The sequence below is a fragment of the Enterococcus sp. AZ009 genome (assembly GCF_050548785.1).
In the GTDB taxonomy this organism is placed as follows: Bacteria; Bacillota; Bacilli; order Lactobacillales; family Enterococcaceae; genus Enterococcus_D; species Enterococcus_D entomosocium.
In genome coordinates, this window is sequence record NZ_CP172960.1 from 1219045 (window position 1) to 1275984 (window position 56940).

General features: G+C 40.1%; 65 protein-coding genes, 1 tRNA gene and 1 other RNA gene (2 of these 67 cut by a window edge). 48 read left to right on the forward strand and 19 right to left on the reverse strand.

Going from position 1 to position 56940, the window contains the following annotated elements; genetic code table 11:
- From IGJ74_RS05780 to IGJ74_RS05935, 32 genes are all read left to right on the forward strand, one after another.
- Positions 1–68, forward strand: the 3' end of a protein-coding gene (locus tag IGJ74_RS05780) for a hypothetical protein (protein WP_325837269.1). The gene continues 178 nt to the left of window position 1, outside the view; 68 of the gene's 246 nt are visible here — the last part of the coding sequence; its start codon lies beyond the left edge, outside the window; its stop codon occupies positions 66–68.
- 39 nt (positions 69–107) lie between these two features.
- On the forward strand, positions 108–302 hold the full coding sequence (locus tag IGJ74_RS05785) for a hypothetical protein (RefSeq protein WP_428219711.1): 195 nt from the start codon (positions 108–110) through the stop codon (positions 300–302).
- 1 nt (position 303) lies between these two features.
- Entirely contained in the window at positions 304–714 is a 411-nt protein-coding gene (locus IGJ74_RS05790; RefSeq protein ID WP_430608710.1) for a YopX family protein, read from the forward strand.
- Positions 704–892 carry a hypothetical protein gene (locus tag IGJ74_RS05795; protein ID WP_430608711.1) on the forward strand — a complete coding sequence of 63 codons (189 nt, stop codon included), beginning with the start codon at positions 704–706 and terminating at the stop codon, positions 890–892. Before IGJ74_RS05790 ends, IGJ74_RS05795 begins: the two co-directional genes overlap by 11 nt.
- Positions 893–895: 3 nt before the next feature.
- Positions 896–1033 carry a hypothetical protein gene (locus IGJ74_RS05800; RefSeq protein ID WP_428219260.1) on the forward strand — a complete coding sequence of 46 codons (138 nt, stop codon included), beginning with the start codon at positions 896–898 and terminating at the stop codon, positions 1031–1033.
- Positions 1034–1214: 181 nt separating this feature from the next.
- On the forward strand, positions 1215–1685 hold the full coding sequence (locus IGJ74_RS05805) for a hypothetical protein (RefSeq protein WP_430608712.1): 471 nt from the start codon (positions 1215–1217) through the stop codon (positions 1683–1685).
- A 519-nt stretch (positions 1686–2204) separates the two neighbouring features.
- Complete coding sequence (locus IGJ74_RS05810; RefSeq protein ID WP_430608713.1) at positions 2205–2813, forward strand: hypothetical protein; 609 nt, start codon at positions 2205–2207, stop codon at positions 2811–2813.
- 33 nt (positions 2814–2846) lie between these two features.
- Positions 2847–3176 carry a hypothetical protein gene (locus tag IGJ74_RS05815; protein ID WP_430608714.1) on the forward strand — a complete coding sequence of 110 codons (330 nt, stop codon included), beginning with the start codon at positions 2847–2849 and terminating at the stop codon, positions 3174–3176.
- A complete protein-coding gene (locus IGJ74_RS05820; RefSeq protein ID WP_428221331.1) occupies positions 3173–3487 on the forward strand; it encodes an HNH endonuclease in 315 nt (104 codons plus the stop codon). Before IGJ74_RS05815 ends, IGJ74_RS05820 begins: the two co-directional genes overlap by 4 nt.
- Positions 3488–3668: 181 nt before the next feature.
- Positions 3669–3980 carry a P27 family phage terminase small subunit gene (locus IGJ74_RS05825; protein ID WP_010736761.1) on the forward strand — a complete coding sequence of 104 codons (312 nt, stop codon included), beginning with the start codon at positions 3669–3671 and terminating at the stop codon, positions 3978–3980.
- Positions 3977–5659 (forward strand): terminase TerL endonuclease subunit, encoded by a 1683-nt coding sequence (locus IGJ74_RS05830; RefSeq protein ID WP_430608715.1) that lies wholly within the window; start codon positions 3977–3979, stop codon positions 5657–5659. Before IGJ74_RS05825 ends, IGJ74_RS05830 begins: the two co-directional genes overlap by 4 nt.
- A 222-nt stretch (positions 5660–5881) precedes the next feature.
- A complete protein-coding gene (locus tag IGJ74_RS05835; RefSeq protein WP_430608716.1) occupies positions 5882–7054 on the forward strand; it encodes a phage portal protein in 1173 nt (390 codons plus the stop codon).
- Positions 7041–7745 (forward strand): head maturation protease, ClpP-related, encoded by a 705-nt coding sequence (locus tag IGJ74_RS05840; RefSeq protein WP_430608717.1) that lies wholly within the window; start codon positions 7041–7043, stop codon positions 7743–7745. The genes IGJ74_RS05835 and IGJ74_RS05840 overlap by 14 nt, the downstream gene beginning before the upstream one ends.
- Before the next feature lie 3 nt (positions 7746–7748).
- The gene (locus IGJ74_RS05845; RefSeq protein ID WP_430608718.1) at positions 7749–8933 is read left to right on the forward strand and encodes a phage major capsid protein; all 1185 of its coding nucleotides are present in this window, start codon (positions 7749–7751) and stop codon (positions 8931–8933) included.
- Positions 8934–8953: 20 nt separating this feature from the next.
- Positions 8954–9190, forward strand: a complete 237-nt coding sequence (locus tag IGJ74_RS05850) for an Ig-like domain-containing protein (RefSeq protein ID WP_430608719.1) — start codon at positions 8954–8956, stop codon at positions 9188–9190.
- A 14-nt stretch (positions 9191–9204) separates the two neighbouring features.
- Positions 9205–9483, forward strand: a complete 279-nt coding sequence (locus IGJ74_RS05855; RefSeq protein ID WP_430608720.1) for a phage gp6-like head-tail connector protein — start codon at positions 9205–9207, stop codon at positions 9481–9483.
- Complete coding sequence (locus IGJ74_RS05860; protein ID WP_269923997.1) at positions 9473–9844, forward strand: phage head-tail adapter protein; 372 nt, start codon at positions 9473–9475, stop codon at positions 9842–9844. The genes IGJ74_RS05855 and IGJ74_RS05860 overlap by 11 nt, the downstream gene beginning before the upstream one ends.
- On the forward strand, positions 9841–10239 hold the full coding sequence (locus tag IGJ74_RS05865) for a hypothetical protein (RefSeq protein WP_430608721.1): 399 nt from the start codon (positions 9841–9843) through the stop codon (positions 10237–10239). The genes IGJ74_RS05860 and IGJ74_RS05865 overlap by 4 nt, the downstream gene beginning before the upstream one ends.
- The gene (locus tag IGJ74_RS05870; protein ID WP_353974072.1) at positions 10236–10631 is read left to right on the forward strand and encodes a hypothetical protein; all 396 of its coding nucleotides are present in this window, start codon (positions 10236–10238) and stop codon (positions 10629–10631) included. The genes IGJ74_RS05865 and IGJ74_RS05870 overlap by 4 nt, the downstream gene beginning before the upstream one ends.
- Before the next feature lie 32 nt (positions 10632–10663).
- Complete coding sequence (locus IGJ74_RS05875) at positions 10664–11275, forward strand: phage tail protein (protein ID WP_430608722.1); 612 nt, start codon at positions 10664–10666, stop codon at positions 11273–11275.
- A 62-nt stretch (positions 11276–11337) separates the two neighbouring features.
- Positions 11338–11715: a phage tail assembly chaperone G gene (gpG, locus tag IGJ74_RS05880; RefSeq protein ID WP_010749280.1), complete on the forward strand. Its 378-nt coding sequence runs from the start codon at positions 11338–11340 to the stop codon at positions 11713–11715.
- A 47-nt stretch (positions 11716–11762) separates the two neighbouring features.
- Positions 11763–11918, forward strand: a complete 156-nt coding sequence (locus IGJ74_RS05885) for a hypothetical protein (protein ID WP_185079685.1) — start codon at positions 11763–11765, stop codon at positions 11916–11918.
- A gap of 1 nt (position 11919) precedes the next feature.
- Positions 11920–16245, forward strand: coding sequence for a phage tail tape measure protein (locus IGJ74_RS05890; RefSeq protein ID WP_430608723.1), 4326 nt, complete (start codon positions 11920–11922; stop codon positions 16243–16245).
- Positions 16242–17762 carry a distal tail protein Dit gene (locus IGJ74_RS05895; protein WP_430608724.1) on the forward strand — a complete coding sequence of 507 codons (1521 nt, stop codon included), beginning with the start codon at positions 16242–16244 and terminating at the stop codon, positions 17760–17762. The genes IGJ74_RS05890 and IGJ74_RS05895 overlap by 4 nt, the downstream gene beginning before the upstream one ends.
- Entirely contained in the window at positions 17759–20347 is a 2589-nt protein-coding gene (locus tag IGJ74_RS05900; protein WP_430608725.1) for a metallophosphoesterase family protein, read from the forward strand. Before IGJ74_RS05895 ends, IGJ74_RS05900 begins: the two co-directional genes overlap by 4 nt.
- Before the next feature lie 11 nt (positions 20348–20358).
- The gene (locus IGJ74_RS05905; RefSeq protein WP_430608727.1) at positions 20359–23451 is read left to right on the forward strand and encodes a hypothetical protein; all 3093 of its coding nucleotides are present in this window, start codon (positions 20359–20361) and stop codon (positions 23449–23451) included.
- Positions 23452–23460: 9 nt separating this feature from the next.
- Positions 23461–23748, forward strand: a complete 288-nt coding sequence (locus tag IGJ74_RS05910; RefSeq protein ID WP_430608728.1) for a hypothetical protein — start codon at positions 23461–23463, stop codon at positions 23746–23748.
- Positions 23749–23761: 13 nt separating this feature from the next.
- Positions 23762–23905 carry a CD1375 family protein gene (locus IGJ74_RS05915; protein ID WP_213359887.1) on the forward strand — a complete coding sequence of 48 codons (144 nt, stop codon included), beginning with the start codon at positions 23762–23764 and terminating at the stop codon, positions 23903–23905.
- Between the two features lie 67 nt (positions 23906–23972).
- On the forward strand, positions 23973–24332 hold the full coding sequence (locus tag IGJ74_RS05920; protein WP_430608729.1) for a hypothetical protein: 360 nt from the start codon (positions 23973–23975) through the stop codon (positions 24330–24332).
- Position 24333: 1 nt separating this feature from the next.
- Positions 24334–24666 (forward strand): hypothetical protein, encoded by a 333-nt coding sequence (locus IGJ74_RS05925; RefSeq protein WP_430608730.1) that lies wholly within the window; start codon positions 24334–24336, stop codon positions 24664–24666.
- 1 nt (position 24667) lies between these two features.
- On the forward strand, positions 24668–24985 hold the full coding sequence (locus IGJ74_RS05930) for a phage holin family protein (RefSeq protein ID WP_430608731.1): 318 nt from the start codon (positions 24668–24670) through the stop codon (positions 24983–24985).
- 41 nt (positions 24986–25026) lie between these two features.
- The gene (locus IGJ74_RS05935) at positions 25027–25218 is read left to right on the forward strand and encodes a hypothetical protein (RefSeq protein ID WP_430608732.1); all 192 of its coding nucleotides are present in this window, start codon (positions 25027–25029) and stop codon (positions 25216–25218) included.
- On the opposite strand, the gene IGJ74_RS05940 is transcribed toward IGJ74_RS05935, so the two are convergent.
- Positions 25215–25454, reverse strand: coding sequence for a DUF1883 domain-containing protein (locus tag IGJ74_RS05940; protein WP_002342490.1), 240 nt, complete (start codon positions 25452–25454; stop codon positions 25215–25217). The two genes, IGJ74_RS05935 and IGJ74_RS05940, sit on opposite strands and share 4 nt — an antisense overlap.
- 91 nt (positions 25455–25545) lie before the next feature.
- Here IGJ74_RS05940 and IGJ74_RS05945 point away from each other — a divergent pair, with 91 nt between their 5' ends.
- Entirely contained in the window at positions 25546–26490 is a 945-nt protein-coding gene (locus tag IGJ74_RS05945; RefSeq protein WP_430608733.1) for a peptidoglycan recognition protein family protein, read from the forward strand.
- 43 nt (positions 26491–26533) lie between these two features.
- The gene (locus IGJ74_RS05950) at positions 26534–26779 is read left to right on the forward strand and encodes a hypothetical protein (protein WP_430608734.1); all 246 of its coding nucleotides are present in this window, start codon (positions 26534–26536) and stop codon (positions 26777–26779) included.
- Here the strand turns inward: IGJ74_RS05950 and IGJ74_RS05955 are convergent.
- The 6 genes from IGJ74_RS05955 to IGJ74_RS05980 form a co-directional block, all read right to left on the reverse strand.
- On the reverse strand, positions 26768–27610 hold the full coding sequence (locus IGJ74_RS05955; RefSeq protein WP_430608735.1) for a TIR domain-containing protein: 843 nt from the start codon (positions 27608–27610) through the stop codon (positions 26768–26770). The two genes, IGJ74_RS05950 and IGJ74_RS05955, sit on opposite strands and share 12 nt — an antisense overlap.
- A gap of 115 nt (positions 27611–27725) precedes the next feature.
- Entirely contained in the window at positions 27726–28301 is a 576-nt protein-coding gene (locus IGJ74_RS05960; protein ID WP_430608736.1) for a hypothetical protein, read from the reverse strand.
- Between the two features lie 741 nt (positions 28302–29042).
- Positions 29043–29327, reverse strand: coding sequence for a hypothetical protein (locus IGJ74_RS05965; protein ID WP_430608737.1), 285 nt, complete (start codon positions 29325–29327; stop codon positions 29043–29045).
- 161 nt (positions 29328–29488) lie between these two features.
- Positions 29489–29779: a DUF5960 family protein gene (locus tag IGJ74_RS05970; RefSeq protein ID WP_142434609.1), complete on the reverse strand. Its 291-nt coding sequence runs from the start codon at positions 29777–29779 to the stop codon at positions 29489–29491.
- A gap of 268 nt (positions 29780–30047) precedes the next feature.
- Positions 30048–30411: a transfer-messenger RNA gene (gene ssrA, locus IGJ74_RS05975) on the reverse strand.
- Positions 30412–30473: 62 nt separating this feature from the next.
- Entirely contained in the window at positions 30474–31244 is a 771-nt protein-coding gene (locus IGJ74_RS05980) for a Cof-type HAD-IIB family hydrolase (protein ID WP_016619858.1), read from the reverse strand.
- Positions 31245–31389: 145 nt separating this feature from the next.
- Here IGJ74_RS05980 and IGJ74_RS05985 point away from each other — a divergent pair, with 145 nt between their 5' ends.
- Genes IGJ74_RS05985 through IGJ74_RS05995 form a run of 3 tightly spaced genes read left to right on the forward strand, consistent with a single transcriptional unit; the run spans position 31390 to position 33894 of the window.
- Positions 31390–31740 (forward strand): SdpI family protein, encoded by a 351-nt coding sequence (locus IGJ74_RS05985; RefSeq protein ID WP_005237201.1) that lies wholly within the window; start codon positions 31390–31392, stop codon positions 31738–31740.
- Positions 31721–32434 carry a response regulator transcription factor gene (locus tag IGJ74_RS05990; protein ID WP_218193514.1) on the forward strand — a complete coding sequence of 238 codons (714 nt, stop codon included), beginning with the start codon at positions 31721–31723 and terminating at the stop codon, positions 32432–32434. Before IGJ74_RS05985 ends, IGJ74_RS05990 begins: the two co-directional genes overlap by 20 nt.
- A complete protein-coding gene (locus IGJ74_RS05995; protein ID WP_087664373.1) occupies positions 32434–33894 on the forward strand; it encodes a sensor histidine kinase in 1461 nt (486 codons plus the stop codon). Before IGJ74_RS05990 ends, IGJ74_RS05995 begins: the two co-directional genes overlap by 1 nt.
- A gap of 119 nt (positions 33895–34013) precedes the next feature.
- Here the strand turns inward: IGJ74_RS05995 and IGJ74_RS06000 are convergent, their stop codons facing one another.
- From IGJ74_RS06000 to IGJ74_RS06010, 3 genes are all read right to left on the reverse strand, one after another.
- Entirely contained in the window at positions 34014–34487 is a 474-nt protein-coding gene (locus IGJ74_RS06000; protein ID WP_218193515.1) for a hypothetical protein, read from the reverse strand.
- Positions 34466–35203: a hypothetical protein gene (locus IGJ74_RS06005; RefSeq protein ID WP_005237197.1), complete on the reverse strand. Its 738-nt coding sequence runs from the start codon at positions 35201–35203 to the stop codon at positions 34466–34468. The genes IGJ74_RS06000 and IGJ74_RS06005 overlap by 22 nt, the downstream gene beginning before the upstream one ends.
- 180 nt (positions 35204–35383) lie before the next feature.
- A complete protein-coding gene (locus IGJ74_RS06010; protein ID WP_016613914.1) occupies positions 35384–37468 on the reverse strand; it encodes an LTA synthase family protein in 2085 nt (694 codons plus the stop codon).
- Between the two features lie 237 nt (positions 37469–37705).
- Between IGJ74_RS06010 and IGJ74_RS06015 the strand changes: the two genes are divergently transcribed.
- Genes IGJ74_RS06015 through ybaK form a run of 3 tightly spaced genes read left to right on the forward strand, consistent with a single transcriptional unit; the run spans position 37706 to position 40175 of the window.
- Positions 37706–38875: a class I SAM-dependent rRNA methyltransferase gene (locus tag IGJ74_RS06015; RefSeq protein ID WP_010749701.1), complete on the forward strand. Its 1170-nt coding sequence runs from the start codon at positions 37706–37708 to the stop codon at positions 38873–38875.
- A gap of 5 nt (positions 38876–38880) precedes the next feature.
- Positions 38881–39633, forward strand: coding sequence for a type I 3-dehydroquinate dehydratase (gene aroD, locus IGJ74_RS06020; RefSeq protein WP_005229128.1), 753 nt, complete (start codon positions 38881–38883; stop codon positions 39631–39633).
- A 50-nt stretch (positions 39634–39683) separates the two neighbouring features.
- Positions 39684–40175, forward strand: coding sequence for a Cys-tRNA(Pro) deacylase (ybaK, locus tag IGJ74_RS06025; RefSeq protein WP_218193516.1), 492 nt, complete (start codon positions 39684–39686; stop codon positions 40173–40175).
- Positions 40176–40230: 55 nt separating this feature from the next.
- Here ybaK and IGJ74_RS06030 read toward each other — a convergent pair whose 3' ends face one another.
- Both IGJ74_RS06030 and IGJ74_RS06035 read right to left on the reverse strand, forming a co-directional pair.
- On the reverse strand, positions 40231–41268 hold the full coding sequence (locus tag IGJ74_RS06030; protein WP_005237193.1) for a tagatose 1,6-diphosphate aldolase: 1038 nt from the start codon (positions 41266–41268) through the stop codon (positions 40231–40233).
- A gap of 139 nt (positions 41269–41407) precedes the next feature.
- A complete protein-coding gene (locus IGJ74_RS06035) occupies positions 41408–42670 on the reverse strand; it encodes an NAD(P)/FAD-dependent oxidoreductase (protein ID WP_016613916.1) in 1263 nt (420 codons plus the stop codon).
- A gap of 160 nt (positions 42671–42830) precedes the next feature.
- Here IGJ74_RS06035 and gdhA point away from each other — a divergent pair, with 160 nt between their 5' ends.
- The 3 genes from gdhA to IGJ74_RS06050 all read left to right on the forward strand — a co-directional run bounded on the left by gdhA (position 42831) and on the right by IGJ74_RS06050 (position 46201).
- On the forward strand, positions 42831–44180 hold the full coding sequence (gdhA, locus tag IGJ74_RS06040) for an NADP-specific glutamate dehydrogenase (protein ID WP_016613917.1): 1350 nt from the start codon (positions 42831–42833) through the stop codon (positions 44178–44180).
- A 102-nt stretch (positions 44181–44282) separates the two neighbouring features.
- On the forward strand, positions 44283–45629 hold the full coding sequence (locus IGJ74_RS06045) for a glucose-6-phosphate isomerase (protein ID WP_005229134.1): 1347 nt from the start codon (positions 44283–44285) through the stop codon (positions 45627–45629).
- A 362-nt stretch (positions 45630–45991) separates the two neighbouring features.
- Positions 45992–46201, forward strand: a complete 210-nt coding sequence (locus IGJ74_RS06050) for a hypothetical protein (RefSeq protein WP_005237189.1) — start codon at positions 45992–45994, stop codon at positions 46199–46201.
- 61 nt (positions 46202–46262) lie between these two features.
- Here the strand turns inward: IGJ74_RS06050 and IGJ74_RS06055 are convergent, their stop codons facing one another.
- The 4 genes from IGJ74_RS06055 to IGJ74_RS06070 form a co-directional block, all read right to left on the reverse strand.
- Entirely contained in the window at positions 46263–48065 is a 1803-nt protein-coding gene (locus IGJ74_RS06055; protein ID WP_034878703.1) for a glycerophosphoryl diester phosphodiesterase membrane domain-containing protein, read from the reverse strand.
- Positions 48066–48235: 170 nt separating this feature from the next.
- The gene (locus IGJ74_RS06060) at positions 48236–48835 is read right to left on the reverse strand and encodes a TVP38/TMEM64 family protein (protein ID WP_005229140.1); all 600 of its coding nucleotides are present in this window, start codon (positions 48833–48835) and stop codon (positions 48236–48238) included.
- A 188-nt stretch (positions 48836–49023) separates the two neighbouring features.
- The gene (locus tag IGJ74_RS06065) at positions 49024–49494 is read right to left on the reverse strand and encodes a threonine/serine exporter family protein (RefSeq protein WP_005237187.1); all 471 of its coding nucleotides are present in this window, start codon (positions 49492–49494) and stop codon (positions 49024–49026) included.
- Positions 49491–50249: a threonine/serine exporter family protein gene (locus IGJ74_RS06070; RefSeq protein WP_218193517.1), complete on the reverse strand. Its 759-nt coding sequence runs from the start codon at positions 50247–50249 to the stop codon at positions 49491–49493. Before IGJ74_RS06070 ends, IGJ74_RS06065 begins: the two co-directional genes overlap by 4 nt.
- 277 nt (positions 50250–50526) lie before the next feature.
- Here IGJ74_RS06070 and IGJ74_RS06075 point away from each other — a divergent pair, with 277 nt between their 5' ends.
- Positions 50527–51093 (forward strand): TetR/AcrR family transcriptional regulator, encoded by a 567-nt coding sequence (locus IGJ74_RS06075; protein ID WP_086299272.1) that lies wholly within the window; start codon positions 50527–50529, stop codon positions 51091–51093.
- Between the two features lie 84 nt (positions 51094–51177).
- Positions 51178–51265 (forward strand) — tRNA-Ser (locus IGJ74_RS06080).
- A 205-nt stretch (positions 51266–51470) separates the two neighbouring features.
- Here IGJ74_RS06080 and IGJ74_RS06085 read toward each other — a convergent pair.
- On the reverse strand, positions 51471–52130 hold the full coding sequence (locus IGJ74_RS06085) for an Ltp family lipoprotein (protein ID WP_086299273.1): 660 nt from the start codon (positions 52128–52130) through the stop codon (positions 51471–51473).
- Positions 52131–52359: 229 nt separating this feature from the next.
- Between IGJ74_RS06085 and IGJ74_RS06090 the strand changes: the two genes are divergently transcribed.
- Positions 52360–52548 (forward strand): hypothetical protein, encoded by a 189-nt coding sequence (locus IGJ74_RS06090; RefSeq protein WP_034872503.1) that lies wholly within the window; start codon positions 52360–52362, stop codon positions 52546–52548.
- 59 nt (positions 52549–52607) lie between these two features.
- Here the strand turns inward: IGJ74_RS06090 and IGJ74_RS06095 are convergent, their stop codons facing one another.
- Positions 52608–52757, reverse strand: a complete 150-nt coding sequence (locus IGJ74_RS06095) for a hypothetical protein (RefSeq protein ID WP_005229155.1) — start codon at positions 52755–52757, stop codon at positions 52608–52610.
- Between the two features lie 465 nt (positions 52758–53222).
- Here IGJ74_RS06095 and asnB point away from each other — a divergent pair, with 465 nt between their 5' ends.
- Positions 53223–55118 (forward strand): asparagine synthase (glutamine-hydrolyzing), encoded by a 1896-nt coding sequence (gene asnB, locus IGJ74_RS06100; RefSeq protein ID WP_218193518.1) that lies wholly within the window; start codon positions 53223–53225, stop codon positions 55116–55118.
- 54 nt (positions 55119–55172) lie between these two features.
- On the opposite strand, the gene IGJ74_RS06105 is transcribed toward asnB, so the two are convergent.
- Positions 55173–55976, reverse strand: coding sequence for a Cof-type HAD-IIB family hydrolase (locus IGJ74_RS06105; RefSeq protein WP_005229159.1), 804 nt, complete (start codon positions 55974–55976; stop codon positions 55173–55175).
- A gap of 261 nt (positions 55977–56237) precedes the next feature.
- On the opposite strand from IGJ74_RS06105, the gene IGJ74_RS06110 reads away from it, so the two are divergent.
- Positions 56238–56940 carry the 5' portion of an NCS2 family permease gene (locus IGJ74_RS06110; protein ID WP_005237180.1) on the forward strand. The gene runs 737 nt beyond the window's last position, so 703 of the gene's 1440 nt are visible here — the first part of the coding sequence; the start codon lies at positions 56238–56240; its stop codon lies off the right edge, out of view.

The following is a 56940-nucleotide window of genomic DNA, read 5'->3' on the forward strand; positions in this document are numbered from 1 at the left end:
CAGTAGTAGAAATGAATGACGGAACGATATCGCTATACGAACATGATTTAATAAAGTTTATCGATTAATTCCGCAATCGTCAGCGATAGCAAACAGGAGGGATAAGAATGAAATACATCATTACCACTGACAACGAGGAACAAGGCTGGCTTGATTCTTTTAATGATTGGGCAAATTTTTCATACAAAATGAATCAAGAAGTCAAAGAAGAAGATCTGGATTCTGTAAGGAAAAATATTTACAGATTTAACAATGAGTTTGCTTGCGGGCCCGCTATTCGTTTGATTGAACAGGAGGGATAAGATGGTACCGAGATTTAGAGGTAGAAATATTGAAACAGGAGAATGGGTGTACGGACATCTATTTTACTTCAATGATGGTCGACACTTCATCAGCCCGAAAGGAACTGATGTTGTAGGAGGATATGGCGGAGCACCAGCTAAGTATAGATTAGAAAATTTGGTTTGTTTTGAAATTGTGCCAGAAACTGTTGGTCAGTCAACAGGCTTGAAAGACTTGAAAGGCGTTGAGATTTTCGAGGGAGATATAATAGTTTGGGAATACAGCGAAAAACCACAAGAAGTGTTTTGGGATAATTCAATCTGCGGTTTTTCTACAAAACATTATCACTTATGGAGAACGGTTAAAAAAGTAAAAGTCATCGGCAACATCTACGAAAACCCAGAACTACTGGAGCAAGCCAATGAAAACTAGCCACTCAATCATCATAATACTGCTGACAATCGCTGGCTTAAGTTGGCTATCCTATACAATAGTTGACCAGCAGAAGCAAATTGAGCAGTTACAAGAACAGCTGCAGCACGAGCAATTGAAGTACAAGATTATTATCAATGATCCGCTAGTGCGAGATGCGATGGAAAGTGGAGGATAAATGATGGACTTTGCAGTAGCGATTTTTCTCGCAGTCGTAGCGACAGTGGTTGCAAGTGTGATTTTCGGTAAAGAATTAGATGAAAAGGAGAAGCAAGCCATTGCCAAAGAAAAAATCGAAAGTAAAAAAGAAGAAGCGTAAGTTACTAGAAAAAGCCAAGGCGAACGGAACCATAAATAAAAAAGTCCTTGGCAAGACTTTGAAGAGTTTGATCATTGATGAAGAACATCAACATGGCTCACATTTTGATATATAAAAAAGCCACTACCTTTTGGGTAAGCGACCTATGACAAGACTATTTTACCATAAAGGGGTGGCGTTTGTGAGATTTCAATGGCTTAAAAACTACCAAGACTTAGAAGGACAAATACTCTTCATGAAATGGAATCTTAACAAGAGTAGGTTGGAATTAGATCGATGGGTCAACGGTGATTTAGCAAACGTGCGCCTTGAAAAAAATTCAAGATCATCATCGTTGGAAGAAAACATCAGGATCATAGAGAATGAACTAGAGCTGCTTGAAAAAGAAAAAGTTGAACTGATGGAATTGATTGATTCGTTCAGCGGTGCAGACAATCAAATTGTTAAATTAAAGTATATTGATGACATGGATGTTTATGATATAGCAGATGAGACAGGTTACAGCGTATCTTATATCAGAAAGCGGCATACAGAGATTCGCAAGACATTATCATTCGTGGATGAGTATGAGGCACGGCGAGAGGAACGCTTGAAGAAGCAAGAAGAAATGGACTACTATTCAGCGGATCAAGATCAATTAAGCTTGTTTTGACATTGCCACAAAATGCGACCTCAAAGCCTGTGTATATTTCTTGATTTAAACGGGGTATAGTAATAGCGTAGAAGAAACGGAGAAACGGTTATTGGACTACTCACACTAATCCAAATACCGAAAGGGGGCTAATCCCTCATCGCTTTACTTCTTTGACGGATACGAAAGACAGCACAATTTTTTGAAAGAGGTGAATCTCCTCATTTCGAAGTTCGCTAGTGCTGTCTTTTTATTATGTTTAAATGATAGGAGTTGTACTGATGAGATTACTCAAAACGTTAGATTTCACGGAACTAGAATGGATGATTAAAATCTATGACATCCAAAATCGTGCAAAGTATAAAAAGCAATTATTATGTGAGCGAATCGAAAAATCTTTAAATTTAAAAACACGGTTTATTTATAAGAGATTGTACTGGTAAAGGCACTGATTAACAGAGACGGGTACGTGAAATTCAAATAACAGTTAAGAAAGCTATCACCTTGATGTATAATCTTAAAAAAGGGGTGGAAGAATTTATGGAATCTATCGTATTAAACGATGTTGTGATAAATGCGTTTTTTACAATATTCGGTACAGTTATTGGAGTATTCCTCCAAAGAATCTATGATAAGAAAAACCGAAATGAAGATTTAAAACAGAAAAAAGCCGATGAAGCGAAACGAAAAATAGATGAAACTAATAGATTAAAGAAACAAGATGAAGATGATCTTGAGCTTATTTCTAGAACTTTTCTAATGTCTGCAGAAACCATGAATACCTATCATCAAAGGCTGAAGAGCGGAGGTTTTGATTATTTTGAGAATGAGACTTCAAGGATGGTTGGAATTTTAGAAGCCAATTGCCAGATGTTTCAAGATAAAGATTTAAGTTCTCTAAGTTCAGCGATGAAAACAAGATACTTTTTCGCAAAACAGATGCTAGATTCGAATATCAACAACATGAAGGATGACGTTAGAAAACTTGAAAAGCGATCCGATAGGTTTGTAATTGATGAAAAAAGGACGCTTCAAAGTGCTATTTCAGGTTCTGAAAAACAGGCAGCTTCTTTTTTTTACGCAGCAAGTAATACGGCTGAATTTCTTGATGATTTAGCTGAAATTAATAAAATCAAAAAAGACCTGTAAAGGTCTTTTTATTTTGGATAAGGAGAGATGAGTATGAAAAAACCGCAGGACCATAAAAAGAAATCTGTTAAAGAGAAACAAGATGATTACATCAAGATGCTAACTCAGTTACGAGAAGAGAAGGACATTGATGCTATTGCTGATCTGTTCTGGAAAATCATTACGGCTTACGGACTGAAGGTAGATGAACTTGCAGCACTGAACTATTACACGATAAAGCGATCGCTTGAGGCGCCTGTTAATGCAACCCTTCTGAAAGAGCGAATGAAGTTGGATGTTACTCAGCTTGGAGTAGATGGAATCTTACAAGTGCAGCGTGCGTTGATCACTATCTACACAGAGCAATTAGCCAAAGAACAATGATACCTGTTGTCAAAACCAAAGCGGATCGAGCTAGGTTTTATGGATCGACCAAGTGGCGCAACTTAAGGAAGGCGATACTTGAGAGAGATCACTACGAATGCTTGTGGTGTAAAGCAGAAGGCAGACTGACTACACAGTATGATTCGATACTGGAAGTCGATCACATCAAAGAGTTAGAAACAAATCCAGAGTTAGCGTTTGATCCAAACAATCTAAGAACATTATGCAAGGACTGTCACAACAAGCGACATGATCGGATGAACTATCGTGGGCAACCAAAGAAGAGAAAGTGGGATGATGAGTGGTGGTGAGTGACTACCTAAGAAAACAGAATCCCAAAAATGAACAGAAAAGCAAGCCAAAGTGGGGACCAACATACCCCCGGTCGAATTATTTTGGGGTCAAATCCCAATCTAGGGAACCGGTGGGAGGGGTCAACTGTCCAAATTCATGACTAAAAATTTTTTGCTAGGGGGGTGAGAGCCTTTGAAGATGTCAGATTTAAAGAAACAGTTGCTGAGACAGATTGACGTAAACGATCAGATGGAACTTGAAAAAGTTGAGAGATACCTTGATTTAGTTAGGCTTTATCGAAAAATGGATAAAGCTGTTAAGCAATACGGACCAATTGTCGAAGGCTTTAACGGCACCCAAACGTATCTTAAAACTAACCCAGCAATCGCTCAAAAAGTTACGATTTCTCGTGCAATTATAGCTCTTGGTAAAGACCTTAACCTTGATGATTTGAACGGTAAAGTAGTAACTGATAATCAAGATGATTACGATGAGAGTGATCTAACATGATTCATCAAAAACACGTTGATTACTATATTGAGCAATTCAAATCAGGGAAAATAAAGTTTAACAAAGAGCGAGCGAATTTAATTGAGTATTTAGAACGTGATGTTCTTAGTCGGGATGATGTTTACTTCGATGATGTGATGATTGATAAGTGCATTGCTTATGGTGAGAAATGGTATTTCCCAATGCAGCCATTCCAGAAGTTTTTAATCGCATTTATCTTTTTTTATTTCAAAAAGAATGGCCGGAATGTCTACCGAAAGTTCCTTTGGATGTTTGGTCGTGGCGGTGGTAAAAACGGATTGTTGTCAGTCGTGCTGAATTTCCTTCAGACTGAAATGCACGGCATCATGGACTACAACGTTTCGATTGTTGCCAATAGTGAGGATCAAGCGAAAACTTCATTCGAAGAGATATACAATACAATCAAACGGAATAAGACATTACAAAAAGCTTTCGAATATGGGAAGTCAGTGATCACCAGCAAAAAGACTGGAAGTAAAATAAAATTCCGTACTAGTAATGGCGATACAAAAGATGGATTGCGTGATGGAGCAGTAGCTTTTGATGAAATCCATCGATACGAATCCAACAAAGATGTAAAAGTCCATATTAGTGGGCTTGGTAAACGCCCGAACCCGAGGGAGTTTTATGTGGGTACTGACGGTTATGTTCGTGAGGGGTTCTTGGACAACATGAAAGAAAAAGCGAAAAGAGTGTTGAGCGGTTCAGTCCGTTTCAATGCTCTTTTTCCTTTCATTTGCAAACTGGACTCAGAAGAACAGGTCAATGATCCTGACAACTGGGAATTAGCCAATCCTATGTTTCATCAGCCACTATCTGAGTATGCGGACAATCTTTATGAAACTGTTATGGAAGAATATGAGGATTTGGAAGACGATCCAAGCAACCGAGAAGAGTTCATGACTAAACGTATGAATTTACCTGTCACAGACTTAGAACGATCGGTGGCTAGTCGTGAAGAGATTCTGGCAACCAACAGACCATTCCCAACAAACCTAATCGGCAAACAAGCTATTGGCGGTTTAGACTATGCCAGTCTGCGTGATTTCGCCGCTTGTGGGCTTTTGTTTCGTGATGGGGATGATTATGTATTCAAGACCCATTCGTTCGTTAGAAAGCAATTTGTGGACATTTACTACGGGTATTCACGTAAAGCTTCTGAAACTACAAAAGAAAAATTTGCACCAATAAGGGAATGGGAAGAAAAAGGGTTTCTGACGGTCATAGATGGGCCCACAATCGATCCTAAAACAGTTGTCGGATGGTTTGTTGAGCAACGTGAAAAATACGGCATAACGAAAATAGTAGCCGATAATTTCCGAATGGATTTATTGCGACCTTTGTTTTTGGATGAAGGGTTTGAAATCGAAGTTATTAGAAACCCAACAGCTGCTGATAATCTGTTAGCACCTAGAATTGAAGATGCTTTCGCCAATAATCACATTATCTTTGGTGATAATCCATTGATGCGCTGGTACACGAACAATGTGCTAGTTAAGACTAACGGTGACGGAAACAAATCCTATAAGAAGAAAGAAGAGGTTCGTCGTAAAACAGACGGTTTTAAGGCTTTTGAATACTGCCTATGGCGAGCAGATGAAATCATTGACTACGACTACGATGATGCCTTTGACATGTTGGATGAAATTGAATTTTAGAAAGTGAGTGATCATTATGTATAAACCTCAATATCTTAATGTAGGGCGTGTAAAAAATAATGTAATGGCTGGTAATACAGTCTATTTCACAAAAGTAACTTCAACACCTTTAGGATACAAGAAGAAACCACCTGAACAGATCCAAAATAAATCAGGTAGGCGATTTGCCGGAAAGTGAAGGTGATCCATATATCTAATCCAATTGAAAGGTGGTGAAAATATGTGAGTTTATTTGATGTCTTTAAGCAGTCCATACGTAATGAAGAACCTTCAGACTGGATTCCTGATCTTGTCTATGGTGACGATGAATCCGCTCGAGCATATCTGAAAATCATGGCCAAGAACACAGTGCTTGATTTTGTTGCAAGAACAATGTCTACACTGGAAATAAAGTTCAAAAACAAAGATGGCACCGCTGATTGGGAATACATTTTGAATGTTCGACCTAACAATGATATGTCGGCTGCTACGTTCTGGGAAAAGTTTTTCTACCGTCTTATGGACGACAACGAAGTGTTGGTCATTTTTACTGAAGATAACCAATTGCTGATAGCTGATGATTTTTCTCGTACAGAATACGCCGTTTATGATGATGTGTTCACTGGCGTAACAGTAAAGAACTATGTATTTCAAAAAAGCTTCAATATGTCAGATGTGATCTACATTGAATACAACAATGATAAACTTGATCGTTTTACAAAGGGCTTGTTTGAGGACTATTCCGAGTTATTTGGGCGAATCATTGAAATTGCAATGCGAAATAATCAAATTCGTGGATCGGTGTCTATCGATTCGACCGGGAGTATTAACGAAGAAAAAGGAAAAGACGGCAAGACACGAAGTCAAAGATTACAAGAGTATATTGACAAGGTTTACAATGCATTCAAAACAAAGTCTGTAGCAATTGTAGCAAAAATCAAAGGATTCGAGTACGAGGAATACACCAACAAACAAGGGGTTTCCAATCAATCACTTGATGAGCTGAACAAAATGAAAACATCGCTGATAGATGATGTAGCCAACGCCATAGGAGTTCCTACGGCGCTTATTTATGGTGAAAAAGCTGAACTTGATTCTAACCTTCAAGCCTTTCGGAAGTTGTGTATCGCACCACTGATGAAGAAGCTTCAGGATGAATTAATGGCGAAAATCATTACAAAAAAAGAATACAAGAACGGCGAACGTATCAAAGTTTCTAAAGTATTGCCTGTCAGCATTCTGGAATATGCTACTCAGATTGATAAGATCGTCTCTTCTGGAACGTTCTTGCGTGATGAAGTACGTGAAGTTACTGACTATGATCCATTGCCGAATGGCGAAGGACAGCAACTGATAATGACTAAGAACTATGAAAAAGTAACGAAAGGGGGTGAGAACAAAAATGCCGAAAGTTAAAAAAGTACCGTTTCAATTTACCAACGAAATCCAAAATGGTAAGCACATTCTCACCTTGAGTGGCAATGTCCAAAAGAAATATTGGCGTGATGATGATGTTATTAATGCGAAAGATATCCGTGAATCACTGGATACAGTCGCAGATAATATTGTGATCAAACTGAATAGTCCTGGCGGTGACGTATTCGAAGGGATTGAAATTTACAATTATCTGAAAGATCATCCGTCAAACGTCACTGTCGAAGTGACTGGTTTAGCAGCAAGCGCCGCAACCTTTATCCTTGCTGGTGCTGATGAAGTGATTATGAACGTTGGTACTTCATTGATGATTCATGAAGCTTCAACATTCGCTTGGGGCAATAAACAGGATATCCAAAAAACGCTGAACGCTTTAGAAACTATTGATGATTCAATTTTAGCAATTTATTCAGACAAGACCGGTCAATCAGCTGATCAGTTGCGTGAATGGATGAATGAAGAAAAATGGTTCACGGCAGACGAAGCAGTCGAATTCGGATTTGCTAATTCTGTAAAACGTGCCGAACCTCAAGAAGAACCGCAAGATATTGCATCAATGATTCAAGATGCAGTTTCTGTTGCTATGGCTAACTTAAGCCAACCTGTAACAAATCAAGTTGAACAAGAACCAAAACCAAAATCATTAATCGCACGATTGCGAAAAGGAGAATAAATTATGTTAGAAATTACAGATAAAACTGCAGATGCGAAGAAAGTCTTTAACGCTATTTCTGCAAAAGAAGATGCAACACCTGAACAAGTAAACAATGCTTTAGAAGCGTATGTCACAGCCATTGCAGAAGATGCGGGTGCACAAGTACGTGCTGAGTACGAAGAATTGAAAAATGTAACAGATAATCGCGTCTTAGAAGCTCGTGGGATTCCTACTCTGACTGCCGAAGAAACGAAATTCTATAATGAAGTTTCAAAAGCTGGCGGATTTGACAAAGATTTAGTATGGCCAGAAACAATCTTTGAAAAAGTATTCGAAGACTTGGAAAAAGATCATCCTTTGTTGCGCTTAATCAATTTCCAATCAACCGTTGGAAAAGTCAAGGTCATTCGTTCTCGTCGTAAAGGTGTGGCGGTGTTTGGACCATTACACAAAGATTTAGAAGGACAACTTGATGCGGAATTCGACTCGACAGAATACACGCAACTTGCATTGACTGCTTTTATGCTAATTTCTAATGATACATTAGACTTAGGGCCTCGTTGGATCAATCGGTATGTACAGTTATCTTTACGTGAAGCTGTTTCTGACATCTGGGAAGTGAAGATTGTCACTGGTACAGGTAATAACGAGCCGATTGGTCTTTTGAAAGATTTGGATGGAGCTGTTACTGGAGGTGTATATCCTGATAAAGCATCGGCTGGTACTTTGACTTTCAAGGATTCTGCTACTATGGTAAAAGAATTTGCTAAGGTACTGAAGACTGCTTCAAAATACACACATCGTATTGGTGACAACGATACTGACGGCGAGACTAAATATCGTAAGGTTTCAGGTAAAGTGTACTTGATTGTAAACCCTGTTAATTATTACGATATTGTGGCTCGAGTTACAACCCAAAACGCTAACGGCGTTTTTGTATCGAACTTGCCATTCATTTCGCAAGATCATATCATCGAATCCTTAGATGTTCCTGAAAATAAATTAATTGCATTTATTGACGGCGAATATGATGCCACTCAATCTCGTCCTGAAAAAATTGCAGTTTACAAAGAAACCTTTGCAATGAAACGTGCAACTTTGTATGCGATTGATATGTTGGGTAACGGACAACCAACAAACAACGATGCAGCTCAAGTATATGATATTGCTATCCCTGCAGATGTTGACGGTGGCTCGGGGGAGTAATTTCCCCCACAGGAGTGACGTTGAATAGAACCACTGTCTCTCTTGTTGTCGGGGGAACCGAAACTTTGACTGCTACTGTTGACCCAGAAACGGCTACTGACAAATCAGTGACGTTTACAAGCTCAGATGCTGCAATAGCTACTGTTACGCCAAAACAAGGCAAAGTTACAGCTGTCAGCGCAGGAACGGTTAAGATCACAGCAACAACAGCTAACGGATTGACTACGGAGTGTGAAGTGACTGTCACTGCAGAATAGGGAGGTGACAGTAAATGAATGAGCAGAGTTTTATTGATGAATACAAATCTCGCTTTCGTATTTTTCATTCCTCGGAAGACGTAGATATCGGCAAGCAACTGGAAAGTGGGTTTGGCGATATCAAATCGATCATCGGAGAGTTCGATCCTACGAGGTATGAAAAGGGCAAAGAATTGGTCTATGAGCGTACTCGTTATTTAAGAAACGAGGCACTCGAATACTTTTATGACAATTTCCAAGTGATGATCATGGATGCTTCAATTGACTTGGTAGGTGATCAAGTTGCCGATTAAAACAAAATATGAAAGACCTGAAATTGTAGCCGGTGATTTGAATACGCCGGTTACTTTTTTTGAAGTAAAACCAAACGATGGACCTGAACCAGGTGAACAAGAAAACAAGGAATTATATTACTGCACTTGCTTAGTCTACAATCCTTCTTCTAAGGATAGAGATATCCTTAGCGGCAAAGGAACAAAAAAAGCTGTCACAATTAAGATTCGAGATCCATTCACAGATTATTTGCCAAACAATGCGCATAAAGTAGTCTTGGATGATTTCCGATACAAAGATGATGTGTGGGATATTGTAGATTTTGCGCCAGATGTTGAGAATAACGATTTTCTTAAAATCATCTTGGGGGTGACCTCATGAGCGTTTCAGTTAAAGGTGTGGACGAGATACTAAAGAATCTCGAAGCCAAGCTAGGTCCAGCAAGAACAAACCGGATCGTGAATAAGTCGCTTAGAAACTATGGGAAAAAATTGCAACAAGATGTGCAAGAGGCGGTATCCAGTTACATGGATACTGGTGAAACGCATGACACAGTAATTGTTTCCGGAGTGAAAAATGGACCGCCTAAAACGATCGAAGCTGGTTGGGGTCAAGGTTCAAGATGGCGCTTAGTCCATTTAAGTGAGTTTGGATATACTCGGTTCGGCAAGTACATTAGCCCTAGAGGGATGGGAAAATTACAAGGTGTGGTTGATAAAACAGAAGGATCTGCATTTGAAGAGATGCGGTCAGAATTGGAGGAGTTAGCACGATGAAAGATATGATGATGGAAGTCTACAATGTTTTATCTGCTGATCCTACGATTGCAAAAGAGGTGACTGCAAAGAACATCAAATTCTATGAAGTACCTGAAAGCTTCGATTCGACCAAACCTTTTATTATCATCGATACACCACTTGGACCGCCGACTAGTGCTTATTATGCTGCCAACAAAGAGATGTCTCAAACGTTCAGTTATCAAATTAACGTTGAAACTCAATCAAGGATTTTGACGAAAGAAATTGCTAAAGCAGTGAAAGCTGCGATGTGGAAATTCGGTTATGTTCAGTTAAACGGTGGGCTTGACGAATATTTCTCGGAAACAAAGCGCTTTGTGGATGCAAGGCGGTATAGAAAAAACACACAAATTCATGACACTGATTATTAATCGGTGTCTATTTTATTAGGAGGAATTTACAAATGGAAACTTATGGTTTTGATAAATTATCGGTTCGAAAACTAACCACAGCATTGGAACCAGATACAGCAGCGGAAATTCACGTATTAGAAGGTAAACAAAAAGAAGGTGGACCAACTGCCTTCGACTTAACAGGTCTATCCAAAGAAGCAGTGAAAGTATTTGCTGGTAACGTTGAATACTACTTGGCTAGAAAAGGAACCGGGTCAGTAGCTGCAAATTTTGGTTTGCTAGATGTACCTGTAGAAGTTGAGCAAGAAATCTTAGGATTGATCAAAATGGCAGAAGGTATCGACGGCTTTGGTGATGAAACAGAGCCTCCGTATATGGCAGCTGTAGCTGAAGCGGAGGATTTATATGGCGAACCAGTAGCGTTTGCTATGGTAGCCGGTTCGTTTAACCGTGATGGTTTTTCATTGGCCACTAAAAACGATGAAGATTTTACACCAGAAGCGGGCGAGTATGTTTACAACGCAATCTCTCGGAAAGTCAAAATTGACACAAATGAAAAGACGGTAAAAGTATTGCGTGCTTTTGGAGAAGAATCAGTTGCGAAAATGAAAACTGCTGTACTTGGTGAGCCTGTTACTCCTCCAAGTGGTGGCGGTGAATAATGAAGGGAAAGGTTAGTCTTCGGACTAGCCTTTTTATTTTTGATTAATAGGAGGAATTATACATGTCAGAAATTGGAAAAGAAATCAGATTGGATCTAATGATCAATGGAACAAGAAAGACCTTCACACAAAGCCACGTACCGTATTCAAAAGCTTTAGATTACACGGATGGTGAAGCAAAACTTTTCAAGAAGGATGACGAAGGCAATGATATTGCTCCTCCAGCCAGAGTGCTTACTGAATTCCGTGCTGAGTTTGTAGCCGGCTTGTTTGATGATAAAGATTTAACCGGAACTGTCCTTTTAGATGGTATCGATGCATGGGACAGAGATTTGATCATGGAAATCATTATGTACCGTGTCTTAGGTTACGAAAAAGACGTGGAAGAATCAGATCCAACAGATAAGAAAGACCCAAAAGGAAAAAAGGACGGAAAATAAGTCCGTCCGATCATCATGAGCTACAGCTAGATGTTGTGAGATCTATATTGAAGATTTATCCCAGTTGGACGATCAATGACGTTCTAAATACAGATACGCTGTACCTTTATGAAATTATGTTTAAACAAACGCCAAAAGGAAAGAAAAACAAAAAACGCAAAGAAATTAAGCCGTTGGCTGATTTAGTGAAAGGGGGCGGATGATTTGGCTGGTGCAACTCCATTAGGAAATATGGTCATAAAGCTAGGTTTGGATGATGCTGATTTTGGGAAAGGCGTTGCTAATTCTAAAAAGCAAGTACAATACCTAGCAAAAGAAATGCAAGCAAATATGAAAGTTGCTGACTTGGCAGGGAACAAACTTGGCAAATTAGGCACTCGATACGATGGTTTAACACAGATTATAAAAGCACAAGAAAATCAAGTGACCGCCCTCAAGAAAGCCTATGATGGTTCATTTGTTGATGGTAAAGCTACAGACTCCACTAAGCGGCTAGCTAATCAGTTACAAGATGCTAACGGTAAACTGGCAAACTATAAACTACAGTTACAAAATACCGCAGGAGCGATTGCTGATTATCAAGTCAGAAACGAAGGTTTAACTGGTTCAATCAATAAAGCAAGCGATGTTTTAGTAACCAATGGAAAAAGATTAGGTGATATAGGGTCTAGTTTGACTAAAGGGTTAACAGTACCCATTGCGGCTGGTGTGACTGCCGTGACCGCTGCTGCTATTAGTTGGGAATCAGCTTTCGCTGGTGTAAAGAAAACATCTGATGAAGTGGTGGATAGCAATGGCAACGTTGTTTATTCCTATGATGATCTTGAAGCTAGTTTGAGAAATCTAGCGAATGAATTACCTTCAACTCATAGTGAGATTGCAGCCGTTGCTGAAGCTGCAGGGCAATTGGGAATTCAAACAGAAAATGTTTCTGCATTTACCAAGGTAATGATTGATTTGGGCGAGTCAACAAACATGAGCGCTGAAACAGCTGCTACTGAACTGGCTCGTTTTGCTAATATTACTCAAATGTCACAAGACAAATTTAGTAACCTTGGCTCTGCGTTGGTAGATCTAGGTAATAACTTTGCAACAACTGAATCTGAAATATCAGCGATGGCATTACGGTTAGCTGGTGCCGGTGCTCAAATTGGTATGTCCGAAGGGGATATCCTAGGTTTTGCGGCCGCTTTAAGTTCTGTTGGTGTAGAAGCAGAAGCTGGGGGATCAGCATTTTCTAAAGTGATGATCAACATGCAGTTAGCTGTTGAGAAAGGAACAGGCGCTTTTGAAGAACTGAAATCTCATGCGGATGATCAAGGGGTATCATGGGAGCGACTTGTTTCTGCCGTTCGAAATGGTGGAAAAGAATTAACTGGCGTATCCAAGGAAATGGGCCTTACATCTGCTGAACTCAAAAAGATGTACAAAGAAGCTGATAATTCAAAAACAAGCTTAGAACAGTTTGCCGATGTTGCCGGGATGACGAGTGATAAATTCTCAGATATGTTCAAATCTAATCCTTCTGAAGCAATCATGAAGTTTGTCGAAGGTCTTGGAAAAGCCGAAGAACAGGGATCGTCTGCAATTAGTGTTTTAGATAGCATGGGAATTACAGAAGTTCGACTGAGAGACAGTTTGCTTCGTGCGGCCAATGCTAGTGGAGTTTTCGCCGGTGCTGTAGAAATGGGGAACGAAGCGTTCGGAGAAAACACCGCTCTTGCTGAAGAAGCTGGTAAGCGTTACGAGACAACAGAATCCAAACTTAAGATGCTGAGAAACGAAGCAGTTAACGCTGCGATTGATTTGGGCGGTCCGTTTGTTGATGCATTAAGAGATGGCTTAGAATCTAGCAAGCCTCTTGTTGAGCAACTAGGAAAACTTGCAACTGCCTTTAGTGAAGCTGACCCTAAAACCCAACAAATGATTGTTAAATTGCTGGCAGCAACAGCTGCAGCAGGTCCATTACTATCAATAACTGGTAAATTGAGTGGTGGCATTGGAAGTCTCGGAAAATCGTTCATTGATTTGAGCGCAAGCATGGCTAAGAAAAAAACCATTGATGAGGTAAAAAAATCATTTGTTGATGGGGATATTTCTGCGAATGACTTTCTAAAAACTCTATCTGGTGGATCAGGTACAATGACGAAGTTTGGCGCGGCAGCCAGTGGCGCTGCAGGTTCTGGTGGTATAGGAGCAATGACAGCGGCACTTGGGCCATTAGGACCTCTTATTCTTGGTATCGTTGGTGTTGGTGGTGCGCTTGCAGTCGGGTATGGTGCATGGAAATTATTCGGTGAAGAAGCTTGGAATTCTAGTCAACGTGTCCAACGTTGGGGAACTGATGTTGGAGAAGCCGTTGATGGCACCTTAACAAAAGTGCAGGATAATACGCAAAAAGCATCAGGACAATTCGGTTTAATGGCAGATGGATTTGCCACTAACTCTGACTCTATGATCTCAAATTTTGAGAAAATAGGTCAGACCATTGAAGACAGCCTCGTGAAGAAAGTCGAGGGCTTGGATAAATTAATAAAAGAACTTCCTGAATCTGTTAATTCTTCTGTCAGTGAAATGGTAGAAGACGAAAAAGTTAAGGCGGAATCTGCATTACAAACAGTTCAAGAGAATACCGCAAGAATCACAGAGATAAAGAAAGCAGCTAGTAATAGCAATCGAGAGATTAGTGTATCTGAAGCAAAAATTATTCAAGATCTGGCGAAAAATACAACTCAAGCATATGTTGAAACTTTAGATGTTTCTGCAAACGAGAAGAAAAAAATACTTGCAGCCATGAACGCAGATGTAGCAAATGCAACAGAGGAAGAAGCGAAATTGTGGTTGCAATCTTTAGGTAAGCAAAGGCAGATAGCCCAGCAAAATGCAACTTTAAGTAGACAAGAAAAAGAAAAGTACCTACAAGATTTGGGATACAACTTAGATGGTGAGTTCGCTAAGAAATTTCTGGCGGCTTGGGATGAGATAAATTCAACGACTGTAAAAGGTTTTGATTCTCAAATGGAAACGATTCTTAAAAAATATCCTGAATTACAAAATGAGGTCTCTCTTGCAAACGGGCAACTAATTTCAAGTATGGGTGATTATGCTGATAGTGCAATTGCAGAAAACGAAAAAATCCTAAAGAGCGCTTCTGACTTATCAAGAGAATTGGCATCAAATGCAGAAAAGAATGCGGAAAAAATCTCTTGGACTGCATCAGAATCAAGTAAGGCTGGTAAGAAAGCAGCTCAAACTTGGAATGATTTAGTTTTTGATGAAAAGACTGGAGAAGTTAAATCCAATGTTGCAGAGATCGTTACAGAAGCTACTAAAGATTCCCTAACGTGGAATAATTTGAAGCTAGTAGTCCATGATGCCGACTTAGATAGTAATGCAAAAGACGTTATCGGTGAAGCTGCAATTGCCAATGGTTGGTGGGACGGTATGGCTTGGTCCGATAAAAAAGCAGTACTACAGGACGAATTCTCAATAACAATGTACAAAGCATTAGAAGACTCGGGAAAATGGGCAGAAATGTCATTTGATGAGAAAAAAGCATTCCTTTACTCTAATACTCCTGAAGTCATGGCAGAAACAATGCTTAATTTGGGAATGTGGGAGCAATTTCAACCCCAGATTAAAAATTTGAATGCTGAAAATTATGATCTCTTAAATGCACTAAGCTTTTCGAAAACTTCATTAAACGAGTATAACGCACTAGATCCAGAAGTTAAAAGATTGATAGCAGAAGATCCAGCAACCTTAACGGTTAGTCAATCTAAGAAAATGCTAGAAACATATAACAGTGTTTCTCCAGAACTGAAAAGATTATTGGGAGACAATACAAATGTAAATAGCATATTGGCAAACTCTAAGAGCAAAATCAATGATTACAATGCTACTGGCGTTGGTGCGAAACATTTACATGCAACAGCAGACTATTCACAGGTTACACAAGCTAAGAACGAAATCGCTCAAGTATATAGCAAAAATGTTGTTATCGATGTTGAATATCGTGGGAGAAGAACAGGACAGACAGCTATTCCAAATGCCAAAGGAACAAATTACCACCCGGGCGGAGATATGATCGTAAATGATCAATCAGGACCATTATACAAAGAGTTGGTTCAGTTCCCTGGTCAGGCTCCATTTATACCTCAAGGTCGGAATGTGTATATTCCAAATGCTCCTGCAGGAACGAAAGTTGCTCGAGCTAGTATCACCAAATCGATTATGCGTCGTTTGGGAATTCCAAAGTATGCTGACGGCGTGGGTATTCCGGAAGATTCTTCTCTAGTTAGAAATCTAAGGAACCTAGCTCCTTCAACCGAATCAAGTTCAATTAATTTCCGTACACAAGATTACTCAGAACAATTTGAGATGTTGATTAATATCATGTCAAAGTTCGGTGATGACTTGAGAAATATGCAGCTAATTCTCGATGGACGAAACGTAATGAAATCTATTGAAACCAGACAAACAAATCAACAAAAACTAAATGATATCAAAGCAGGAAGGAGAACAATATGATTAGCGATTTAGAGATTAAATTAAATGATGTCAGTTTGTCAGATTACTTTGATTTAACCGATGAGCCAGATCGTGGTCTCTTTCCTGAAGTGCAACATGATCTGGTTCAGATGGCACGAGCAAATGGATCTCGTGCAACTAATAAGAGATTGACCCATAGAATAATTACTTTGCCATTGTATGCCTTGAGTGGAAACTTTAGACAGACAAAGGATGATTTGGCAAATGTGTTATTCGCTGAAGAAAGGCAGCGACTTTGGTTCTCAGATGAACCTGACAGATACTGGTTAGTTGAGTTAACAGGAGAATCAAGCTGGAAGCGATCTCTTGATAACAAAGGAGAAGCGTTTGGAGAGCTGAAGTTTTTATGTGAAGATGGATTGGCACATGCTATTGATTCAAAAAAATTTCCTTTAATAACTACTGGCGAAGGAGTGTTAACTAATATCCAAAACGATGGAACTTACAAGACGCCGATAGATATCAATGTCACATTTACTAGTGATGCTAATTCAATCGGCTTTGTATCATCTGATAACATAATTCAATTAGGGACATCTTTCTCTGAAGATGATGAAGATGTTATAACGTCTGAAAAAGTTTTAAATGATGGAATGGGGAGCAGTTCAGGTTGGTCAACAAATGTTGGAAGACCACGGTGGAGATTTCCGGATAGTGGAGATAACACTTCTAAAATTATGGGAACATTGAAGTTCGATGCCAGTCAATCTTCTGTATATCCTTCGAGTTTTGGGAGTATAGATGTTTCTAAGCCGGGATATTGGCATGGACCAACTTTAACTAGATTATTAAACTCGGATTTGGGGAATTTTGACGTCCTTCATAGATTACAATTCAAACCTACTGGATTTGGTTCCCAAAGAGCATCTTGCCAAGGATTAATGGAAATAAACTATATGGATGCCGACGGAAACTTTGTTATGGGGTTTGAAATTAAAGATAATAACATGAAAGCTGATGAAGTAAAATACAGTTTCTTTGTAGGGGATTATCGATTCTTCGAAGGCAAATTACCATCGTCTGTGTTAACTAAGAATGGTGGTTTTTTTGGCAGTTTGAAAATGACTAAAGAAAACAATAGGTTTACATTTCATTTAGCAAGGCTGCTAGACGTTAATGGAACATGGAAAGAATCTTGGTCAGTTACTAAGAACTGGTCCAACGCAACGGTTGCTATGCTATCAGCAAATTCTATACAAGCGTTTTTTTCTCAATGGAAGAATGACCGAGCTATGGATATGGCTTTGACACATACAACTATTACAAAGTTGAATGGTTTAAGTGACCAACCAATTCCAAAAACTTTCTATGAAGGAGATACTTTGTTTGTAGACGGATTAAGTAATCGTGTATATATCAATGGTATGCGTGATGACAGTTATCGAGTTTTAGGAGGTAGTCAAATATTCAATGCACAAAAAGGAGCCACGGAAGTTGTAGCAATATCTGATGGAACTTTCACAGGCAATCTTGAGATAAGGGAGCGTTATTTATGATTTATCATTTTTTGGATAGGCAATTCAATCACTTAACTCTGATTGATACAGAAGCAACAGAAGGGATTGTAGTCGAAGATGATATCCAGACTATAAGTCTAACTAACGGAACCTTACTCAACACGCTGACGATGGATATAAAAAAACAAACAGGTCCAAAAATAAACGAGTATGATCCCAATAGTCCGTATGAAACATCCCTTATCAAAGAAGCAAATTATGTAGTATTTCAAGATGATCGTGGGAAGGCAATATGCCTGTATGTGAGAGCATTGGAAACAGAAGATGAAATTACAAGACCAATTTCATGCGTTGATATAGGAACAGAACTTCGAAACGGATCAGCAACCATATTCACTAGTAGCAATCCACAATATGTTGAGTACTATGTCAATCGGGAGCTGTTTGATACAGGATGGGCTATTGGTTTGAATGAGCTTGGAAATGATATTAAACGATTAGTAGACACCAGTACAGATGAAACGCCACTAGCACGCTTACAGAGGGTTTGCGAAGCATTCAATTGTGAAATGACCTTTACAGTTGATTTTCAAAATATGCAGGTGTTGCGTAAATTGGTCAACATACACTACAAATTAGGATCAGATAAAACCGATAAGGTATTATATTCGGGTGTAGATGTTATTTCGATGAATAAATCAGTTGACATTGACAATATTATCACTGCTATTGAGGATACCAATCAGGGGTTCAATGAGCTATCTATAGGTGATGGTAGATTTTTTACTCGAGTAGGAGAGTCTGTTGTCTATGATCGTGAAGCGAATGCTCTTTACGGAAGAGGGAATACTTCTGTTGAAAGATTTAGTGGATTTATCGTCGGTCGACACGAAAGCTCTGGCGATTCACAAATTGACAACTACAATGAACTGAGAGGAATTCTTGAAGAACGTAGTCAGCCAACATTTTCTGCAGAAGTTGATATGCTTTTTAATGATGGAGACTTTGAAATTGGTGACTGGCTGACATTTGTAGATGAAGAATATAACCCTCCTTTACGCATAAAAGCCAGAGTTTTAAACAAGGAAATACATCGAAGCAATCAGTCTGAAAATAAGGCCACGATTGGAAATTATCAATTATTGCAAAGCTTAATTAGTAGTGATCTTCTAGCCCAGCAAAAACGAATGAACAAGCCTAATAGTATTTATCTAGTTAAGCTAATACCCGAAAATGGAGTGAACTTTATTGAGGGAGAAGACAAAACAACAATTATAAACGCTACGATTTTTAAAGACGGTGTTGATATTACCTCTACAATACCAGTAGAAGATATACATTGGTTCAAGGTGGATAAAGATGGAATTCATGACAGCGCTTGGGAAGAGACTTTCGCAAATAGTGGTACGTCTGTTCAAGTTTCGGGAACTGATTTTAATGAGGTTTCAAGCATACGTTGTGTCCTGACAATTTTTGATAATCATTTTGTCCAAGCAATATATTTTTTGAACGGGCTCCGAGAGGTAGCGAGAAAAGTGATTCGTTTACAGAGCAAAGACACGGTTACTGGTATTCATATATCAGACACGCATTATGCGACAGACTCGATCGGACGTGATGATTTAGAGAATTACGGAAGAAGCAACACTCATATTAAGAACGTTGCCGAGTTGACAAATTTTATAGATGTTGATTATGTGATACTTAATGGGGATACTCACGATGGATCAACCGCTAACAAGAATATAGCTTTGTCTAATTATAAGGAAGCCGTTAGTACTTTGGGGCTTTCGAACGCACCATATTTCGTAACTTGGGGAAATCACTGCAATAACTCCTGGGGAGACAATGTGACAACTTCAATTATAAAACCAGTCAAAAATTATCAACCTAAGCAAACCCTTGAGACCTATCACGGGAAAATGAAGCAAGTTATTAGAAATAATGAGATGTACGAAATTGCGACAAGACCAAGTACGATTTTCAATATAGTTGAAAACCAAGATGATAAGATGGGATATTTTTATTATGATGTTCCATCTAAAAAAACAAGAATCATAGTTCTTAATCCGCAAGATATTCCCAATATCTTGGATGATGATGGATATGCTAAGTATGTTGGTATCAATGTAGCCGGTTATCGGCAGCCACAAATCACATGGTTATATGAAGTTTTGAAGAGTACTCCTGTCGATATGACAGTCTGCTTCTTTCAACATTTTCCTTTTGGCAAACGGTTTGGTGAAATCAGTTACTATCCTTATAACTATGAAATGATAGATGGAATTATCAACTGTTTTGTTACTGGTGGAGTTTATAGCCGTAGTTACACAGAAAATACTGATTTTAAAGCGAGTATTTCTTGCGACTTCGAAGGTCGCAAAGGAAAACTTGCTTTTTTAGCACATGGTCATACGCATGTAGATAAGATTTCTAAGGATTCTTACGGGATTGTAAATTATTCAATTGGATGTTCCGTGAGTCGACCGAAAAAAGATCAAGGAGACAGACCGCTGGGCGTTGTTGAAGAAGACTTATGGGACGTAATAGTTTTAAATACTAAGACGCGACATGTTGACTTAGTAAGATTCGGGAAAGGCACGGATCGTTCATTTGATTATTAGGAGGTGGGATAATGCCCGTAGTACAAGATGAAATAAGTCTAGTGAAAGTTGCAAACGGTGACGATGGCCGAGGGATACTTGGCACACCAGTTGCAACGTATGCACAATCAACGAGTGGTACAACCCCACCAACATCATGGTCAGCATCACGACCTAATGTGCCAGCTGGTCAGTATCTTTGGACAAGAGTTGTCACAACATACACCGATAACACTACGTCGGAAACACAAACTCCAACTCTGATGGGGGCTGAGGGGGAATCTGGCTTAGGCATCAAAGATAAATCGATCAGCTATGCGGTAGGAACAAGCGGAAACAAGCCGCCTACAAGTGGATGGCAAGAAACAATTCCGACCGTATCAGCAAATCAGTATCTTTGGACTAAAACGACACTCGTTTATACAGATGAATCGAAGACTGAAGCTTATTCTGTAGGAAAGATGGGCGCCAATGGAGCGGATGCCAAACTGCTTTATCTAACTGCTTCAGCTGAAAACATGGCTTTTAATGCCGATGATACGCCTAAGACGACACAGACGATAAACATATCGGCAAAGCTTCAAAACGTCACAGGAACTGCAATGTTCACTGCTATTCCTTATATTGGAAGTACTGCTCAAACCGCAATCACTCTCGGCGGAACTGGGAACACCAGAACTTTAACAAGTGCACAGTGGACCAACAAAAACTGGACACTGATTGCTATCACCGCAACTTTGGATAATCTAAGCGATACATTGAGTATTGTGAAGGTGAAGGATGGAGCGACTGGTGACAAAGGAGATCAAGGGAATCAAGGAATCCCTGGGACACCGGGTGCCGATGGAAAAACACCTTATACACATTGGGCTTATGCTTGGAGTGCTGATGGAACCGATCGATTCACAACATCTTATCCGGGAGAAAATTTACTTGTACGCAAAGGTGAGCAGGTTGGTAAAGGCTTGACGGGTTCAGGAACTGATCCGGGGACAACTACTTCATTTTATCCTAACCCAGGTTCTCTGAGTGGTGCATCCACTATGCTTGAGGCTATCGCAGTGGAGCCAGGGGAAAATATAATATTTCAGAAAACAGGATCAGATTACTGGAGATATAACTGGCTCGATGAAAATCATGAATTTATTTCGCGAGATGTACCAACTGCTAACGTTGTACACGCTAAGGTGCCAACAAGTGCAAAATATCTATGGGTATCATATCCTACTGATGCACAAGTTAAAATTGAACGAGGACTTCTCTCTACGATTTATACGCCTAGTTCAGCAGACGACTTTGCCAACGCCTACCCTACGTATGCCGGAACCTACACCGATTATGAACCTACGGACAGTGAAGATCCTAGCAAATACACATGGCAAAGAATTTTAGGCGAGTCAGGCCAAGATGGTAAGGATGGAGAAGACGGTGCGAACGGCCAAGATGCAAAAGAAGTAATCAGTGGGTATCTTTCAAATGATTCAATTATAGTACCAGCTAATGCATCTGGCACAGTAACTGACTTCACGAAAGCTCTTGGAGATTTTATTATCTACGAGGGACAAACTAAAGTTTCATCTGGTGTGACGTATTCGAAGGTTTCTGAAACTGGGATGACTAGCACAATCAATTCAGCAGGTCGTTATACAGTTACTGCTTTATCAGCCGATGTTGGAACGGCAACATACCAAGCAGTGTACAAAGCTGTGTCGATTCAAAAAATAATGATTGTCGTGAAGAACAAGCAAGGAGCCACAGGTCCAGCCGGAACAAACGGAGCTGATGGAAAAGGAATCGTGTCCAACTCTACTACCTATCAGGCTGGTACATCTGGCACAACGCCGCCTACAGGAACATGGAGTACTTCAATACCTAGTGTTTCTGAAAACCAGTATCTTTGGACAAAAATTGTTCTTACGTACTCTGACAATACAAATTCAACTGCATATTCAGTTGGTAAGATGGGAGCAAAAGGGGAAACAGGTGCTACTGGATCGACAGGGGCAACCGGAGCATCAGGTAATGGGATTAAAAGTACAACTATTAATTTTGCTAGTTCTACTAGTGGTACAACAGCGCCTAGTAGTGGGTGGAGCACATCAATTCCTACGGTTGCTGCTGGAAGCTTCTTGTGGACGAGGACGGTATTAACTTTCACGGATAATACAACAAACACTTCATATACTGTTGCCAAGCAAGGTGAAAAAGGTGATCCGACTGGTATAATCAGTCAATCGACAGTACCAACTAATCCCTATGTTGGTATGCTTTGGCAAAATACAGGAGCAAGCGGATATATTATCGGCGCTACCTATCAATGGAATGGCAGCAAGTTTAATCTTTATATATTTACAGCAGATAATATAGTAGCTACTACATTGTCTGCAATCACTGCAAATCTAGGAAATGTCACTGCTGGGAATATATCGGGGGTAACAATTAATGGTTCTAAGTTTGTCAACGAATTTTCATATCAACCTTATCCTAATAATGCAAGTCTTTGGTGTTTCGGTACTACCACAATCGAGAACGGAAGATGGAACACTGAATATCGACAAGAGGGAAATAAAGGTATAGGAATCGTCGATCACACTGGTACAGCAATTCTTGACCCAACAGGAGTGCAGTTTTCTCAAACTATGGTTGCTAGCAATGGTGAAAATAGTTTTGCAAAGTTCAACGCTCTGGAATTAACAATGAACTATGGAGGACGTGGAGGAACATTAACTTATAACGACTTATATAGTTTACCTAAAACTGAAATACCCGCAGCGTCTGGATGGTCACCTTACTCAACAAGTTCGAGTAATACCAACTATCCGGCTGCAACAAGAACAGGTAGAACTGTTCAGTTAACTGGTGCATTTAAAAACAATAGTTTGTTATCAAACGCAAATACTTCTTATGTTATCGGCATTTTACCGGTTGGATTTAGACCATCAGCTGCCTGTAAGTATCCTCAAAAAAGCAATGGCGACGTGATATTTATGGTTACCGTTAATATCAATGGTGAAATAGCGATAGATTACAGGCTAGGTTGGTCAGGATCGGCATATGGATTTGTAAGCAGTGCTGCAGGGTCCATATTCAATATCGCAGGAACTTTTGCTGCTGCAGATATTTAGGAGGTTGCTATGAATAAAATAGAACTATTCAAACAGAAGTACATCCAGAAAATCATAACGGAACAAGGTGCAATGGATGATGAACTTAATGATCTATTTGAATTTCTTTTAGTAAATGAGTTTAATAATAATCCAGAAAATATGGGGGATTTTATCCGTTCAATAGTAGAGGATAATACTGAAAAAAAACCGTCTGAGTTAGATTTATTGAAAGAAGAAAATAAAGAATTGAAACAACGACAGGAAATGACAGAGGAAGCCTTGCTGGTTTTGTCTGACATGTTACTAAGCAGATAAGGAGGAAATGAAGATGAACTATTCAGCACTAGAAATGTTATATGCGACGCACATCATTGAAGGCAAACGAACAATTGAGAGCGTGCCTTCATCAATTCGTGAAGATGTTGCAGAAATTGTCGCCAACGCAAAAAAGCAAGAAGGAACCAAAGAATAGGATATGTAGCAGCAGGAGCAATCGGCTTAATAGTCGGTTGCTTTTTATTTCAGAAAGTAGGTGAAACATGAAGAATGTAATCATACTCAAGTGGGATAGCTTAGTCCTGAGTGTTGTATCAATTCTGTATGGGACGATGCTTCTTTTTTATCCGCAAATCCTTCAAGGCTATCGAGTATATGATTTAATTGATGAGATTTTTGATAACCAATTTATTGGTGCAGTTTTCATCATCTTAGGATTGCTCAAGTTGGTGGGGATTTGGATAAACAACAAAAAAATCAAGCATGGGTCACTCATTATGCTTGCGACAGTTTGGTCAGTCTTCTCAGTTTCTTTTCTCTTAACACCACCACCAAACACAGTGTGGACTTTTTCTCTTGGGATGGCTGCTCTTGCTTTCGGAATAGCCCTAAAGGAGGGCTAAGATGGACGCACAGCAAATCACACTAATTTTAGTCGCTGTTGTTACTTCAACAGGGACCTATCTTGCGACTAAATCAACGAACAAAGTCAGTTTACAAAATGAGAATGTCAAAAATGCGAAAGCATTATATGATCAATACGTTGCGATAAACAAGGAACTTCAAGACAAAGTTGACAAGTTAGAAAAGAAAGTAGAGCAACTACAAGAAAAATATGAGAAGGAAATTGCTTTTTACAAAGAGGAAATCGATCGATTGGAAGATGTTATTGATGTGTTAGAAGGCGAAAACGAATCGCTAAAAAACGAGAACAAAATTTTGAAAGGTGGAATTTAAAATGGATTTAACATTTTTACAAGAATTTTTAGTACCAGTGATCGTCGTAGCGTGTTTGGTAGTGGGGTATTTGATCAAGTCAACGCCGGTATTTGCAGCAGTGGCTAATGGATACATTCCATTGATTGTTATTGTCTTAGGAGCGATCCTAGGAGCTGTCATCAACGGATTGACTGTTGAGGCAATTGTTTATGGGGCTGTTAGCGGTATTGCTTCAACCGGGATGCATCAATTATTTGTACAACTATTAAATTTAAGCGGTAATGATCAAAAAAATGACTATGGCGACGGCCAAGAATTTACAGAAAAGAAGGAGTAGCTGTTAGCTGCTCTTTTTTTATAAAATTTGGAGGGATAAACATGGAAACAGAAAGAATTATTTTAGAAGCAGAAGAAAAAGAATTTATTGAAACGGTTATTAGTTTTGTAACTGAGAAAGGCTGGACGATTTCTAATTTACAAAATGCTGTATCTGAAGTGGAAGATTATATGAAAAAGAATGCCACATTAAAAGAGCTGACAATTGGTATGCCAGCTCAAATTAAAGATTAATAGAATCTATATTTGTATTGCCCACCACCACGAACAATCAAATACCATCTACCAGGACCACTGACTGTAATATTTACCGGTGTTCTAGTGTAATGTCCGCCGTAGTACTTAAATTTTTGACCAGAGTTCATTTTTCTGTAGTTCGTAGAATCGACCAAAAATACATCTGCGGCGTGTTGAAGTTCTACTCTTACAGATAATGAACCGCTGGATTCAGCATAAGGAACCTGCACCATGTTTTTCACCTCCTTATCAGTTATTTCAGCAGACCGCTTGCTGATAAGGAAATTATAGCAAAAAATTATTGTCAAAAGGAGGAAATAAAAAATGAGTTTCATCAAATACGAGTATATCAATATTAATGAGTATTCGAGACCAGGTATCAGAAATAACGGTATTGCTGGTATCGTTATACACTACACCGCCAACAACGGTGGTACCGCACGCAATCACAAGAACTATTTTAATAATTTAAAAGGAAACTATGCTTCTGCTCAACTGTTTATAGACGACATTGAAGCACTCTGTATTATTCCCTTAAATGAAGTTGCGTATCACGCCAACGAAATTAGCAAATACAATGCAGATGGGTCACGCTATCGTCCGTTGTATTCTAAGATTGGTAACGCCAATTATTCAACGATTGGCGTGGAGATGTGCTTGGATAGAAATGGAAATATCACCGAAAAAACATTCCAGAATGCAGTTAAAGCAGTCAAAGAACTGATTGCAAAATATCCGAATGTCACTCGAAATAAGATTTGGCGACATTATGATGTTACTGGCAAGAACTGCCCAGCTCCATGGGTAGCAAAACCAAGTGAGCTAGAACGGTTCAAAGATGCGGTGTTTGGCAGGACTAGCGGTTCTAATTCAGCAGCTAAACCTAGCACACCTTCTGTAAAACCAAATACCAATAAAATCCCAGAAGACGGCATGTTTGGCCCAAGTACTGCCAATAAAGCCATGAAGTACGAAGGTATCACACCAGATGACGAAATCAGCCATCAGTATCGACAAGCGTGTAACAAGAACCTTTATGCGGCACAATTCGATAATACACTAAAAGGATCAACGCTGATTCGAACATGGCAAAAACGGTTGAAAGCAAAAGGTTTATACAATGGGACGATCGATGGACTGTGCGGAACAGAAATGATCAAAGCTATGCAGCGTGCTTTGAAGACAACGGTTGATGGAGTTATCAGCCCTGTATCTAACATGGTCAAAGCATTGCAAATAGCATTGAACAACAATAAGCTTCCATGGTAAACAAATAGCCCGCTTCTGCGGGCTTGTACATAAATAGATGGGGATGATTTTTTTGGAAGAAAAAGTAAAAATTGAAAGACTTGAAAATCAAATTAAACGTTTAGAGTTTAATCAAAATATATTGATGAAAGTTCTACTTAGTAATGAACCTGATTGGTCAAAAAAATCCATAGAAGCCGCCGAAAGAAAGGGACTGAATTCATTCCCTTACATCGGAGTGGATAGTGCTGGTTCTTATGATTTTTACAGAATAATTGATTTGCTATATAAGCTAGGCTTATTCGATTAAACTTTTAAAAGCTTCAACTATTTCGCTTATAGTGTTAAGTCTGGTGTCTAATGCTAATCTATTAGAAAGGGAAGGGCTTTTGGAGTCAACTTCATCTTTAGTAACATTATGCCAAAGAGGCAAAATCATTTGACGACCGGTAGAACTCTCTTTGCTTAATATTCCATCTAGTTCATATCCAGTCCAATATTTTTGGATATAGTCTGAAGAAATGACTACTAGACCAAATTTTGATTTGACTAAGCCATTGTCGATCGATTGTCTTATTGAGTTCCCCCAACCGATACTTGTTTTATCTCTCCATATTGAAAATCCAGCTTCATTAAATGCTGTTTCCAATTTATCAACGTAATTTGAATCTTCGGAAGCATAAGAAATAAATATATCATACTCTTTATCAGAAAGAGATGGGTCATTTAAGACATCTGAATGAATGATTTTAATCTCTTCTTGCTGTAATTGACGCATTTTTTTAAGTTGCTCTTCATAAGAGTTTTGTAATTTCTTTTGGAACTTATTGTTTTCGGTCTGTGTTGCTTTAGTAAGTTTAATTTGATTGTCACCTAAGTCTTTCTTCTTTCTTGCTAACTTTGAAGAGAGATCCGCGACTTTTCCTTTGCTTTGAACAAGTTTCCTTGTTTCTGATTCGATTGTGCGCTGCTTAGTTCGAATGGTTGAAGCATTTTTAGAACGAGCAATATCAGATTGGTTTGAAGCAATTTTTTTCTCAGAAGTGGCTATGTTTTTTTGCTCATTTGCTAAACTCTTTTCCAAACGAGCAATTTCGGTTAAAAGAGTTTTTTCTTTTTGTTGATAACTGTTTACGGACATTAGGATACCTCACAATCGTTTTAATTATATCCAATTAATTTAATCTATTATATCAGAAATAATGATATTTACTAAGACAGAAAAGAATATCAAACTCAAATGTATAGGAAGTTTTTTATGTGTATTTTTCTTTTTTTAATATATCTTCCGCATGCAACAATAACTTCTTAGCTAAAATTTCTTGATTAACAAAAATATCTATGTTCATTTTTGTTTCGGTGTCAGCGCCAAAATTATCATAAACGAATCTAAAATGATCACGCCCTTCATCAAGGTTTATGTTTAATTGTATTTTATCGAAATTTTCTTTCAAACTATTTTTATATTTATTTTTTAGTTTTTTTATAACTTCATCGTTTACCGTTAGTCCCTGATGATATAGTTTGCATCTTATGAGCCAAATCATATCACCGTCCAATAAATTATACTTATCTATCAAAGAGTCAACATATTCACTATCTTTTTCTGGGTGTTCATATTGATAAAAGTTTTCGTTATACCATTTTTTATACCTTCTTGCAGAAGAATTATTTCCCCTTAAATCAGGATAAGATAATTGACCACATATATCAGGAATTGATAGAGAGCAAAAAAAAGCTGCACGATAAGCATTCTTATCAAGGGCTTCCTTAACAATTTCGGTTACATTTCTTAATGATGAAATAATTTCGATATTTTCTTTGCTATTCATCAGGTAATACCTCCTGCTATTTGCTATCAACTATATATCATGATTCAAAATCATACATTATTAACAAAATATACCACTCCCAAAAAGAGTGGTAAAGAAAATTATATAATATTCAAAAGGCTTTTTTCATTGCTTCAAATTCGTTTTACTTGCAGTAACTAAGTTTATCCTATAGATTAGTAGGTGCGTGCAATACTCTACGAGGAGTATTAGGCGGTAATGCTTGGGGAAGTGTGCCTAGTACTCTTCGATTTATTTATTTTAGCATTATTTCAATGTAATAGATATTATTGATTAGAAAATCGTCATAAAATTATTGAATTTAATTAATAATGGATGTAATGTAGAATCATACCAACCAATCCAATTTTTCATTTGTTTACTCTTCTTTTGGTCTACTCTATTTTATAGGGTGGATTTTTTGTTGAAAAAAAAACTATGTTCTTGTAGAATGGAGTCATAGCCTTGACCGGGGCTATTTCATTTTATATCTTTTTTCAGGCCCACTCTCCTTGAGGGTGGGTTATTTTTGAGCAGAAGGTTTGAACAATTTGTAAATAGTTAATATAATTAAATTACCTTATAAAAAAACTTTTTCATCTAATTGTGCCACTCCTCCCCGGGAGTGGTTTTTTTGCAAAAAAAGCACAGCATATTCTCATATGCCGTGCAAGTGGAACTATGTTCCGTCATCATAATAATCATCATATAATAATTTACTGAATAGGAAAAGTAATACGCTTATCGAACATTGATATTTTCAAATTCAATCATAATCTTAGTCTTACCAATCACCGAATACTTCTTCACAACAAATTGTTTCCTACTATTATACTCACCAGCGACCACGATCTGCATTCCCTCATCCACATCAGCTAGGAAGTTCAAACTATGCGCTGCAATCAAACAGTTCACATTATCAAGCGAGAACCGCACCAAAGGGGTCTTGCTCATCTTCAACACTCGTATCTTCGAAACTACACCTTTCATCGTTTTCACATTGATCGCCTCCGTAAGCTTGTACATAATAGCAACAATCCGTTTTACCCAAAGTGACAGCAACATAGAACTCGACACATTTTGATCCGTATAAAGCTTCCTGTGACTCAGAAATACTGTACGGAAAATCATATATAAACTCAGAGAAAGATAGGTAGCCCTGCTCATATTGACTGATTATGTTCATATCAGTTACCGCCGGGCTTATACTTTGTGTTAGGGTCGTATTTTCTAAGAATCTTGTCTTGAGTCCTAACGTGATCGAACAGATAATTTTCACCGTCTATTTTAAATACAAAAGCCAACTCTTCCGAATAATGACTATAGCTGATGGGTACAGTGAAATAGGGTTTACCAAAATTCTCCATCGTCCGAACAAACTGATCGTACAATAAGTGCGCTGGACCCATTCTTTCTATAAACTCGTAGTAATATCTTTCCAATGCGTAAGTTCTTTGATGCGCTAACGGTATTTGCATATCAATCACTCCTTGCAAGAATTATACGAACAAATGTTCTCTATGTAAAGCGAACACTAGATTAAGATATACGATTTACGAAAAGCGAGGAAAAGCACATCGATGCAAAGGTAAAATTTGACTACCATTTGACTACCAAATGACTACCAAACAAGAAAAACTACGAAAAACATTGTGGAACTGAAAATACAAAAAAAGTGTTCAAAACCTCTTTAAATCAAGGCTTTGAACACTTAGGAAAAACTACGAAAATCTAATCGATTTTTCTTTATGGAGATGGCGGGAGTCGAACCCGCGTCCAAACATATTGCTACCTAAAAATCTACGCTCATAGTCAACTCATTTGTAGATTCGCTTTACAGCTTGCCGAGTGACAGGCAGTCTGTATCGCTAGTCTGATGATCTCTTTTTTATCTTACAGACGGAAAGATAAAACGTATCCCACTTAGAATAGGACCCTTACTCGAGCACATGGGCGATGCCGAGAGGATCTACGCTAACTGTTTTTAGGCAGCTAAAGCGTAAGAGTTTTCGTTTTTAGCAGTTATATTTAACTGTAACGTTTTAACGTAGACGTAACCTACGAAGCGCAATTCAGGCTCAACTATGCCTGTCGAATCCGTAACATCCCCTTGATAAAAGGGGTATCGCTACCATTCACTAGTATACCATATTTTCGTGCGTGTGCAAAGAATCAGATTAAGTCAAAATGTTTCAGGGCGTGTACGATCCCGCCTTCGGTATTTTTCAAGGTCACGAAGTCTGCCAGCTCTTTTAACTCTTGAATCCCATTTCCCATTGCAATCTTGTGGTCACAGGCTTCTAAAAGGGCGAAATCGTTGCTGCCGTCACCAAAGCCAAAGGTAGGTACATCTTCTAGACCCAACAATTCTACCAAGGTTTTTACGCCAGTCCCTTTAGAAGTCCCGGATTTTACGACATCGATTGAAAAGGGCGTATTACGATAAAAAGTTAGTTCGGGAAAACGCTCATGATAATAAGCATCGTTGCCGACACCTAAAACCAACAACATATTGGTCCGATCTGTTTCATAATGCAGAGGATCGATTTCTGGTAGAGGGCTACGGACGTAGTTATATGCACCAACCATTTCCTCGGTGTGACCAGTCGCCCAATAGCCTTTCTCATTGTAATAACACAGCTCATCGCCATTGTCTTTGACGGCTTGGTACATCCGTGCGCAAAGCTCAGGCTCAAGGGTATCGGAAAAAACTTCTTTGCCATCAATGCGGATAAAAGCCCCGTTCATGACGATGTTCGAGGTAATACCAGCTGCTTCACGAATAGCGGTAACTTCAGGTTCGGTTCTGCCTGTTGCAATGATCGGCAGTACTTGGTTTTTTCGCAACCTCGCCATCGCCTCAGCAATTTCCGAAGTGATTTGCGAGTGTTCATCTAAAAGTGTACCGTCAAGATCAAAAAAAGTTAATGCTTTATAGGTCATGTATCTTACTCCTAAGGTTTATAGTCATAGTCCACTCACAATCTTATCAAAGATTGAAAAAAAGGCAAACCTTTATGAATAATCGGTGAAGTTGTTGGTAGAAGAAAGAAATTCGAGTATACTATAGGAAGAATGGAGTGAAACGATGATTTTTTTAGTAATTGGCAGCATTTTTTTCTTGATTGGTCTCACTTTTTTTCTTTTTCCATCAAAAAAAATGAACCTTATTTATGGATACCGTTCCTATCTAGCAAAACAAAATGAACGCAATTGGCGACAGGCCCAAAAACTATCTGCCCGATTCTTTCTGCTTTTTGGCGGAATCATGGCGCTCATTGGGTTTGTCTTGAAATGGCAAGAATGGACCAATTTTTTTCTAGTTGAAATGATCGTGATCCCTTGGTTCATCGTGCCGATCTTTGGCCTGATCGAAGAAAATCTGCAACGATTTGATAAAGAACATAGAGGTGAAGAAAATGAATATATTAATGATTGAAGACAATGAATCTGTTTCTGAAATGATGCAAATGTTTTTCTTGAATGAAGGATGGGAAGCAGTATTTAAATACGATGGCAAAGAAGGACTAGAGGCCTTTGCTGCTGAACCAGACAAGTGGGATATGATCACCCTTGACTTGAATCTTCCTTCCATGGACGGCATGATGGTGGCGCGCGAAATTCGTAAAATCTCTAGTACAGTTCCTATTATTATGTTGACGGCCCGTGATTCGGAAAGCGACCAAGTCATCGGGTTAGAGATGGGGGCGGACGACTATGTGACGAAACCCTTTAGTCCATTGACCTTGATTGCACGGATCAAGGCATTACACCGCCGCAGTGAATTGGTTGAAAAAACAACACCTGAAGCTTCCAATGCCACCTTTGATATCGTCACCGATCATTTCAAAATGAACACAAAAACAAGGGAAGCCTATTTAAATGGTAAACCCATCGATGGGTTGACGCCGAAAGAATTTGATTTGCTTTATACGTTAGCGAAAAAACCGCGACAAGTGTTTTCGAGAGAACAGCTGTTAGAACTGGTTTGGGATTACCAATACTTTGGCGATGAACGGACCGTTGATGCACACATCAAAAAACTAAGACAAAAAATTGAAAAAGTGGGGCCACAGATCATTCAAACTGTCTGGGGCGTTGGGTACAAATTTGATGATGCGGGTGCTGCTTAATGCGCTACCTGTATCAACAGCTGATTGCATTTTTTGTGGTGATCTTCGTGATCTTGATGACGATTGGTATTGCGTTTACTCAAATGACACGCCAAACGTTACAAGAACGAAATTATGAGCAGTTAATGGGGTATGCTTCGTCGGTCGCGACGATTTCGCAAATCAGTGATTCAGAATATTTACAGCAAAATATGACCCGGGATGGCTATCTACAGTATTCCTTGCGTTTGGCTGAGAATATTTTGAGCAACCAAGATATCTCCTTTGCTTTCTTTAAAAGTCCTGATGACATTATTTATCCACTAGATACCGCTCATGCTGTTGATTTTCCGATCTCTGAAAAAGACTGGCAATCCTTAGAAAATGGGGCGCGTCTACAACTGACCTCCGCCACAAATTTATACGGGGAAAAAGAACTGACTTCCTATGTGTTGATACCTTTTTCTGTCAATCGCACGGATTTTTACGGTGTAATGGTGGTTTCGCAATCGGCAAGCAGTATTTTGAATCTTGTCAGTGCCTTTAATCAAAACTTGTTTAAAGTTTGTTTGATTTCGATCGTTGTCTCATTATTGATCAGTTACCTTTTCGCTACGTTCCAAGTAAGGCGGATCAATCGAATGAAACGGGCAACCAAAGAAATTACTAATGGCAATTTTGATATTTTCTTGCCGGTGCATAATCGGGATGAATTTGATGAATTAGCCGAAGATTTTAATTTAATGACGAAATCCTTGAAAGAATCTCAAGAAGAAATTGAACGGCAAGAAGAACGTCGTCGGCAATTTATGGCCGATGCTTCTCATGAGATGCGTACGCCTCTGACGACCATCAATGGTTTATTGGAAGGGTTAGAGTACAACGCGATTCCTGAAAATCAAAAGGACAATGCGATCCGCTTGATGAAAAATGAAACCAATCGCTTGATTCGTCTTGTCAACGAAAACCTTGACTACGAAAAAATCCGAACCAACCAAATCTCGATGGTCATCAAAAAATTCGATGCAACGCAAACCATCAAAAATCTGTTGACGCAACTGGAGAGCAAGGCAGAAATTGCCAAAGATGTGTTGATTTTAGAAACAACAGAGCCAATCGATGTCTACGCGGATTATGATCGTTTCGTCCAGATCATGGTCAATATTTTACAAAATGCGATCCAGTTTACGGAAGAAGGAGAAATCCGAGTTCGAATCGAAAAAGGCTACTTGGAAACGATCATCGAAATCAGTGATACGGGAATCGGCATGTCTGAAGAACAAGTCAAAAATATTTGGGATCGTTACTACAAAGTTGATCCTTCCCGTAAAAACCGTCAATTTGGTGAATCTGGTCTGGGACTATCGATCGTTGAACAACTCGTACGCCTGCACAAAGGAAAGATCAGTGTAGAAAGTGAACTTGGCAAAGGCACGACCTTTAAAATCTCTTTTCCAGATATCGACTTAAATGAAGAATAAGGAATCGACCGGCAGCAATTCGCTTAGCCGGTCGTTTTTTTTGCGGTTCATTGGCAGCAGCCCTCATACAAAAAGACTTGCTTTTGCAAGCAAGCCTTTTTGTATGAGGGCTATGTAAACTATAGATAAGTGGTATAGGGCGTATGGGCAAAGCATTCGTCTTCATGGATCAAATAGATGGCAACAGCAAATTGTTCGGCGATTTCTTGGCACAAAGGTAGCAGGATTTGGACCTCTTCTGTTGTTAACGTGCTCAAGACATTTTCGATTAAAAGGGTTTCTCTTTCTGAAAGTAACGCTAAGAGCAGCTGAATTTTGATCTCCTCAAAGGGGCCTAATTCTGTCCGCTCTTTTTTCAAAGCCGATAAGGGAAGCTGAACATAAGGCAGAAAACCCTCTAAATCGCCCCCTTTTTTATTTGCAAGAGATACATTGTCCATGACGGATAAAAAGGGAACGGAAGGCCATTGAGCACGAATCAAGATGGCTTTTTTTTGTGAAAGTAGCAAACTTAATTCAGAAGTTTTTGTTTCATTGTCTTTCGAAACATAATAGAAACCAATTGGTTTCGTTAGCTGAGTTGGTTTTTCCATTGTTTTTTCCTCCAATACAGACTATGTCCGCTGGCAATCAAACCAGTAAAACTGGTAACAGCGGCAAGTAAGACGACAAGTGTGTGGCGTGTGCTTTCAAATAAAATAGCAAGCCAAGTGGTGCTGTTCAAATCGACATTTTGGACCAGAATTTGACTATTCTGCGGAATCGTAATGGCGAATTCTTGTCCAGGAAGACTTTGTACAGCCTCCCAAAAGTTATCAGAAGCACGCTCTCGATCAAGGGCAATGATATGCCCACTAAGTAATTCCCGCTGGAAATAAGGCTGGAAGAGTAGCAATAAGACAAAGGCGATCACAGCGGCTGCTAAGAGCGGCAAGAGCATTTCAATGATCTGCATCGCTACCCATTGTCTGGTGGTGGCGCCACTTGCTAACCAAGCTGTGTATTCCGAGCGTTTATATAATTGATAGTAAACTTGAAAGCCAATAAAGACCAGTGTAAAGGCACTAAAAATCAAATAGAACAGTTGATGATAGATTGTCGTGACTGGTTGGATCTCTTCGGCTACTTTCGTTTGCAGATCTTCTGTCGCCAAGAGATCTCTTGTTTGAGCGATCACTTGATCCATCGAATAGATCAAGGCAAACGTCACGATCAAGCCAATCACGGCAAAGAAGGATACAAGCGTATAAAGCACCATGGCTTTTTTATGATAAAAAATGCTGGCAATCGCAAAATGTATAGTTTTCATCTAAGTCACCTCATCCTAGTACATAGTATAAAAGGGGAGTTTGAATAAAGTATGAAGTTCTTGTAGTAAAATATCGAAGCTAAAAAAGTGGCAAGAAAGTTCGACTTTTTCCTATCAAATAGTGCAAAAAAATCCAGCAAGGCAGGTGCCTTACTGGATTGATTATTGGTTGTTCTTACTTTACTCGCCGCTATCTTGTTCCGTCATCTGCTGGTATTCTTGGAAGGTTTTTGTTTGATACAGATCGACGGTCGATTGATTGCCATTTTGAGAAAAGGCACTAGTTGAATCACTGCCTAGATTCTTTTCAATGTCCATCATTTGCTGAAGGGCGTCTTTGTAGTTATAGGTCGAAGGATCAACTTCTTCTAGACCGCTTTTCGCGTAGAATCGTAAAAGGTCACCATTATTGATCTGATCAGAAACCGAAAGTTGCTTGTCGACTTTGGCTTTCCATTCATCGACTTTGGCTTGCAATTCATCGGATGGATCGTTGATCGGCATGCCGGTACGATTGTCATACAATGTACTGCTGTAGTAGGTGTAGTCTGGTGTCACAAAGTCGCCATCGCGGAAAGCAACCAGTTGTTCGTTTTGATCAGAGAATAAATCTTGTCCTAATTGGATATAGTTTGATGTATCCACACCCAGTAAGTGCAATAGGGTTGGCAAGGCATCGACTTGGCCACCATACGTATGATTGATGCCGCCGTTTGATTGTCCTGGAATATGAATCATATAAGGCACACGTTGTAACGAGGCATTGTCAAAGTTTGTCCATGTAGAACTTGTTTTTCCAAGCAATTCTGCTAAGTTACGGTTACGAGAATTGGAAATTCCGTAATGGTCACCATATAAAACGATGACTGAGTTTTCGTATAAGCCACTTTCTTTCAAGTAATTGAAGAACTCTTCCACGGCTTTATCCAAATAATTCGCGGTTGCGAAATAGCCATTGATCGTTTGATCAGAAGTGTTCGCTAGCGGGAAGCCGCCTTCTTCATTGGTAAATTCAGAATATGGGTAGTGGTTAGAAACCGCAATGAATTTTGAATAGAACGGTTGTTGCAGACGTTCTAAGTATTGTACGGATTGTTCAAAGAACGGTTTGTCATGTAGACCGTATTGGAATGAATTTTCATCATTGACATCATAATAAGATGCGTCGAAGAAATAATCATAGCCAAACCGTTTGTAGGTTTCATTTCGGTTCCAGAAGGTACCGGTATTTCCGTGGAAAACAGCACTGGTATAGCCTTGCGTTTGACCTAAAATATCTGGAGCTGCCTCAAAGGTATTTTTCCCACCCAGTTGAGTGAATAACGCTCCTTGATTCAATCCAAACAGGGAATTTTCGAATAATGTTTCGGCATCACTGGTCTTCCCAGCTTTTACTTGGTGGAAGAAATTATCAAAACTAAAGGTACTATCGCTATGGTATAAACTATTGATAAACGGCATGACTTCATGTTCCACGCCATCTTCATCTTTCAATTTATAATCGATCAAGAATTGCTGAACACTTTCTAAGTGAATATAAATGACATTCTTGCCTTTTGCGATACCGAACAGATCATCATTTGGTTCTGCGTAATGTTCTTTAACATAGCTCTCTACTTCGTTCATGTCGTTGGGACTCGCTTCGGCACGTACTTGCGAAGCTTGATAAGTTTGTACCCCATCATAAACCGTAAAGGCGTTGATCCCAAGGTATTTCACTAAATAGTCACGAGAAAACGTTCGAGTAAGCAGTTCAGGACGATCCGCTTCTGCTAAGAAAAGATTGGCAGAAAAGACCATGACAGCTAAGGTTGAGATCGCAAAAGCCATCCGTGCCCGCACAGGACGAGTGTCCATTTTGATTTTTTTCATTGAAAAGGCTGCAATCAGCACGATAAAGTCAATGAAGTACAACACATCGTAGGGACGGAACAAGCGAATTGCGCTTTCTCCTAGACCACTTGCTACTTTTCCTACACCGAGCATCGTGTTGATGGTGATAAAGTCAGTGAATTCTCGATAGTACGAAACATTAGAGAACAACAGCAGAGTCATCAAGAAATAGATCACAAGCATCGTGATATAAGCTGCTTTGGTTCTTCTTACGTACAATGCGATCGACAGCAACAACAAAGTCGTTGCGATCGGATTGATGAATAAGATGAAGTACTGAATGCTGCTTTCAATACCTAGGTGGAAGTCCACCATATAGGCAAAGATATTTTTTAGCCAAAATAATAGGGCTAATAGGAAAAAAAAGCCCATTCTTGTATTCACAAAGGTGGATACTTTATTTTTTTTCAAAGGAATCGTCCTCTCTTTTTCCAGTATAACCGGTAAATTACGATTTTACATCACAGTACATTTTACTAGGCTGTGAAAGACGTGTCAAATGAATTCCTTGTCATGACGCGGAATTAAGTATTTCTTTACTTTCAAGGATACAGACAATACTGTCGCTTTTTGCTATACTAAAAAGGAGAATGAATGGAGCAGATGAACATGAAAATAAAACTAACGAAGCAAGGATCAGCGAAGCTTCGCAAAAAGAATCCGTTGATCCAACGAGAAGATCTTCAACAAGCAATCGAGACGAAGGAGTGGGTCACCTTTATTGATCAGGCCAACCATTTCTTAGGTGTCGGCTATCTTGGGGAACAAAATAAAGGGATCGGATGGGTCGTATCCTTTGAAGAAACAGTGATCGACCAAGCATTCTTTGCGCAACGCTTTGCGAAAGCAAAAGGCAAACGCATTGCTTACTATCAAGATGACCTGACAGATGCCTTTCGTCTGTTTAATGGCGAGGGGGATCAATTGGGGGGACTTACCGTAGATTTGTATGGCGAGTATGTCGTTTTTTCTTGGTACAATGCCACCCTTTATCAACATAAAAAAGCGATCGTGGCGGCTTTTCGTCAAATATTTCCCGAGATCAAAGGGGCTTATGAAAAAATCCGCTTTACGTCTGAGCTGCCTGAATCAGCATGGGTCTATGGAAAAACGGCACCTGAACCCTTACTGGTGAAGGAAAATGGCGTCACGTATGCGACGTATTTGAACGAAGGACTAATGACGGGCATCTTTTTGGATCAAAAAGAAGTTCGTGGGCAACTTGTTGATGGCTTGGCAGCTGGCAAGACGGTTTTAAATATGTTCAGTTATACGGGGGCGTTTTCTGTCGCTGCTGCTGTCGGTGGCGCTGCTCAAACAACGAGCGTCGATTTGGCAAAACGCAGTCTAGAAAAGACCCGCGAACAATTTGCAGTCAACGGCATTGATCCAGATACCCAGCGTATCCATGTCATGGATGTTTTCAATTACTTCAATTATGCCAGCAAAAAAGACTTGCGCTTTGATGTGATCGTTTTAGATCCGCCGAGTTTTGCCCGCAACAAGAAAAAGGTCTTCTCGGTTGCGAAAAATTATGGCGACTTAGTCACTGATAGTTTGGCGATTTTAGCGCCTGATGGCTTGTTGATCGCCTCAACGAATGCGGCCAATCTTTCACCGAGGAAGTTTCAAGAAATGATCGAAGCATCCTTAGAGAAAGCACACGTTGCTTATGAATGTATTCAAAGTTATCGTCTACCAGCTGATTTTGCGGTAGATAAGCATTTTTCCGAAGGGAACTATCTGAAAGTATTCTTTTATCAAATGAAAAAGGAGTGAAGTAGATGAGCCGATCAAAACCAGTAACGTTAGACGGGAAAACACCGTTGATTTGTGTGCCATTGATTGGGAAAACCAATGAAGAGATCTTGAAACAAGCCATTGCTGCTGAGGAATCAGAGGCACAGATCGTCGAATGGCGTGTTGATCATTACAAACATGTCGAAGACCAGCAAGCGGTCTTAGATGCGTTATCACATATTCGCACGACATTAAAGCACAAAGAGCTGCTCTTCACTTTTCGAACCTTGGAAGAAGGGGGCGAGCGGGCGTTCACATTGACCCAGTACAAAGAATTGTGTTTAGCTGCTGCTGATTCAGGCTTGATCGATTGGATCGATGTCGAATTAGAGAAAGCTGAATTTTTAGGTCGAGCCTTTATTCAAGAAATCAAAAAGGCACAGGTAAAGCTGATATTGAGCAATCATGATTTTGAGAAAACGCCAGAAGATGCTGTGTTGATTTTAAAGATCGGCGTAATGAATCAATTTGGTGCCGATGTTGGCAAGTTAGCGATGATGCCCAAGCAAGTCCAAGATGTTTTACGTTTGATGGGGATCATTACTAAAGCGCGTGGCTTCAACCAACTGCCGTTGGCGATCATGTCGATGGGGGAGCTGGGGAAAATCAGCCGGGTTAGTGGGGCATTGACTGGTTCGGTCTTTACTTTTGCTTCGTTGCAAGGTGCTTCAGCACCTGGACAAATACCGATCGAACGAATGACCAACTACTTACAAGAATTTTCACTCAATGAGTAAGACCAGCCAAGGCCTTCTCTTAAAAGAAACCAAAACAAAAGAGGGATAAAATGGCGAAGAAGAAACAAAAAACCAATGCGATCCGTCAAGTAGAACAACAGAAAATCGCTTATAACGAATACACCTATGAGTGGTCGGAAGACCATCTCGATGCGCAATCCGTCGCTGTGCAACTAGCACGCCCGCAAGCCATCTACAAAACGCTGGTGGCAGTGGGCAACAAAACAGGTCCGCTAGTGGCTGTGATTCCTGGAAACAGAGAAGTGGATCTGAAAAAGTTAGCCAAAGTCAGTGGAAACAAAAAAGTAGAGATGCTGCATCTGAGAGATTTAGAAGAAACGACTGGCTATATTCGCGGCGGCTGTTCGCCGATCGGGATGAAAAAGCTCTTTCCTACTTATGTTGATCGTGGGGCGCAGACACTGGAAGAAATCGTGGTTTCTGCAGGAAAGCGCGGGTTGCAGATGGGGCTTGCCCCACAAGCGTTGCAACAATTGACTAGGGCGATCTTTGCCGATTTGTTGGCACCTGAACACGAATAAAAAATCCCCGTGAACCATCTTGAAATGCCGTTCACGGGGATTATTTTGTACTATTTTATTCCATTACTTCAATATCGAAAACCTCAATATTTTCTAAACCACCATAAAAGTCAAACCATGGAGTGGCATATTGTTTTAGAATGGCGTTTAATTCTTCAACATTTTCTTTCCCTTGGGTGTCCAGCCATTCCAACAACGCTTTGGCACCTTGTTTCCCATAAATTTCCACACTATCGCGCCAAGTTGCTCGCCCACCTAAGATTCCTGAGAATTTAGCACCGTGTTGACCAGCAAAGGTCAATTCATCGCGAAAGACATTCGCTGGAACTCCCGCACTCAAATAGATAAATGGCCGAGTCGCGGCGTCACTGGCTTCTTTGAAGTAATTGGCTGCTTCTTCTTGCGTATAGACGGCCTCTAAGCCTTCTTTTTGGAAGCCTTCCACTAAGTCGAATTGAACCGGTACTTCGACTTTCAAAATATCGATATGGTAGTGATCTTTCGTCAATTCCTGAATGGTTCGGATGACCTTGCTCGGTTTGATCTTGGCAAAAGCAGGTGATTTGTCATCTGTGATCTCATCATCATAGACGATCGGTTCCACAAATAAGGGAATATCGGCCGCCTGTGCCTCCGTACCTAAACGCTCCAAAAACGCATGTTTGGTATCTAAAATCTCTTGGGGTTCATCTGGATTATAATAAACCAAGACTTTTGCAGCATCCGCACCTTTTTTCACCAAGCGCTGCAACGATTCATTGGGTAAAATCTCTGGCAAACGACCCGGCGTGTTGACATCATAGCCTGTTTTTTCATAGGAAAGGATCAAGCCAGCATTGGGATTCTTTGCTTCGATCCCTAAGAAGCCATATTCCTCATCTAACAGAATACTGCTGACATATTTGGTCAGTTCTTGGGAAACCAACTGTTTGAATTCATAAATGTGTTCCATCGTAAAGTCATCCGGTCCAGTTGCCGCCTTCATCATTTTTTTCATGGAACCACGTTGGTCGATCGCTAGTGCGGCAATCACACCGTCCTCATTTGAAAGTTTTTGCATTCGTTCAAATTTACCTCTTGAAATTCGTTTCATAAAAAAAACCTCCCTCGATCTTGCTATCTTTAGTCTACGCCTACTTTGAGAAAAACCCAACTAATAAGCAAAAAGAGGGGGAGAACCAGGTGTTCGCAGCTACAGGCCAGGATATTGCTGCGAACACCCGGGTCGTCGATCAATAATTGAAATAACTAGCTGTTTCTGCTGCGTTTTTTCCAGAAACATGACCCGTGCAAAACGCAGCGGTGATGTTGAAACCACCTGTATAACCATTGATATCCAGCAATTCACCGGCAAAATACAAGCCATTGATTTTCTTACTTTCCATGGTCTTAGGGTTGATTTCTTTCAGATGGACCCCGCCGCCCGTCACGAAGGACTTTTCTAATGGGAACGTGCGGACAATGGTGATTGAAAAGCCTTTGATCAAGGAAGCGAGCGCCGTCAACTGTTCCGGTGAGGCTTTTTCAGCAACCAGCTCATGCAAGTCTAGCTGCTGCAAAAAGAAGGTCATCAAGCGCTCAGGCAAAAAGCCAGCTAAAGCATTCGGCAATTGTTTCTTCGAAGCCGCAGACTGAATTAATTCTTGGGTCAAGGCTTCCTGGGCTTTCGTCGGCAGACAATCCAGAACAACCGTCACTGGTTGCTGCTTTTTCAATTCTTGGTTCACAAAAGAGGAACAGCGCAAAGCAGCTGGACCAGATAACCCAAAGTGGGTAAACAAAAGATCCATGGTATGGGCGACGATGGGCTTTCCTTTTTGATCCAAGACGCTCAAGGTGATGTCTTGTAAGGAAATGCCCTGCAAGGTCCGTTCTTGAATAAAAGATTCTTCTGAAACAAGCGGCGATTCGGTTGGATAAAGCGGCGTAATGGTATGCCCGACTTTTTTCGCCATCTTATAGCCGTCCCCCGTCGCGCCCGTGGAAGGATAGGTGCGGCCACCCGTCGTCAAAATCACGCTTGGGGCAGAGAACTCATCGGTTTCGGTTCGTACGCCGCGTATTTGGCTGCCATCATGGATCAGCTTGGTTACGACCGTATTCGTCAACAGGGTGACGTGATGATCGTTGATTGCTTGAAGCAGCGCTTCGACGATGGTTTTTGATTTGTTCGTCACAGGGAACATCCGTCCGTGGTCTTCTTCTTTTAAGACGACACCTAAGTCTGCGAAAAACGCCATTACATCATAGTTATTGAATTGGGAAAACGTACTATACAAAAACTTGCCGTTTCCTGGAATATGAGCAACTAAATCATCTACCGGCCGATTATTGGTTACATTGCAGCGTCCGCCGCCAGTCATCAATAGTTTCTTGCCGATTTTTTTGTTTTTTTCGATTAATAAGACCCTAGCACCTTGTTTGGCAGCGGTGATCGCAGCCATCATACCGCTCGTACCTGCACCAACAACGATGACATCATAGGTTTTTTCCATTCTTCTCACCTCTTTGGGATTGTAACACATCGCCTATGACTGCTGAAAGGAGAGGGCGATTTTTTTCGAATGATAAAAAATTCTGACAATTCTAAAAAAAAGCGTGCAATTTCAGAAAATTTCTTTAAAATAGAAAATATCTTAAAGGAGGTAATGCACTATGACCAAAGCTTCAGCTTACGTGAAAGAAATTCAAGCGAAGATTCACGAGAAAGACCAACACCAACCGGAATTTCTTCAAGCAATTGACGAATTTTTGCCTACGATCGTTCCCTTTTTAGAGGAGCATCCAGAATATATTGAATCAAATATCCTTGCACTCTTAACTGAACCAGAACGTTTTATCCAATTCAGAGTCCCGTGGCAAGACGATCAAGGCAACTGGCAAGTAAACCGTGGCTATCGGATTCAATTCAACTCTGCAATGGGGCCTTACAAAGGCGGCTTGCGTTTTCACCCAAGTGTAAACTTGAGTATTTTGAAGTTTTTGGCGTTTGAGCAAATCTTCAAAAACAGCTTGACGGGTCTGCCGATCGGCGGCGGCAAAGGCGGAAGTGACTTTGATCCAAAAGGCAAATCAGATGCCGAAGTGATGCGTTTTTGCCAAAGCTTTATGACGGAGCTGTCAAAACATATCGGACCTGACCTAGATGTTCCTGCTGGCGACATTGGTGTCGGAGGTCGGGAAATCGGCTATTTGTTTGGTGCCTACAAACGATTGAAACAATACGATGCCGGGATTTTAACCGGTAAGCCACTAGACTTCTGGGGCAGTAAAAACCGCACAGAAGCAACGGGTTATGGCGCTGTTTATTTCGTTAAGCATTTATTGACAGACTTAGATGAAACATTTGAAGGCAAAAAAGCGATCGTTTCTGGAAGCGGCAATGTTGCGATCTATGCAATTGAGAAATTGCAAGAATTAGGTGCGATCCCTGTCACATGTTCTGATTCCTCTGGTTTTATTTATGACAAAGACGGCATTGATCTGGCCTTATTAAAAGAGATCAAAGAAGTGAAACGCGAACGTTTGACGGCTTACGCCAAGGAACGGCCAACAGCGGAATATCATGAAGGGGCAACTGTCTGGGATTTTGATACTCCAGCGGAATTAGCCTTTCCTTGTGCGACCCAAAACGAGATTGATCTCTCGCAAGCCAAACGTGCAAAAGCCAATGGCGTCCGGGTCGTTTCTGAAGGCGCGAATATGCCTAGCTCATTAGAAGCAGCAGAATATTTTATTGAAGAAGGAATTTTCTACTGCCCAGGAAAAGCAGCCAATGCCGGCGGCGTAGCCGTTTCTGCTTTAGAAATGAGTCAAAACTCCCAACGATTGCAATGGGAAAAAGCCGAAGTCGATGCCAAATTGGATGATATCATGAAGTCGATCTATGAAGCATGCCGTGATACAGCTGAAACCTTCGATCAAAAAAATAATTTTATGTTAGGTGCGAACGTCGCAGGCTTTGAAAAAGTTGCTAAAGCAATGTTTGCTCAAGGACTTGTCTAAAATCACCCAACAGGCTACCTATCAGGAATTACTTGAAAAAAGTTGGAAAAAAACGTAAAGTAGGTAGTGTATGAAAAACTATTTTTTCAAGGAGGACAAATCATGTCACACATCAAGTTTGACTATTCGAAAGTAGCACCATTCGTAAACGAATACGAATTGAGCTACATGCAAAGTCAAGTTACAGCAGCAGACAAACAATTACGCGAAGGAACAGGTGCTGGTAGCGACTTTTTAGGTTGGATCGACCTTCCTAAAAATTATGACAAAGATGAATTTGCGCGTATCAAAAAAGCGGCTGAAAAAATTCAATCTGATTCTGAAGTACTAGTCGTGATCGGGATCGGCGGATCTTATTTAGGAGCGAAAGCAGCGATTGATTTCTTAAATCATTCTTTCTTTAACTTGCTACCAAATGAAGAACGCAAAGCACCTCAAATCTTTTTTGCCGGTAATTCGATTTCTTCAACATACTTAGCAGATTTGATCGAAATCATCGGTGACCGTGACTTCTCTGTGAATGTGATCTCAAAATCAGGAACAACTACTGAGCCAGCGATCGCTTTCCGTGTTTTCAAAGAACGTTTGATTGAAAAATACGGCAAAGAAGAAGCCAACAAACGGATCTACGCAACAACGGATAAAGCGAAAGGTGCAGTAAAAGTTGAAGCAGATGCTGAAAACTGGGAAACCTTTGTGATTCCAGATGACGTCGGCGGCCGTTTCTCTGTATTGACTGCTGTTGGTTTATTACCAATCGCTGCCAGCGGAGCAGATATCGATGCCTTGATGCAAGGGGCAGCAGATGCTAGCGATGCTTACGCAAGTGACGACCTTGAAAAAAATGAAGCGTATCAATATGCAGCAATGCGTAACATCCTTTATCGCAAAGGCAAAGTAACCGAATTGCTGATCAACTACGAACCAGGCATGCAATACTTCTCAGAATGGTGGAAACAATTATTCGGCGAGTCTGAAGGAAAAGACCAAAAAGGGATCTATCCTTCAAGTGCAAACTTCTCAACAGATTTGCATTCTCTTGGTCAATACATCCAAGAAGGCCGTCGCAATATCTTTGAAACTGTCGTAAAAGTTGAAAAACCACGCAAATCAATTGCGATCCCTACACAAGAAGCAGATCTTGATGGTCTTGGCTACTTAGAAGGAAAAGAAGTTGATTTTGTTAATACGAAAGCTTTTGAAGGAACGTTACTTGCCCATACAGATGGGGATGTACCTAATCTGTTAGTAAAAATTCCTACAATGGATGCGTACACGTTAGGTTACACGATGTACTTCTTTGAGATCGCTGTAGGTATCTCTGGTTACTTAAACGGTGTGAACCCATTTGACCAACCAGGGGTTGAAGCGTACAAGAAAAACATGTTCGCCTTACTTGGCAAACCAGGTTTCGAAGATCTTGCAAAAGAATTGAACGAACGTCTATAATTCGACAAAGAAACGCCTTGTGCCAGTTCTGATTGGCACAAGGCGTTGTTTTATTTTCGCGTTTGTTGTGTTACTCGATAGTTGATCCAAAAAATCAGCGGTCTTCTTTTAATCCCCAAAGCAACGCAGCAGACAATAGTCCAAAGATACAGGTTTGAATAATTGGCATTTGACTCATCTCCTTTTGATTTCCTTTAGTATAAAATGCTTTTTAAGAAGTGGCACGAACAAACCAGTGCGTTTGAACGAACGAAACTGTCATTTCTTGGTGACAAATGCGTGATAAATTGAAATAAAACGTTTTCAATTTGATGCTTTTTTGTTATTATATCTTTATGAAAGAAAACGGTTGAGGTGAGGATATGGAGAATATTACGATCGGTGAAAAATATGTCTGCCAACCTGTCGGGGCGAGCAAGCCTGTGATCGGTGTGGTGGAAAAACTATACGTACATACGGCGTTGATCGTCGTTTCAAGTTATGAAGAAGAAGATCAAGCACAAGTAGAAGCTTGTAATCGTCGGATGATCGTCAGTTTCAATAAAATTTGTACGCAAACGAACGTTGCCTAACCAACTAGCAAAAAATGCTGCTCAACGGATCACCGTGAGCAGCATTTTTCTTTGTGTGAGATCAGCCAACGCCAATCACGAAATTCAATAGTTTGTCTGAATAAGTCATGTCTTCTTCCGACAAACTCAACTCTTCATTTAAAATCCCCATTTGGTCAGTAATGATCCCGTCTACACCGTAAAAACGCATTCGGCTGATAGTATCCGCATCATTGGGGGTCCAAACGAACACTTCCTTGCCATCGGTCCGGGCAGAAGCGATGAAGTTGCGGTTGATCGTACTGTATTCCATTGTCAGAAAGTCGGCACTGGTCAGTGGCGGCCCTACGACATTGAAAGGCATGATGTATCCCGACGTCAATTCAGGCGCCTTATCTTTTAATTCTTCAACAACTGTATAGGAGAGACTTTGCATAATATGCCCATTTGCAACTAAATCCTCTTGGTATCGGTCTAAGAAGGCATCTACGAGTGCCGCAGTATCTTTTTGTTGGGTTTTGATCTCCACCAGTAATTTTTGGTCCAACTGATTGGCAAGCGCCAAGTACTCGTCAAAAGTTGGAATACGGGCTGTCTGGTTGTTTTCTGAAACCGTCAGTGATTCGGCGTAACTCAAGGGCAATTGCTCGGGTTTTCCTTTGCCGCCTGTCAAAGGCCGGTAAGAAAAATCATGGTAGACAATAAAATGACCATCACTTGTTTGCTGGACGTCCATTTCCACGTAGTCCGGCTGATATTTCTCACTAGTAAATCGTAACGCTTCAAGGGAATTTTGGACCCCTTGTCCGTCGCTTACCCCTCGATGGGAGATCGTTACCGGATGGATCGAAGCAGCTGAGGTCAGATAGTTCATATTATACAGACTAACCCCAACACCAAAAAGTACCGTGACCAAGGTAAACAAGGAACTTTTCAGTCCTAGAAAATGTCGCTGGTTCAATGGTTCTTGGTGGAACCACGAAGGGATCTCTGGTAAAAAGCCTTCATCATCCATGAAATCAACGATGATGTAAAAAATAGCCACGGTCGATAAAATGACATTCAGTAACAAAATAAACTGCAAGAAAGTCATAATAAAAACAGCACTATACAACGCATAGTCCGGTGTAACAACTTCAATCACTGCTTGAAGGGTAATAAGCAGCGTGAAGCCCAGAGTCGTGATCAATAAGATACTACCACCGATAAAGACAAATTGACCAACGATGGCAAAAAAACGGCGTTTTGTTACTTGGAGGCTTTCTTTGATCGCTTTTCGAAAGGGCAGATCACGTAAAATCATTTCCGGTAAGGCAAAGATCACGCGAATCCCCAAGTAAATCAACAAAACATAAACCAAAAGCACTGCCCCAATGATCAAGACACGATTGGCAAAAATAAAGTCCATGATAAAGGCAGGGATTTTGATTTTTGCGAGTAAATCCGAATTAAAACTCAATCCACCGATGGGTAAAATCAGTAAGAAGTAAAAAAGGAAAAATAAAAAGGTCATCGGCCGTAATTTGCGCAATTGCAAAATAGTCATTCGTAACAATTGCCGCAAGCTGATGGGCTGCTTCTTTTTGATAAAATAGACACTCAGCAGTAAGAAAGTAAATTCAAAAAAGACGGCTAATAAGATCAAAAGCAAAATCAGGGTTAATGAGAGCAACACAACAGGGTGATCTGTAAAGATACTACCGATATTATCGAAAGAAAGATAAGGCAAGCCGCCGCGCTTTAAGACGAACTTGGTGGAAGCTGATAATATCGGGATCACTAAGAACAACAAGGCACCGTGCATCAATAAAACATCACGGAAGTAGGCATTGCTGTCTTTCAAAAAATCCCACGTGTTGACTAAGCTGTTTTTTAAATAATTCATGGTCGTCATCCTAACAAAGTAAGTATTGTGGTTCAATTTATTCTAGAAAGGCGGTAAAAAAGAGCCGAACAGTTTTAGAAGCACATTTGCCACAGGCATAGTTCCCTGTTTGAAAAGCAGCTTCTTTACGTTCGGCTCGCTGAATTGATCGTTTTTCTTACATATGATTCTTATCCGCCTAACAAACCAGTTAAGAATGTTCCACCGTAAATCAATGCCATACTGTACAAGAAAATTGAAGCAGGTTTTGCCAACAAAATAATCAACGTAAATTTCTTCACTGTCATGTTGGTCAAGCCAGCCATTAGACAAAGGGCATCATCAGGGGCAACCGGTAGAAAGATTGCAAGGGCGAAAAGTTTTTCAAATCGGCTTTGGTTGTCTAACCAGCCGATATATTTATCGTAAGTTTTGTCACTGATCATACTTAAAATGAATGGTTTACCGTATCGTCGGCCAAGCAGGAAAATAATGACAGAACCAATACTGATTCCTACATAGTTATAAACGAATCCTAGATAAGGACCGAAAATCAAGACACCTGCAGCGCTGGAGACACCACCGGGAATAATCGGGATTACTACTTGCAAGATCTGCAATAGGATAAAGACGATTGGTCCTAAGATAACGGAATTTCCAACTAGACCTCGCAGTGCATTAATATCTTTAAAAACACCTAGATTGATAAAATAGATGGTTAACGCGATCGATAAACCTAAGCCAATAATAGAAATCGTATTAATGATACGACGAGAAGTTGCTATGCTCACAGGACTTCATCTCCTTTATGTTTCATAATCTCACTATACGGGGTGGGACCAGAAAAATCCAGTAAAACAAATGACAAACGTCAAACAGTTTTGTAAGGTATGCCTTTATTATAAAAGAAGTCCGAAAAGAAAACATTGTACTAAAGTCTGAAATAAGAAAAATTTATAGTTTCTGCGCGCCAATAGTTTTAGGAGATTTTTTTATCCGGGTGACGTTTTTTTGTGCGTTTCACTTGCCAGCGATTGACGATCTTTTCAACCACACTCGTCATCATGAACCCGCCGGCAATCGCCCCAGCGGTGATGACAACGATCATCAGATTTTCAAAACCGACAAAGTTGTCGCCCAAAGCGAATTCTCGAACGGCTTTGTAGGCAGGCCCACCCGGTACGAGGGGAACGAGGCTGGGAATGTTAAAAATGATCATGGGCATTTTTTTTCTGCGGGAAAAAAAGATGCTGACGCAACCGACGGCAAATGCGGCTAAGAAGTTGGCACTGCCTAGACCGTAGCCAATCGTTTGCAATGACCAATAGATCATCCAGCCAACCGTTCCAGCAATGCCTGTGGCAACTAAGGCTCTTTTAGGAATATTGGTCAAGATGCCGAAGGTTACAGTGCTTAAGAAGCTGAAGGAAAGGTGAATAAAAATCGTCATGAGATCCCTCCAAATAAGGTGAAGACCGTGGCAATGCCGACACCGATCGCGGCAGCAGTAAAGATGGCCTCTGTTCCCCGAGCTGTGCCACTAATGAGATGGCCTGCCAAGATATCTCGAAAGGAATTGGTGATTGCTACACCAGGAACTAAGGGCATGACGGCACCGATAATCAAATTATCGACGTTTTGTGCGATATGAAGAGAGACCGCTAAGACAGACAAAGTACCGATCAGTAAGGAGGCACAAAACATATCCAAAAAGCGAATGTCGATCAGTTTCTTGACCCAATACGCACACAAAAAGCCAAGGCAGCCAATGACGAAGGTCGCTAGAAAGTCAAACCAAGCACCGCCAAAAATAATCATTAAGGTACTGCTGACCACGCCCGCACTAAACACCTGCAGCCAATAAGGAAAGCTTGGTGTCGTTGGATTGACCTTTTTTAATGCCTCGTGCAATTCCACTAACGAGATTTTTTTTTCAGCATAGGCACGAGACAATCCGTTGACGGCAACGATTTTTTCGAGATTGATGACTCGATCATGAACATTTTCTACTTGTGCATAGTGGCTACTGCGTAAGCCCATAAAAAGTCCAGTTGCTGTTACATAACTAATACTCCCTTGCTCTCCAGCGTTGGCCGCAATTCGATTCATCGTATCTTCCACGCGATAGACTTCCGAGCCGTTTTCCATCATGATTTTCCCTGCTAATAAGCAGGTCTCCAATAATAGCTCTTTTGATTCAGCCATTTCCAAACCCCTTTTTCAATCGAATTTGCGTGCTACACTCCTAGTGTACAATTTCAGCGAGTTTTCAACAAGAAAGAAAAGTAGATTTGAAAAATAACTAGAACGCCATCCGTTGGATTTTTTGTGATAAATGAAAAAAGCAGAACATTTCCTATTACTAAACATTCGTTTTTAGTGAACAAAGTGAATAGAAATAAGATAACGGAAGGAGTGTTTTATTTTTAAAAAATGAATATCTCGGTTACAATTAAATAAATATAAAAAGGGGGATTTATTGATGCGAAGGAAGGTCTATACAAGAGAACACATTTTGAAGGCCGCTTATGAACTGATCAATAGAGAAGGTTTTGGCAACTTTACGGCCCGGAATATCGCTAAGCACATGGGAATTTCTACTCAACCAATTTATCTTGAGTTCGAAAATATGCAGGACTTAAAAAATACCTTGGTGGAGGCTGTTTTCAAAGATTTATCGGAAAATGTTTTTCCAGTCGTTCGAACAGGAGACAAACTTGTTGATTTAGGCCTGAATTATATACGCTTCGCGCAAGAGCAGCACAATCTCTACATCGCCCTTTTTATCGACGACTACGGCGGGGGGAAATTGATGCATGATTTTTCATCCACCTATTTCAAATCCTTGATCAAATCAGAAGAAAAATATGCAGATCTATCCGAAGATGCGATAAATGCACTACATAATGGCGCATGGATCGTTGTGACTGGTTTGGCTTCCTTAATGTCGGCGGGTATCATCACACCCACCGATGATCAGATCATCAAAATCATCAACGAGACGATCGCAGGCGTAATCGAAAAGAAAGAAAACTATATTTTCGATTAAAGAACAAAAAATCTGTATCCATTTCCATTTTGGATGCAGATTTTTCTTGACATTTTTTGTAAAACTAGCGAAAATAACTGTTATGGAGAGTTGGCAGAGTGGTAATGCAGCGGACTCGAAATCCGCCGACCCGGTTCATCCCGGCGCGCAGGTTCAAATCCTGTACTCTCCTTATACCAACGCTTTGGAGCGTTTAGCCTATCTTTCGAGATAGGCTTTTTTGTTTGTTGTGGGCAGAAGAATATAAATGACTGCCGAGGTTGATCGATAACCATCTGAAAAGCGATTAACCTACACTTGGTCTAGAAAACAGCATAATTGTTCCGTCAACTTGCCGATATCTTTTTTGCTTGTGGTCCTGCAACAAACGAAAAGAATCAATCGGGCAAACGTGATAAGGCGTATTCAATTTGTTCAGAAGTAAAGCCTTCAAAGGAAAGTTGGCTCGCCACACGCTCATCCGATAAGGATAAATTTTGCGAGTAGCGAATCGCTTTTTTCAATGCTTGCTCGTTCCAATCGGCATCCACGGTGGCTACGGCAAAGTCTGCTGCGCTCTCAGAAAAATCTTCATAGAGTAGTTGGCGTTTTAAGCTCGACTGAGAAAACGCATTGCTGGATAAGTATCTTTCTGCACGATTCAGTGCATTTCTTTCTTCACGAGAAAGTTCAGGTGTATGTTGCTCGTTGTTCGCGGGTTCTTCTTGTTGTGCGCTACTTGCTTCGTTGTTGCCAGCTTTTTGTTCTCCTTGTGGTTGTTCCATGGAAGCAGCGGCATCGCCAAAGGATTCGCTTTGCCTTGATTCGTTACGTAAAGAAAGGCTTAATTGCGCAGTGATGCTATCGAAAGATGTCACATCTTGGTAGAAGGACAAGCCACCATAAGAAAACAAGGCAATAAAAGCGGAAGCGACAATGATCAAAACGTTTCGATCTCGTTTTGAATTTTGTTTTACAAGCCCAATATAAAATAAGACAATGCCAAAAACGAAACAGAACAATCCAATGAAAAACAAAATGGCGAAAAACGTAGCCATAAAAATTCCTCCTAAATAAAAGTCTCCTGAAAAGACAATAGTACTATGTTCTGTACCAGAAAACAGATTTGTCTTTTCATGAATAGAGGAAAAGGATGATTTGACAAATGTAACGTGTATGCTATTAATGGATCATTCATAAGTATTAAAGGAATGACGCTCAAGAATGACTAGTGAAATAGATGGTAAACTTAATAAAAGCACAGTTGTATCAGTAGGAGGCAAGAAGATGGATTTTGAAGAAAAAGATTATTTTATGCGTTATACAAAAGTTGCGGCACAGGGATTGAGTAAGTTTATTACGCAAGGATCTGTTGATGAAATCTTACAGCTAGATGAACAGCAAAGTGGACAGAAGCAAGAAGTGGATGCTGCAACAGACAAAAGCGAGCCAAAAAACAAGAAAGCACCTAGCTAATTATTTCCTTAGCGAGGTGCTTTCAGTACGAATCGGTATCCTTCATTTGGATAAACTCCTTATGCAGTTTTTTTCAATTCTTGTACAGCTTGCTCGATCGTAATTCCAGTCGCAAAATGATTCGCATCTTTTTTATCGAAAACGATAAATAAATTCAATTTGGTATCCAGAGTTACACGATATTGTAGATCTGTGTTATAGAATGTCATAGTCATTCTCCTTTCTTAAAACTTGTCATTGAAAGGCAACGGTTAGTTGATAACGAAATTCCATAGTTAGAATAACACTTTTTTTCACAATAGTCCAATAAAACTATCAAACGAACAAATCTGACTGATTATTTTCAGGAAATCAATGCTGAGAATGGAAGCAAAAGAAGTTTGCTGGAGTCAGTAAATTCGGGAAAAGTATCTTTGTATATTTTCAGAAAAATAGAATTCATAAAAAATTTCTTAAGAATTTTGAGGATAGCTATTTTCTTAGATAACAAATTTGTAAGATTGAGAGTATGAGATGATTGGAAACCTTGATATCATAAGGTTTATCTTCAAATTGTGTTTTGTGCAAAAATATATTGATTGTATTTTTTTGAAAAAGAGATCGTATCTCTTGAATTCTATGGTATGATTTACTTTAGAAAAATGAAAATGGATTATGAAAACGGATGTGAAAATATGTGCGGAATTGTCGGCTTTGTCAATTCAAAAGACCAAAAAGAAATCATTATTGAACGCATGATGGACCGGATCGTTCATCGCGGACCAAACAGTTCAGGGAAATTTACCGACGACCGAGTGGCATTAGGGTTTCGTCGTTTATCGATCATCGACTTAGAAGGTGGCTCACAACCAATTTTTAATGAGGATCGAACAAAAGTAATCATTTTTAATGGTGAAATTTACAACTTTCAAGTATTGCGTGAGGAATTGATCCAAGCAGGTCATGTCTTTTCTACCCATGCGGATACCGAAGTAGTCTTACATGGCTATGAAGAGTGGGGGATTGATGTGTTGCAGCGCCTGCGGGGAATGTTTGCTTTTGCCATCTGGGATACTCAAAAACAAGAGCTTTTCGGCGCGCGGGATCACTTTGGCATCAAACCGTATTACTATGCACAAATGAACGGCAGTTTCATGTTTGGCTCTGAAATCAAAAGCTTTTTGCCTCATCCAGATTTCAAGAAAGAATTAAACCAGGAGGCGTTGAAACCTTATTTGACGTTCCAATACTCGCCTTTGAACGGAGAAACCTTCTTTAAAGGCGTTCATCGTTTGCAAGAAGGGCATTATTATCTGTTTAATGAACAGGGATTGATGATCAAGCAGTACTGGGATGCAGATTTTTCAGTGAAAGAAAATCATTCAAGAGAAGAATGGGTCGATAAAATCGATCAAGCAGTCCAAGAATCAATTGCCGCTCATCAAATCAGTGATGTTGAAGTCGGCTCATTTTTATCCAGTGGTGTCGATTCAAGTTACGTGGCCTCGGTCTTGCGCCCAGATCACTCATTTTCAATTGGGTTTGATGACAAAACCTACAACGAAGCGATCGAAGCCCGCAAATTGACGGAAAAGCTCGGCTTGAACAACACAGCAGCGGTCATCGATGGTGAAATGTCCTTTGAGGCATTTCCGCTGATTCAGTATCACTTGGACGAACCGGATTCTAACCCAAGCTGTGTCCCTTTGTACTTTTTAGCCAACCTAGCAGCACAGCAAGTGCGGGTCGTTCAATCTGGGGAAGGGGCAGATGAATTATTTGCCGGTTATGCTGCCTATGGCTTCCACACAAACTCTAAAGCGGTTCGCGTTTTTGCCCAAGGCTTGAAAAAACTGCCGCAAAACATCCGCTTTCGTTTAGGGCGTCAAATCGGCAAAATGAAAAACTTCCATGGTCGAATTCATCTTTATGAAGCAACGGCACCTGCCCAAGACTTCTTTATCGGGCAAGCCCTGGTCTTTGAAGAAGAGGAAGCACTACAGCTTTTAAAACCAACGTATCAAAAAGGACCATCTGTTGCTGAAATCGTTGCGCCTCATTATGAGAAAGTCAATGGTCTCAAAGACGAGGTCAACAAGATGCAATATTTGGATCTTCATCAATGGATGCCGAAGGATATTTTGTTAAAAGCAGACAAAATGTCCATGGCGAGTTCTTTAGAATTACGGGTTCCGTTACTGGATATCGAGATGCAAAAACTGGCGCAAACGATCCCGACGAAATATTTGATCAATCAAAACAATACGAAAGATGTGTTTCGACAAGCGTCAAACCGTCATTTGCCAAAAGAATGGGCAAACCGTGAAAAGCTAGGCTTTCCTGTACCAATCAAGGCATGGCTGAAAGAAGGAACAGGGTATGAAGCAGTTAAAGCCCTTTTTGAGTCAGACTTTGCAGCAACCTTCTTTGATCAAACAGCGATTTTGCAAATGCTAGAAGACCATCGCCAAGGAAAACCGAATCTTCAGCGAAAAATCTGGACGATCTTTACATTCTTGACCTGGTACAAAGTATTCTTTATTGATGAATCGATTCCCGAAGCCAAAGAAATCGTTTATGAAACACTTTGATTTGAATATGGAAGCAAAAAAAAGCTGATGCGGACAATCCCGCATCGGCTTTTTTTATAGACCTAAATATTTTTCCAAGTAATCGACCATGCCATCTTCCGCATTGGTTTTGTCAGTAACATCATTTGCGATCGATTTTAATTGTTGCGTGCCATTTGCCATAGCAACGCCCCAACCCGCATAATCCAGCATCTCCAAATCATTGTGTTCATCACCAAAAGCGATGATATCTTGCCGATCCAAAGACAAAGAATCCGCGATCACCGAAAGACCAAGTGCTTTATGGACCCCTTTTGGTACGATCTCTAAGATGGCTTGAGGTCCGCCCCACGTGCGAACATCGACTGCATCGTCAAATTGATCCTTGATACGTAAAGAAACAGATTCTGCTAATTCATTTTCGGTTTTCACCAGTAATGAAGTGGGATCCGTTTTTAAATTTGCTAATAGATTTTTTTCGGAAGCATTACCCGAAAAGAAAAAGTGTTGATCAAATCCGCTTAGGTCATCGATGAAAAAGGTTTCACGATTTTCTGCTGCCACAAACGTCAGCCCCAGCTGCTCTTTTTGTGCCATGAGCTCAAACGCAATTTCTCGAGAGATCGAGTGCTCCATTTCGTTTGCCCATACTTGTCGAGGTTTATGGACCAACCCACCGTTAAAATTGACCATTGGTGTTGTGAGCGCCAATTCTTTATAGAATTGATCACTCATACGAAAAGGTCTTCCTGTAGCGATGGTAACAAAGTGTCCCGCTTTGGTGGCGCGAACCAGTACCTCACGTGTGCGAGGGGAAAGTTGGGATTCAGTATTTAAGGTTGTGCCATCTAAATCAATGGCGATGATTTTTGGTTTCAAAAGACTCGCTCCATTCTCTTATGGTAGTGGCTTAAGTGTAACATATTTCTGTCATTTCACAATACAAGTAAGTTTTCGATAAGTTTTCATAATAGTTACAAAGTAAAACACGAACATTAAACGTTTTTGGTTCGTTTTATTCGGAAAAAGGTTTGAAAAGCGAAAATTATTCCCTTATAATTTGTAATTGTTCGATGAAAAGCGCAATTATTCATTTTTTCTTTTCATAGAAACGATTAAAGTTCAGGAGTGAAACATAACATGGAAAAGTTTTTCAAATTAAAGGAGAATAAAACGACGGTTTCCACAGAAGTGATGGCTGGGGTCACCACCTTCTTCGCGATGAGTTATATTTTGTTTGTGAATCCGACGATTTTATCTGCTGCAGGCATGCCGTTTCAAGCTGTTTTCTTAGCAACGATCATCGCTTCAGTGATTGGTACCCTGATCATGGGCTTATTTGCAAATGTGCCTTACGCGCAAGCACCTGGAATGGGACTTAATGCATTCTTCACCTTTACCGTTGTTTTTGGTTTGGGGTATACGTGGCAGCAAGCATTAGCGATGGTTTTCATCTGCGGCCTGATCAACATTTTTATCACGGTGACTCGAATCAGAAAAATGATCATTCATGCGATTCCAGAAAGCATGCAGCATGCAATCGGCGGCGGGATCGGGATCTTTGTGGCTTATGTAGGGATCAAAAATGCCAACTTGCTAAACTTCAGTGCAGACACTGCCGCAGTGACGGGTTCAGTTGTCGACGGTGAGACGATTGTGAGTGCCAATTTTAATGGGGGGATCGTCCCAGCTTTGGCGAATTTCAATAATGCACCTGTTTTGTTAGCAGTGATTGGTTTAGTAGTGACTACTTTATTAGTGGTGAAAAATGTACGTGGGGCAATTATTTTTGGTATTTTAGGAACGACGATCATTGGTATTTTGATGGGTGTGGTGGATTTAA

Excerpts from the sequence above, each read along its gene's own strand:
- IGJ74_RS05785 (WP_428219711.1), top strand. The coding sequence starts at position 108 with ATGAAATACATCATTACCACTGACAACGAGGAACAAGGCTGGCTTGAT.
- IGJ74_RS05790 (WP_430608710.1), top strand. The coding sequence starts at position 304 with ATGGTACCGAGATTTAGAGGTAGAAATATTGAAACAGGAGAATGGGTG.
- IGJ74_RS05795 (WP_430608711.1), top strand. The coding sequence starts at position 704 with ATGAAAACTAGCCACTCAATCATCATAATACTGCTGACAATCGCTGGC.
- IGJ74_RS05800 (WP_428219260.1), top strand. The coding sequence starts at position 896 with ATGGACTTTGCAGTAGCGATTTTTCTCGCAGTCGTAGCGACAGTGGTT.
- IGJ74_RS05810 (WP_430608713.1), top strand. The coding sequence starts at position 2,205 with ATGGAATCTATCGTATTAAACGATGTTGTGATAAATGCGTTTTTTACA.
- IGJ74_RS05815 (WP_430608714.1), top strand. The coding sequence starts at position 2,847 with ATGAAAAAACCGCAGGACCATAAAAAGAAATCTGTTAAAGAGAAACAA.
- IGJ74_RS05820 (WP_428221331.1), top strand. The coding sequence starts at position 3,173 with ATGATACCTGTTGTCAAAACCAAAGCGGATCGAGCTAGGTTTTATGGA.
- IGJ74_RS05825 (WP_010736761.1), top strand. The coding sequence starts at position 3,669 with ATGTCAGATTTAAAGAAACAGTTGCTGAGACAGATTGACGTAAACGAT.
- IGJ74_RS05830 (WP_430608715.1), top strand. The coding sequence starts at position 3,977 with ATGATTCATCAAAAACACGTTGATTACTATATTGAGCAATTCAAATCA.
- IGJ74_RS05840 (WP_430608717.1), top strand. The coding sequence starts at position 7,041 with ATGCCGAAAGTTAAAAAAGTACCGTTTCAATTTACCAACGAAATCCAA.
- IGJ74_RS05845 (WP_430608718.1), top strand. The coding sequence starts at position 7,749 with ATGTTAGAAATTACAGATAAAACTGCAGATGCGAAGAAAGTCTTTAAC.
- IGJ74_RS05855 (WP_430608720.1), top strand. The coding sequence starts at position 9,205 with ATGAATGAGCAGAGTTTTATTGATGAATACAAATCTCGCTTTCGTATT.
- IGJ74_RS05865 (WP_430608721.1), top strand. The coding sequence starts at position 9,841 with ATGAGCGTTTCAGTTAAAGGTGTGGACGAGATACTAAAGAATCTCGAA.
- IGJ74_RS05870 (WP_353974072.1), top strand. The coding sequence starts at position 10,236 with ATGAAAGATATGATGATGGAAGTCTACAATGTTTTATCTGCTGATCCT.
- IGJ74_RS05875 (WP_430608722.1), top strand. The coding sequence starts at position 10,664 with ATGGAAACTTATGGTTTTGATAAATTATCGGTTCGAAAACTAACCACA.
- gpG (WP_010749280.1), top strand. The coding sequence starts at position 11,338 with ATGTCAGAAATTGGAAAAGAAATCAGATTGGATCTAATGATCAATGGA.
- IGJ74_RS05895 (WP_430608724.1), top strand. The coding sequence starts at position 16,242 with ATGATTAGCGATTTAGAGATTAAATTAAATGATGTCAGTTTGTCAGAT.
- IGJ74_RS05900 (WP_430608725.1), top strand. The coding sequence starts at position 17,759 with ATGATTTATCATTTTTTGGATAGGCAATTCAATCACTTAACTCTGATT.
- IGJ74_RS05905 (WP_430608727.1), top strand. The coding sequence starts at position 20,359 with ATGCCCGTAGTACAAGATGAAATAAGTCTAGTGAAAGTTGCAAACGGT.
- IGJ74_RS05910 (WP_430608728.1), top strand. The coding sequence starts at position 23,461 with ATGAATAAAATAGAACTATTCAAACAGAAGTACATCCAGAAAATCATA.
- IGJ74_RS05915 (WP_213359887.1), top strand. The coding sequence starts at position 23,762 with ATGAACTATTCAGCACTAGAAATGTTATATGCGACGCACATCATTGAA.
- IGJ74_RS05920 (WP_430608729.1), top strand. The coding sequence starts at position 23,973 with ATGAAGAATGTAATCATACTCAAGTGGGATAGCTTAGTCCTGAGTGTT.
- IGJ74_RS05925 (WP_430608730.1), top strand. The coding sequence starts at position 24,334 with ATGGACGCACAGCAAATCACACTAATTTTAGTCGCTGTTGTTACTTCA.
- IGJ74_RS05930 (WP_430608731.1), top strand. The coding sequence starts at position 24,668 with ATGGATTTAACATTTTTACAAGAATTTTTAGTACCAGTGATCGTCGTA.
- IGJ74_RS05935 (WP_430608732.1), top strand. The coding sequence starts at position 25,027 with ATGGAAACAGAAAGAATTATTTTAGAAGCAGAAGAAAAAGAATTTATT.
- IGJ74_RS05940 (WP_002342490.1), bottom strand. The coding sequence starts at position 25,454 with ATGGTGCAGGTTCCTTATGCTGAATCCAGCGGTTCATTATCTGTAAGA.
- IGJ74_RS05945 (WP_430608733.1), top strand. The coding sequence starts at position 25,546 with ATGAGTTTCATCAAATACGAGTATATCAATATTAATGAGTATTCGAGA.
- IGJ74_RS05950 (WP_430608734.1), top strand. The coding sequence starts at position 26,534 with ATGATTTTTTTGGAAGAAAAAGTAAAAATTGAAAGACTTGAAAATCAA.
- IGJ74_RS05955 (WP_430608735.1), bottom strand. The coding sequence starts at position 27,610 with ATGTCCGTAAACAGTTATCAACAAAAAGAAAAAACTCTTTTAACCGAA.
- IGJ74_RS05960 (WP_430608736.1), bottom strand. The coding sequence starts at position 28,301 with ATGAATAGCAAAGAAAATATCGAAATTATTTCATCATTAAGAAATGTA.
- IGJ74_RS05965 (WP_430608737.1), bottom strand. The coding sequence starts at position 29,327 with ATGTACAAGCTTACGGAGGCGATCAATGTGAAAACGATGAAAGGTGTA.
- IGJ74_RS05970 (WP_142434609.1), bottom strand. The coding sequence starts at position 29,779 with ATGCAAATACCGTTAGCGCATCAAAGAACTTACGCATTGGAAAGATAT.
- IGJ74_RS05980 (WP_016619858.1), bottom strand. The coding sequence starts at position 31,244 with ATGACCTATAAAGCATTAACTTTTTTTGATCTTGACGGTACACTTTTA.
- IGJ74_RS05985 (WP_005237201.1), top strand. The coding sequence starts at position 31,390 with ATGATTTTTTTAGTAATTGGCAGCATTTTTTTCTTGATTGGTCTCACT.
- IGJ74_RS05990 (WP_218193514.1), top strand. The coding sequence starts at position 31,721 with ATGAATATATTAATGATTGAAGACAATGAATCTGTTTCTGAAATGATG.
- IGJ74_RS05995 (WP_087664373.1), top strand. The coding sequence starts at position 32,434 with ATGCGCTACCTGTATCAACAGCTGATTGCATTTTTTGTGGTGATCTTC.
- IGJ74_RS06000 (WP_218193515.1), bottom strand. The coding sequence starts at position 34,487 with ATGGAAAAACCAACTCAGCTAACGAAACCAATTGGTTTCTATTATGTT.
- IGJ74_RS06005 (WP_005237197.1), bottom strand. The coding sequence starts at position 35,203 with ATGAAAACTATACATTTTGCGATTGCCAGCATTTTTTATCATAAAAAA.
- IGJ74_RS06010 (WP_016613914.1), bottom strand. The coding sequence starts at position 37,468 with ATGGGCTTTTTTTTCCTATTAGCCCTATTATTTTGGCTAAAAAATATC.
- IGJ74_RS06015 (WP_010749701.1), top strand. The coding sequence starts at position 37,706 with ATGAAAATAAAACTAACGAAGCAAGGATCAGCGAAGCTTCGCAAAAAG.
- aroD (WP_005229128.1), top strand. The coding sequence starts at position 38,881 with ATGAGCCGATCAAAACCAGTAACGTTAGACGGGAAAACACCGTTGATT.
- ybaK (WP_218193516.1), top strand. The coding sequence starts at position 39,684 with ATGGCGAAGAAGAAACAAAAAACCAATGCGATCCGTCAAGTAGAACAA.
- IGJ74_RS06030 (WP_005237193.1), bottom strand. The coding sequence starts at position 41,268 with ATGAAACGAATTTCAAGAGGTAAATTTGAACGAATGCAAAAACTTTCA.
- IGJ74_RS06035 (WP_016613916.1), bottom strand. The coding sequence starts at position 42,670 with ATGGAAAAAACCTATGATGTCATCGTTGTTGGTGCAGGTACGAGCGGT.
- gdhA (WP_016613917.1), top strand. The coding sequence starts at position 42,831 with ATGACCAAAGCTTCAGCTTACGTGAAAGAAATTCAAGCGAAGATTCAC.
- IGJ74_RS06045 (WP_005229134.1), top strand. The coding sequence starts at position 44,283 with ATGTCACACATCAAGTTTGACTATTCGAAAGTAGCACCATTCGTAAAC.
- IGJ74_RS06050 (WP_005237189.1), top strand. The coding sequence starts at position 45,992 with ATGGAGAATATTACGATCGGTGAAAAATATGTCTGCCAACCTGTCGGG.
- IGJ74_RS06055 (WP_034878703.1), bottom strand. The coding sequence starts at position 48,065 with ATGAATTATTTAAAAAACAGCTTAGTCAACACGTGGGATTTTTTGAAA.
- IGJ74_RS06065 (WP_005237187.1), bottom strand. The coding sequence starts at position 49,494 with ATGACGATTTTTATTCACCTTTCCTTCAGCTTCTTAAGCACTGTAACC.
- IGJ74_RS06070 (WP_218193517.1), bottom strand. The coding sequence starts at position 50,249 with ATGGCTGAATCAAAAGAGCTATTATTGGAGACCTGCTTATTAGCAGGG.
- IGJ74_RS06075 (WP_086299272.1), top strand. The coding sequence starts at position 50,527 with ATGCGAAGGAAGGTCTATACAAGAGAACACATTTTGAAGGCCGCTTAT.
- IGJ74_RS06085 (WP_086299273.1), bottom strand. The coding sequence starts at position 52,130 with ATGGCTACGTTTTTCGCCATTTTGTTTTTCATTGGATTGTTCTGTTTC.
- IGJ74_RS06090 (WP_034872503.1), top strand. The coding sequence starts at position 52,360 with ATGGATTTTGAAGAAAAAGATTATTTTATGCGTTATACAAAAGTTGCG.
- IGJ74_RS06095 (WP_005229155.1), bottom strand. The coding sequence starts at position 52,757 with ATGACATTCTATAACACAGATCTACAATATCGTGTAACTCTGGATACC.
- asnB (WP_218193518.1), top strand. The coding sequence starts at position 53,223 with ATGTGCGGAATTGTCGGCTTTGTCAATTCAAAAGACCAAAAAGAAATC.